This is a genomic window from Paenibacillus sp. USHLN196, assembly GCF_037144955.1.
GTDB lineage: Bacteria > Bacillota > Bacilli > Paenibacillales > Paenibacillaceae > Paenibacillus > Paenibacillus xylanexedens_C.
Genome location: NZ_JBBCYH010000001.1, coordinates 57,672 through 115,342, shown reverse-complemented (window position 1 = coordinate 115,342; position 57,671 = coordinate 57,672). Strand labels below are relative to the sequence as shown.

Here is a 57,671-nt window from a genome sequence, read left to right as displayed (position 1 = left end):
TTGGTGGACCGTTAAACTCATTTGGCAGCAAGACATCCCTGTTTTCATACGAAATCCGATATCCGTCCTGCGTCGTTTGATCCTTCGAGGCGCTCTGAATGAGGACACCCGTGTCGGCTTTAACTCCATTCGCCAGATCGTAGTAGGATTGGCCGGGACCATCAACACTCGGTGTATTTTTGGTAAATGCCATTTTCCCAACGCCTTGCACGGCCTCTAATGGCGTATTAAATTTCGTTGGATCAAAAGTGACTTCATCGTTAACGATATCGTAATCGTATCCTTGAGCGTAGCCGTATTTGAACTCTCCCGTGCTGAACGCTGCGTCGTACATTTTATCGTAGTACAGGAAGAAAGCTTCCATGTTCTGAAAGTCCTTGTTAAACATGAACACACCGTCGTTCAACTGGGCGGATTGGTAAGTCTTATCACCGTTCACACCTTGAATGGTCGGATAAGCACTAATTTTTGCACCATCCACATTTTTCTCCACGTCTTTCACACTGTCGTAAAGCCAAGGACGACCAATGATGATGCCTGCTTTCCCCTCCGTAAAATCGGACAGTGCGTCCCAGGCCCCTTGAGTGGCCAATTCTTTGTTCAAATACCCTTTTGCATACCAATCGCGCAACTTGGCCAGTGCCTCTTTGTTGCCATCAGCCACAGATCCATAGGTGAGTTTGCCGTTGTCGTTATGCCATTGTCTTGGAAGGTGCTTGCCCGTGTATGCGCTGAAAATCATGACCGGATCGCTAACCCAGCCCGTATTGTAGGAATCTTTACCCGAAAATGTAAAACCATATGTGTCTTGCTTGCCGTTCCCGTCCGGGTCCTCATTGGTGAACGCCGCGATGACTTGCTCAAACTCTTCAATTGTTGTTGGCGCTTTCATATTTAATTTGTCCAACCAGTCCTGGCGGATCAGCATGACTTCGCCCTCCGTCAGATTGGGCGCGATTGCCATCCCGTAAACCTTGCCTTCCCTAACCACTGGATTGAAGGTCGTTGGGTATTGTTTGTATATGTCTTTAATCCGATCAGGCATGTAGGTTGAGATGTCTTCCGTAATTTCTTTGACCTGTCCCGAATCGATCAGATCGTTGACCAGCATGGTGTCATACACGGGCAGAACATCTGGTAGTTTCTCTGATCCCGTCAGTGCCAGCCGCAGCTTGGTATTATATTGTGAAGCATCACCTCCCAGCAGGGTGGTTTGTATTTTGATACCCAGGTTTTGTTCGCCCCAACGGGTCAATACATTGTCATTCAACGTCTCACCATTGATGTATTTTCCAGCATTCTCATCCTGTTGTTTGGCGATCGTGATCGTAAACGGCGGATCATATTTCCCATCCTTGAGCACCGATGCTGGTGCGGTCTCGGAAGCACTCTCCCCCTTGCTGCAGCCAACCACAAGAACAGCCGATACCATAACCATACTTACCATTTTCCATAAATCAGTTCTTTTCTTCATGGAAACATGCCCCCTTCACTCATACTCAATTTGTTTTCTATATAAGTTCAACTAATTGCATATTTACACTGGCACTTCGATGACAGAACAACCTTCCGATCGCTGTTATCGTGTAAATTTTAGTTGAACTTATAGTAATCCAATTTTTCGTCATCCTAATTATTCTTTGACGGCTCCTAGTACAATTCCCTTCACGAAATATCGTTGTAAAAAAGGATAGACCAAAATGATTGGCAGCGTACTGACAAAAATTTGAGCTGCCTTGATACTTTGCTCCGACATTGCGGCAACCTCGGACTGGCTCATCGCCATATTTTGCATATTGCTCTGTACAACAACAGTCTGTAGGAACGAAGCCAGCGGATACTTACTCGCATCCGACATGTATAAAATCCCGTCAAACCAGGAATTCCAGTGCCCCACCATAATGAACAAGGATACAGTCGCTATGCCAGGCAGAGATAACGGCAAATATATTTTGCTGAGGATTACGAAAAAGGACGCCCCATCAATGAATGCTGCTTCTTCCAAGGCTTTTGGAATGGTTTTGAAGAAATTAACGAGAAGAATCAGATTATACGCACCGAAAGCTCCCGGAAGCACAAGTGCCCAGATGGTGTCCTTTAATCCAAGGGCCGTTATCAAAATGTAAGAAGGGATCAATCCTCCTGAGAAGAGCATGGTAAATATAAAAAACCACATGAGCATGTTGCGGCCCCGGAATTCCTTGGACAGGGCATAACCTGCACAGATCAGGATGAACATGCTGATGCAAGTACCCAGAACCGTTCGAATGATGGATGTCAGCATGGCACCGTTGAAGTTGGAATTGTTGAACGTTTTGATATAGGCATCCACATTGAACCCGACCGGCCAAAATGACACCATATTACCGCTTATGGCGGCTTTACTGCTTAGCGATTGTGCCAATAGATGAAGTAGTGGAAGAAAACACGCCAGACCAGCCAGTATCATGAACGCGTAATTAAAATATGAGAATACTCTATAGCCTGTCGTCTTATGGTACATGATTCATCTCCCTCCTTGTTAGAATATTTTGTAATTGGCGTATTTGTAGGCCAGCCTGTAAGAGACGACGATCAAGATCAGACTGATCCCCGATTTAAATAGTCCTACAGCGGTCCCGAACCCGTATTGTCCGTTTAACAAGGATGAACGGTAGACATAGGTGTCAATGATATCACCCGTACTGTAGACTAGAGGATTGTACAGATTGAAGACTTGATCAAAACCCGCATCCAGAATATTCCCCAGACTCAGTGTAGAAATGACGATGATCATGGGCAACATGCTAGGCAAGGTGACGTATCGAATTTGCTGCCGGCGTGTGGCACCATCGATCTCAGCCGCTTCGTAATAGGAAGGATTAATTCCCGCAATGGTCGCCAGATAGACAATCATGCCGAAGCCGAAGCTCTTCCACACATCACTGACCACAACCGTGAACCGAAACAGATCAGGATCACCCAAGAAGTAAATGGGATCGTTGCCGAAAACCCTTGTTAAGATGTGGTTGATTCCCCCGTCTAATCCAAGAATGTCGATCATTAACCCCGCGACCGTGACCCAGGACAAGAAATGCGGCAGATACACCAGAGTCTGTACACTTTTCTTAATGCCCATATTTCGGACTTCACTCAGCAGAATAGCCATGACGATCGGAACGATAATACCCACGATTATTTTGGAAACGGCAATGATCAGTGTATTGATAATCGCTTGCGTTGCTTCTTTGTACTGGAAAATTCGTTCGAAATTATCTAGCCCGATCCACCTTGAACCTGTGATGCCCAGCCATGGTTTGTAGTCCTGAAATGCCATGAGCAAACCTACCATCGGGCCATAAGAAAAGATGCAGACAAATACAAAAGCGGGAATACACAGTACATACAAAGGCCAGCTTTTCTTGATTTCCTTTTTGAATGAAGTTCGCCGGGGAATCTTTGGTTGTGTTTTTTTTGCAGATCCGACGGGCACAGTCTCGTTAATGTTGCATACCTCCTCTATGTTGGCTCTTCGAATGTAATCCTCGTAATTAAGCTTAACAAAAGCGCTTTCACTCCAAAATGCCAAAATTTCAAGATCATCACCTCATCCTGAATCAATTTTAAACCGCTTTCATTTATGGCAGATGCTGCCCTTCCGCTTTTCGAAGGTTTGGCTTATATTAAAGTTAATCCGATAGGAATTTATACTTCTACGCCTTGCGATATGAAAGGAAACGCATATGATCCGAAAAATGTATATGAAGCGATTCTTCTATTTTTTTGTTTTTTTTCTGCTGCTGACGTTGAGTTTGTTTTTCGTGATGAACCGATTGAGCTCCAAGACACTTGAGGAGAATCTGATCGGTGCCTCCAAAAATCAGCTTGATTATGTGAAAGGTATTCTGGACGGGATTATCTACGAGGCAAATATGTACGGGGTTCAGTATGCGGCTGACAGTGATGTCCGGTTTTATCAGAGACACGTTATTGAACTGAGCAATTACGATTCCCAAATGAAGAAAAATGATATCGTTGATCGTTTGCGGCAAACACTCCTTTCCAGTCGATCCATTGAATCCATCGGCATTTACTGGAAGGCTGAAGAAACATTTCTATCCACGAACAATACACCGGAAGCGAGACTTCCGTTCAAGGATGTTCATCAACGGGGATGGCAAATCGTCGGTAACAGTTTGTATTACTTCGCCCTCTATCCTTACATTCAAAAACCTGGGGAACATGAACCAACTCAGTACGTCGTTGGTGTAAAGCTGAATACGGATTATTTGAAAAGCCTGTTGAAAAAGGCCGTGAACAACGATAGCTCAAATGCTTTTTTTCTGTTTAATCCACAGCAGTTATGGAGTGAGAAAGAAGTCGAAAATGATCTGTTGAAAGCGGTTACTGAAATGGTTTCACCCCGGCCAGAAGTAACTTCCAAATATGATTATCATACCAATTCGGACGATTACTATGTTCTTTCCCGATATATTGAATCGATTGACGCCTACCTGATTACATATACAAGGACAAATGATTTTCTGCAACCGCTTGATCGCAATCGTAAAGTTTTCTTTGCCAGCATCTTAGCCGTCTTCACGCTTGGTCTGGTTGTGATCTTTACGTTTTACCGGAACTATTATCGTAATATCCGTTTGCTCGAGAGAAAGTTCTCACAGGTTGAGCAAGGCAATCACAATACGCGCATTACCGAAAATACCGGGAAAGAATTTTACAGTCTGTTCAGAAGTTTTAACCATATGGTTACCGAAATCCAGGATCTGTTCATGTCATTGAAGACTGAAACGGAACTAAGACGAAGTGCCGAACTTCAACAACTTCAGGCTCAGATCAATCCTCATTTTTTGTACAACAGTTTGTTTTTCATCATGTCGGTGGCTCAATTTTCACCTGATTCTGTCATGCGCATGAGCAAACATCTAGCTGAATATTATCGTTATTTAACCAAGTTGGACCGGCATGAAGTCACGTTGGAAAGCGAGCTTCAGTTTGCGGAACATTTCCTGATTATTATGGCTCTTAGCAAAAAAATGGAGTACAGCATTAATCTGCCGCCAGAACTGTCCTCCCTTCCTCTCATGCCGCTGATCATCCAGCCAGTGGTTGAAAATGCGATTCAACATGGAATTGAAGGACAACAAGGTGCCCATCGGGTGTCAATTGTTGTACAACAGGCAGATTCTGCGATAACGATCAAGGTATCCGATGATGGAAAAGGTCTTTCTCTGGGCGATATCCGTAGCCTGGAGGCTCGGCTCGAGAGTGATACCCCGCCTGAAGGAACAAGCGGCGTAGGGCTCTGGAATGTGAATCAACGTCTGAAAAATACGTATGGTGAACGTAGTGGTTTACATTTTTCTACCAATGATTGGGGTGGCTTGTCTGTCTTGCTGCTCATCTACTTTCCCGAAGAGAGAGGAGAAAACGAATGCGATTATTAATCGTGGATGACGGACATTACGTTGTTGAGTACATGAAACACTTGCTTGATTGGAAAACCTACGGAATCGATCAGATTGAGACAACAACCAACTCGCTTGAAGCCAGAGACATGTTGGATCAACGCCACATCGATATTCTGATTACGGACATTCGAATGCCTGAGGTCTCGGGCATTGATCTGCTTCAACATATCCACCAACATAGCTTGCCAACCAAAGTCATCATCCTTTCCGGTTACTCCGAATTCGAATATGCGCAGCAGGGAATCCGTCTAGGTGCACTCGACTATCTGCTTAAACCTGTAGACAAAGATGACGTGGAGAAAGCCATGTCTAAAGCCATCAAAAATATTATTAAGACACGCCCTGTTCAACCCGTCGAATGGGAGAACTTTGATGGTTTGGCGTACCTGCTTTCGCTTCTTGGAGCAAATGAAACCTTAAAGAAGGAGTATGAAGCCTATACTAAATTTTTAGAAGATTATCGTTTGTGCGGTTTCAAAATGGACGGATTCACACAAGAGCATGAGGATGATATAAAACGTGCTGTCGGAGACAAATTGGATCGTCTCGTATGGACAGCGGGAACCCGATTAATTGCTTTTGTTCCAGAAGAGATTGCTGGGAAACTAAAAACCACATTGGAACACTCGGTCGTATCCTCTCCTTTTTCGTTGACCGATCGAAACATGACCCGACACATATTCTATGGGTTCTTTCTCCGTGAGGACGTACACGCTGACGACTTCATGAGTACGATTCCCCCCTTTTCTTCATGCAATGATTGGGAGTCAGCCAGAAACATTATTAAAACCTATGATCGAATCCATCTCCGAAAGCAAAAGATTATCTTTCTTGTGGAGACCATCTCTTATGTATATCTAGCGGATAAGAATCGGAATGCAACTGAAACCGCAGATTGGATATTTAATCGTTTACAAGATCCTGATGAACTATGGTCAACCCTCTTCGATCGGGTCAACCTGATTAGAAACAATAAACAGATGTCTATTCAAACCATTGTCGACAAAGTGCAAACGTATATTGAAAATCATCTTTCACACGCCCTCAGTCTGGATGAACTGGGGAAAGTTGCACATCTCCATCCTGTCTACCTGTCCAAACTGTTTAAACAGGAGACAGGAGAAAATGTGTCAAACTACATTTCAAGGAAAAGGTTGGAGAAAGCATCTCAACTGTTACAAGATTCTGAACTCCGTGTAAACGATATAGCGCAAATGGTTGGTTACAGAAAAAATCAATATTTTATCCAGTTGTTCAAAGTGGAATACGGGGTTACGCCTTACCAGTACCGCAGAAATATGATCCATCAATGAATTCGTATGAATTAGGATAAACTACCAAGCGGACTTAGATAAATAAATTATGATTCGCTTGGGATGCTTGTCCCAGATAGTAACCGACCCCACCAATGGTGACTTCGTCTATTAACTCTTCCCGCTGAATGCCCATTAAATCCATGGACATCTGGCAGGCTACCAACTCAGCTCCTTGTGCGATAACGGACTGTAGCAATTCTTCCAATGAAGGAACATTATTATTTTTCATCAGACCACGAATAATCTTTGGACCAACACCAAGCATGTTCATTTTGGACATGCCAAGTTTTTGGCTACCGCGCGGTAACATGATATCAAACATCCGGCCGATCATATTTTTGGATACAGCTTGTGTCTGATGCTTCCGAATCACATTCAATCCCCAAAAGGTGAAAAACATGGTCACTTTACGTCCGCTGGCTGCAGCCCCATTCGCAATAATTAGAGACGCGATGGCTTTATCCAGATCTCCGCTGAAGACTACCATCGTGCTTGCAAGATCGTTGTTATGAGAATCCACAACAGAATGTTCAACATTCTTGGTCATAACAGCCTCAATCGTACCACTTTTGGACCGTTCCAGCTGTAAGAGCGTCGAACCAGACATGGTTGCCCATGCTTTCACATCTTCATAGAATCCCGGATCGGAAGCTTTTACCCTCAAGTTCTCTCCATCGGACAGTTGATCCATCTTTTGCTTCACTTGTATTAATGGGCCCGGACAACTTAAACCGCATACGTTCAACTCATGATCGATGCGTTGCGGCTGTTCAGAAGTCGATTGGACCGGAACATCATTGACAGAAGAAATCGGCGCAGGCTTAAACTGGGCTTGACGATATGTTTTGTAACCCCCACTCAAGTTTTTTACGCTGAAGCCATGCTGTCGCAAAATTTGTGAAGCCGTGTATCCACGCAGACCAACCTGGCAGTATACCCAAATGTCTTTGGAGATGTCTAATTCATTTAACCGGTGGCGCAGTTCATCCACTGAGATATGGATAGAACCTGGAATATTCCCATTCTGATGCTCCAACTCACTACGCACATCCAACAGGATGGACTGTTCCGGCTCACGTTCGGACAGCTGATCATAGGTAAATGTCTCTACACGACCAGCCAGGATGTTCTCTGCTGCATAACCGGCCATATTAACCGGATCTTTTGCAGATGAATAAGGTGGTGCGTAACTCAGTTCAAGCTCTGCCAAATCTCCAATGTGGCCTCCAAAATGAATGGCTACTGCAATGTCATCAATCCGTTTATCCACTCCGTCATATCCAACGGCCTGTGCACCTAATATTTTACCTTCCGGAGTAAACAGCAATTTCAGAGTAATCGCAGTGGAACCGGGATAATACGATGCGTGTGAGGCAGGATGCACAATTACAGTGCGATATTCCACGCCGAGACGCTGCAGTGTTTTTTCATTACTGCCTGTCGTAGCACCTGTCATTCCAAATACTTTAATAATGGATGTCCCTTGTGTTCCTTTATAGGTGGAACTTAACCCGGCAATTCGGTCAGCAACAATTCTTCCTTGTTTGTTGGCTGGTCCAGCAAGCGGAATAGCTGTCTTCGTACCGTGAATGGTTTCAGTTACTTCGATGGCATCACCAACAGCATAGATGTGTGGAACACTGCTTTCCAGAGCTTCATTAACAATGATATGTCCACGTGCACCCAGGGCAATACCGCTGTCATGCAGGAAAGATGTATCCGGCGTTACCCCGATCGCAAGAATAACCAGGTCGGCTGTCAGAACATGATCATCAGCAAGCTTTACTCCAATGCCCTTCTCTAGAGAATGAAATGCCTGAACACGCTTGGAGAATAGCAACTTTACACCATTTTGCTCCATTTCCTGTGCCAAAGATGCTGCCAATTCAGGATCAAATGGGGTGAGTAGTTGTCCATTACCCTCGATTAACGTTACATCCAATCCGGCTTCCTTTAAGTTTTCTGCCATTTCCACACCAATAAATCCACCGCCTATAACAATTGCTGTTTGGTTGTTAGATGAATTTACTTGTGCTTTAATCCGGTCAATATCAGGAATGTTGCGAACGGTGTATATAAGTGAATGATCTATACCCGGCAAATCAGGAATGATCGGTTTGGCACCGGGAGACAAAATTAACTCGTCGTAGCTTTCGTCATATTCACCCCGTTCTTGGCTGTTTATCCGAACGGAACGTTTCTGCGGATCAATTGCAACGACCTCGCTTCTTGTGCGCACATCTATATGAAAGCGATCCGCCATCCCTTTTGGAGTCTGTACCAGCAGACGCTCTCGATCTTCAATTGAGCCACCAATATAGTAGGGTAAGCCGCAATTGGCAAATGATATATAGGGGCCTTTCTCAAAAATTATAATTTCGGCATGTTCATCCAGACGGCGCAGACGTGCAGCGGCAGATGCACCACCAGCTACACCTCCAACAATCAGTACTTTTTTACTCATGATTCACATTCTTCCTTTCCAAACAAGATAATAATAATCTGTTCAATCCGTTGATCGGCAAGCACATAATTCACTTCTAGACCATTCCGCTCAGTAGCGACAATACCTGCACTGCGAAGCTTCTGCAAGTGCTGAGATACGGTTGATTGGGGCAGGTCCAGACATTCTTGCATGTATGAGACATTACATTTCTTTTTTAACATCAGTCCACGCACAATGCATAAACGAATTGGATGAGCTAAAGCTTTCAGCAGATTGGCTGGTTCATCGAACTGTTTGAGAGTGTTGATATCAAAAGCGGGAGTGTTCAAAAGTATCCCTCCTAAATCGTTATATCGTAATAATACGATGTAGTGATATGAATGTCAAATCCTCAATTTCAAGAAATAATCTGAAGCCAAACGAACAGCCAGAATACTTGCGCTATTTAGAGAAATATCAAAGATAACCACATGGTTGTTTTTTACGTATTCCAGTGAGTTCCATAACTTTGAAGACTCCTTATCTTTAACCGCCGCCAACGGATACCCAATGGGCCGATCCGACAATCTCCGGACGATCCAAAATCTCTCTCAAGGCCCATAAAAAAAGACATAGCAGTTTGTAACTGCTACGTCTCTAGTTTTCTAGTAAACACTCAGTAAATGGCAGGAATATCTCCCGTAATGACAAATGTTGTACCATCAGCCATCCGTTTCAATGTGGTGTTCCAGGTATTAGCCAAACACCGTCCAAACCATGCAACCTAAATGTTCTTATTTCCTTGGTTTTTCTGGCTTGGAATGTTTGCCTGCCTCCAGTTTCGCAGCTGCTTCCAACAGAAAGACACCACTAAGCTGTGCAGTCAGGTGGAGTGGATTCTGAGCTGGTTGACCCCACGCCTGACCGAATAATCCGTTTTTCCGACTGCCTTTCAGTAACGCATCTGCATTGCGATCAATCGCTTTCTTCAGACTCTTGTTATGCCCAATGTCATATAATTCCGCCAGGTAACGGATTAATATGCCTTTAAACAAAGCACCATCTCCATCCCCGTCCTCTTTGAAAATCCCCGTCTTTTCATTCGTCAAGGTCTTCAGAGATCCTGCAGCTGTCTTCTCTGCATCTTGCAAATACACCTGATCTCCTGTAATCCGGTAGAGTTCCACACCGGCTCCAATGAATGTGCCTTGGTTGTATGTGAAGATCCAAGCTTCATTAACATCAAGCGTGCCATCCTCGCGCAGCACCAAACCATCCGCTACAAGTCCCGTTTCTGGATTAACAAGATATTGTTTCTCCCATTCGTATATCTTTTGTGCCCATTCCAGATCCTGTGTATCACCAAAGCGTTCATATAACCTTGCTGCCAGGATGGAAGCTGGTCCGCTGGAGCATGCATTCCGGTTATACCGCTGATCCTTCTTCCATGCCATACCGCCCAGATCATCCTCCCACCAGGCCGTTTTAATGTCTTTCCAGAGATCCAGCACGTATCCTTTCATGTCTTCACTGCCTGTCGCATCATATAACCGAAGAGCAGCAAGGGCAAGCCATTCCATATCATCGTAGAACTCATTATGAAGGGAGCCATTGTGTTCAATAATACTGCGTACCAGTTCTTCCGCACGATCCGTGTACGCTTCGTCTCCTGTCCGTTCAAATCCGTCTAACAGTGCATCAACCGCATGAGCTTTCCACCAATAATTCAGGGCTTGTTCACCTTCCGGTGTCGATGGATAAGCGTTATTCATCATTTTTGTTTCATCGTTCCAATAGTATTCATGCAGCTTCTCTTGTGCCCACTGTGCTTGCCGGGTATATTGATTTTTGCCTCCAGCGCTGGCACCCATTGTGGTTACCAAAATAATACTGAGTACAACCGTCAGACTTACGATTTTCTTTTTTCTCATCCTAATCCATCCCTTCTTCGTCATGAGATTATTCTTTCACTGCACCGAGAACAATTCCGTGGATTAAATAACGCTGTAGAAAAGGGTAAATCAGTAGAATCGGGATCATGGAGACCAGTATTTTGGCAGAATTCAATGTGGTGTTAGAAATTTTATTATACTGCTGCAGCTGTTCAACGGAGAGATTCTGCATCTGATCTCGCGTGAGACTAAGCTGCTGCAGATAGGTCTGAAGCGGTATTTTGGAACTGTCGTTGATTAGAATGATTCCGTCAAAGAAGTTATTCCAGTGCCCGACAATGACAAATAGCATAATGGTCGCCAGACTTGGCATCGAGATCGGGATGAAGATTTTGAGCAAAATTTTCATTGGCCCTGCTCCGTCAATAAATGCGGCTTCTTCGAGCTCCTTCGGAATTCCTTTGAAGAAATTCATCAGAAGAATCACATTGAAGACAGGAACGGCACCTGGCAGTACGAGCGCCCATATGCTGTTGATCAGTCCGAGCTTGCTAATCACCATGTACCAGGGAACGATCCCCCCGCTGAACAGCATCGTAAATACAATAATCCACATGTAGGCGTTCCGGGATCTGAACTGTGTGACACTGCGTGACAGCGGATAGGCCATAAGAATGGTCAGAAGCATATTAATGGCGCCCCCCAGCAGCACCCGTTCTACGGATATCAAAAAAGCATTCCAAAACTTCGTATCTTTCAAAATCTGTGCGTAGGATGAGAAGTTCAACTCCACTGGGAAAAAGTAGACCCTGCCGGCATTCACAGCCGTACTGCTGCTGACGGAAACCATGATCGTATTCACAATCGGGGCCAGGGACATGAATGTAATCAGGATCAAAGTAAACATTATCAACAGGCGGGATAGCCTGGAACCCAGCGTTTTTGATTGGATCATGCTAACCCTCCTAGAAAATTCTGTACCCCGCATATTTTGATGCCAGTCTATACGAAACGACAATCAAAACAAAGCTGATAACCGATTTCATCAAACCAATGGCCGTCGCGAAGGAATACTACATATTGATCAAACCCATGCGGTATACAAAGGTATCAATAATATCACCTGTTTCATATACGAGCGGATTGTACAGGTTGAATACTTGATCAAATCCCGCATTCAACACATTGCCAAGACTCAGCGTACCCAGAAGGATGATGGTCGGGAACATGCCGGGCAGCGTAATGTTTAACGTCTGTTTCCAGCGATTCGCCCCATCCATTGCAGCAGATTCATATAAGGCAGGGTTAATTGCCGTTAATGCAGCCAGATAAACGATGGTTCCATAGCCAAATTCCTTCCATGTATCCGTCACAATAAGCAGCGGCCTGAACCAGTCATTGCTCGCCAGAAACATGATCCGCTCCAGACCGAGGATTTCAAGGAAATTGTTAATCATCCCATCAAAGGAGAAAATCATCGTGAGCATCGTACCCAGAACAACCCAGGACATAAAGTGCGGCAAATACACAATGGTTTGAATCCAACTCTTGAATACCTTCAGCCGCACCTCATTAAGTAAAAGGGCGAATACGATCGGCACAATCAACCCAAGCACTATTTTCCCAACCGCAATGACCAAGGTATTGATAAAAATCTGCTTCGCGTCCGGCAGTTGAAACATATAGGTGAAATTGCTTAGTCCTGCCCATTTGGAGCCGAATATGCCTTTGGCAGGAATGAACTTCTGAAAGGCCATGATTACACCAAACATAGGCACAATGGAGAAAATGAACAGCATGACCATGCCGGGCAGCAGCATAAAATGGTATGTCATCTCGTCAAATCTCTTACGTTTCTTTTTGCCTGGGTAGCGCACTTCCCTTTGCGGATGTATCGTCGTTTCCACTTGCGCCATTGTCTGTTCCACCTCCATCCTGCACGTCTATAGGCAGGTCTTATCCGTAAAAGCACTTGCGGAAGTCTGGTACCAGGCTTCAGCACCGTTGCACTCCTACTTCACTCCGGTTATTTTTACCTTTTGCTCATCTCGTTGACTTCTTCCGTAATCTCATCTCCACCTGTGCGTTTCCATGTGTCGACAAACGTATCAAATTCGTCTACCGGAGCTTGGCCCATAATGATCTTGAGGATCGTTTCTTCCTCGAGTTTCTGCAGGTTCGCCCACTTCAGCTTCATGGTCTCTGTTGTTCCATAGAAGCCTGCAGGAGTCACTTCCAGATTGGGGTTATTTGCTTCACGTTGTCCTTCAATCCGTGAGAGGTATTCGCCGTAAGTGTTTACGTCTATGGCATTTCCTTTCTCCTTGAATTCCTGATAAGCCTTGAAAGAAACGACCCGGTCTTCCTGAACTTTGGAAGCATCTCCGGTCTCGTCAGCTTTCATTAAATCTTCGTAATAGCGCTTCAACACATCGTCATAATCGACTTGCATCGGGATTTGTGTTGGATCGTTGTTCCAACGGCTCGCATCGGTCAACATCTCATCGGGATGTTCCTTCTTGTAATTGATCGCATCCTCAGTTAAGGCGTAGAGGAAATCCGTTGTGAGGTTAACTGATTTCATGATCGCTTCAGGGTGGGCAAAGTTCTTGCTCACCACGACGATCCCTCCCCCTACAGGATCCTGCCGAATCGTTTTGAACTTGCCATTCTCATCCAGTGGTGCCGATACTGCAACCCAGACTGCATCCGGATCTTGTTTGATGGAATCTTTGTAGTTGGTATAGCCGATCCACCATGGATTAAAAACCATTCCCGCCTGGCCGTTAATAACGAGTGCCTCTTTCTCTTCACTCGACCGGACAGCAAATTGTTTATCAATCAAACCTTCCTTATACATGGCACTGACTTCCGCCAGCGCTTGCTTCATTTCCGGCTGAACTGATCCGTATACCACTTGACCATCTTTCTCGATCCAGTTCATCGGAAAGGCACCATGCGCAGCAAATATCGGAGTGAAGTTCATTGCATTGGAATCCATCACCATGCCCACCGTCTTGCCTGTACCCGATACGTCCTGTTCCACAAATGTTCTGGCGAGATTCCACACATCCTCCACAGATTCCGGCACCTTGGCGCCCACCTTATCTACCCAATCTTTCCGAACCCACAGCAATTGGTGCTGATTCCCAATGTTTGTCATGGGAAGACCCATGATTTTGCCGTCCACCTTAACCTGATTCAGCAGCAAATCCCCATAGGATCCGTAGATATTCTTCACACCTTCGGACGCTGTCTTCTCGTAAACCTCTGTCATGTCGGCGATCAGATCATTATCAACCAGCTGGTTAAAAATTTCGCGGCTGACCAGCATCACATCGGGCAGGTCTCCCGTCGTCATGGATAAGGACAGCTTCTGATCCATGTCGTCCGTTTCCCAAGCCACCTTGGCCTTGACATTCACCCGATCTTCGACATAACGTGTAGCCAAATTGTCCTCAATGGTGTCGCCGGGAGGCAAGTTATTGACATGATTCGTATTTCGACCAATTGTGAATTCTACAGGTGTCTCATATTTACCATAAGGTTCGTAGTCCTGCTCCGATATCTGAGGCTGTGCGTTATCACTGGTCCCCCCGCTGCAGCCGCTGAATACAACCAGCACCATACAGGCCATCAGTAGTGAAACGATGTTACCACGTTTGTTCATCCTGTCATCCCCTTCATTGCATTTACTTGAATAACCAAATTGTATGCGTTTTCAATTTTGGCGTATATGCAATTTTTTTCGGATATGTATCACTTTTTTCATGACCTCCACTTTCCTGCCGCCAGCGTTCATTACTTGTACGGAGAACAAAATAAGCGGCTGCCGCAGCAACCGCCTTCATTTCTAGCGTTTTGTTTTGATCCTGTCTGTTGTTTAGTTGTTATGCTGAAGAAGTCGGGATCACCATAGACACTTCTGTTCCGTGCCCCGGCTCACTTCGAATGGCGAGTCCATGATCCTGTCCATAATACAGTTTGATTCGATCATTCACGTTCCTCACGCCGCATCCCCCATTTTCACTGGTTAGCAACCGCACGATCTGTTCAGGCATCATGCCTGCCCCGTTATCCGTTACAGCTAATTTTATACCTTCGTTCACCCGATTGATCGTAATCTGAATGCAGTAATCCGTCGCATCCGGCTTAACAAAACCGTGTTTAATAGCATTTTCTACAATAGGCTGTAAAACAAAATGAATCACTTCAGCTTGCAGCAACTCTTCATCAATATCGTAATTCACGTCAAACAGACCATCATTCATAATGAGCTGCAAATCCAGATATGCCTTAATATGCTGGGTTTCAGCTTCAATCGTGGTCATATGTCTCCCCTGGTTCAATGTCGTTCTGTAGAAACGGGCTAATGCCGATACCATATAAACTGTTTCAATATCTGCCTTCTTCTCGGCTCTCCACCGGATAAATGAAAGTGTATTATACAGAAAGTGAGGATTAATCTGGCTGATCAGCCTGTTATATTCACTTTCCTTCTTGGCGATCTCGGCGTGATATACCTGTGAGATCAGGCTGTTGATTCTTCTGAGCATTTTACCGATGCCGTTCGTCAGTTCACCAAATTCGTCCCGGGATGAACTCTGAATGATCACTTCCAGATTGTTCCGTTCAACCTTGTCAACCTTGTACTTCAGACGAAGAATCCGGCGCGTAAAATTGTTGGAGATAATATAGATGAACAGAAAAGTAACGATCAAACTGAGGAAAATGACAAACAGCGTAATTTGAAAAATGCCCATCGCATTCGCGTACGCATTGGTATTCAGCAGGCTATAATGGATCGTCCAGCCATTGCTGGAGAGTGATCGGTTTAGGCTCAGGTCGCTGGGCTCTCTTTTCTCCAATTCGGTCGCAGCATTCTGCTTTCTGTTCTCCTGAAAAATGACATGCTGATCCGAGTCTTCGATATGAACAGACACATGCTCAGATAGATTATCCAGATCTCCAAAGATGCTGTCATGCTGAATGGAAATCACCATAAAGTTGCTGTCTTTCGGGTTGCTGATCAGTTCCTGAACCAGATATAGCTTCTCTCCATCCACAACCCAGCGCCTGCCTCGGAAACCGTCATACCACGCTTGGCTCCTGAACTCCCCGATTGGTAATATATTATTGCGAATTCCGAGCAGCTCTCCGGAAGTATAGAAGCTAATCCCTTCAATATTATCGTCCATCATTTTGATATTTGAGATCAATGGCTCCATAATGTCACGAAAATCCAGGTACATATTATAATAATTATCATCGTAATCTTTGGTAAAGATTTGCGAGAATTCACGATTAAGTACCATAAACTCACTCAGCGTATTGTACCGATTGATTTTGTAATCCATAATGTTGGTCACCTGCTCCAGGCTTGCATCAGCTTCGCTTCGCAGCTCTTTCATCTGAATACGGTAGGACTGGATGAAGGAGAGCAATCCAAGCAGTAGAATCGGAATAAGTGCAATGACCAGATGAGAAAGCAACAACTTGTTACGGAATCGGATATCATTGAATCTGCTCTTGATCCACCCGATCATGAAGCACCCCGCACTCTCTGAACTGTATCGGACTTACACCGAACTTGTTTTTGAATACCTTGGCAAAGTAGGAATGGTTGTCAATGCCGACAGCCACCGCAATGTCATTGATTTTCATATTCGAGTGAACCAGCAAATGACTTGCACGGCTCAGCCGGTAATCCGTCAAATATTTCGAGAAGTTCTCCCCGGTTTCTTTTTTAAACAAAATGCTTAAGTATCCTGGTGACAGGTACACATCGTGTGCTGCTTCAGACAATGAAATATCTTTCTGATGATTATCCTTCACGTAGTCCTTAACCTGCCGAATAACCTTCATTTCCATGGATTCAGGTTCAGATTGCCCACCGTACGGGCTCAGTTTTGTGATATCCACCATGACCTGCAGAAACTCTTCCTTCACCAGTGGTTTAAGCAAATAATTCACAACGCCCAGTCGAATGGCACTGCGGGCATATTCAAACTCATCGTATCCGCTGCAAATGACAATATCCAGGTTCTGCTGTGTTTTGCGTGCTTGCTTGCTAAGTTCCAATCCGTCCATGAGTGGCATTTTGACGTCAGTGATCAGGATATCAATTGCATTTTGAACCAGAATGCGTTCTGCGGTTTTTCCGTTCTCCGCTTCCATGATGTGAAAAGGAAAGCCATAGTGAGCAATCAAGTTCTTAATTCCTTCTCTTTGAACAGACTCATCATCAACAACCAGAACATTAAACATCATGACATCTCCTTTGCGAGTGAAAGTGAGAAGATATAGAGAATGGGAAAAACATGTTATTAATATGCCAGTTACAACGTAGTATATCATAGAATTAAGAAAGGGCTTTCATTTATAATCAGCATTTCAAAACCATTGTTTTCAAACCAAAAAAGCCGCCAGTTAAGCGACTTATTCAGCGTGACGATGCATGTGTTTCGACATCTGACATTATGTTTGTATGCGCAATTTGTCTCTTTTGTTTAAGAAACGATGATTTCTTTTTCCATAACAAAATCGTCCATCACAAATCCATTGCCAATATCAGCAACTTGTTCTCGAACCGTCTGAAATCCTTTTTTCTCATACACAGCAATACTTGATTCGTTATGACGATTTACAGTCAACCAGATCAGGTTCATGCTTTGTTCTATACATAATTGCTCCAGAAAAGCGAGCGCTTGGCTGGCGTAGCCCTGTCCCCTGTGTTCCTTTCCAATATAAAATTTACTCAGGAACAGCTTACCCTCCTCTTGTTTAACAGACATATATCCGACAGGAGAGTCATCACGTTGGATGAAATAATATTCATATCCCTGTTGATGAATCTGTTCAGTAATGGCTGATTCGGATTGGTATTTTTGGACCATGTAATCAATTTGCTCAAGAGTAATGATGGACACATAATATTCTTGCCAAATTACTGAGGCCAATCGGGACAGTTCTGCGATCTCTTCTGATGTGCTAACTAGCGGAAATAAAAGATTCATGGGCTATTGCCTACCTCCTAGATTTCTCTCTCGTATTGATTCAGGCTCCCTACATATTATCAAATATTCCGATCGAATGTTAGTTAACAACATAAGGATGCTTGTTTTCTCCTACTCACCCTGCCTATGGAAAAGAGCAGCCAGCACAGCATTAGCTGTATCAACTGCTCCCATTTCACCTTTACTTAGCCTCAAGCCAGATTGATTTTACGGATGACTTCCAACGGCACTTTCGGCTGACGGTCTTCAGTCAACAGGCCGTTAATCTCTTGCTGCACATCTGTGACCTGTGTATAACAATAGCCTGAAATATAAGGAATGGCTTTAATCGCTCCAGTGATGGAACGGAAACGTTCAATAAATGCTTCAACAGAGTCCACCTGATTGCCATAGCCCCAACCTTTATCCGATTGAAAAGCAATTCCGCCAAATTCACTAATGATAATGGGTTGCCCCTTATATCGGTAACCTTCAGCAAAAGCAAACTTCCATCGATTGGAGGCAATGTTGTTGTTAACGATCATGTCCTTATCCTGATAACGTTCCGAAAAAGCTTCTCCTGACTCCACATAATCATGGATTGTCAAAATATCCGATACCGTATGCTCCCATCCGTCGTTGGTAATAACCGGACGATAGGGATCGAAGGCCTTGGTCAGATGATAGATGGATTGTGTAAACTGCTGCTGCCTCACCTCGTGGCCAATTGTCGGTATTCCCCATGATTCATTAAACGGAACCCAGGTGATTATACTTGGATGATTGTATTGCTGTGGTACAATCTCCAGCCATTCTTTGGTGAAACGGGTAACAGCCTCATCATTGAACTCGAAGGTCGAAGCCATTTCCGACCAGACCAGCATGCCTTTTACATCACACCAATATAAAAAGCGAGGGTCTTCAAGTTTCATATGTTTACGGATTCCGTTATATCCCATCTCGGCAATTTTATCGATATCCTCAATCAGTGCTTCCACTGAAGGCGGGGTCAAATGGCTCTCCGTCCAATAGCCTTGATCCAGAATCAGTCTTTGGTACAATGGAGCATTGTTCAGCAGAATCTGCCCATTTTCAATCGATATTTTCCGCATGCCAAAATAGGAATGTACCCGGTCAATTTCCTTCTCATTTTCGTACATCACAAACTCAATATCGTACAGGTTCGGTGAGTCCGGGGACCACAATAGCTGTTTCCATGGTCCGCCCGCTTCATGTTTAACACTGGCCTCCACGGTCATCCAGGATCTGTCTGGAGACAGGCTGATGGTTTGCACATGCTGACCCTTAAGCTCGATTCTTGTCTCCAAACGCAAGTTGTTCCTGCCTTCAATTCCATTCAATTGAAAGTCCAAACGAATCATATGACGATCGATATCCGGTGTCATCTTGACCATTTCAATCCTGGCTTCACTCACATGCTCCAGCCAGACACTTTTCCATATCCCGGTGCTTTGCACGTAAAAGCATTCAAAATTTTCATCCACCCAGCGCTGCTTTCCCCGAGGTTGCATTGCACTCTGACTGTCTTCTACTTCAAGAACGATATTGTTCTCCGAGCCGTAAGTGATGTAAGGTGTAATGTCGAAAGAAAATGCCGCATATCCCCCCTCATGCTCACCTACAACCGTTCCGTTCACCCAGCATTTGGCGCGATAATCCACTCCTTGAAAATGCAGAATCGTTCTCTTGCCTTTAGCCTCCTGAGGAATGACCACTTGTTTGCGGTACCAAACCAGCGGATGAAACGTCTCGATCCCGATTCCGCTCGCCTTAGTTTCATAGGTAAAGGGGACCTTGATTTTGAGTCCTTCCGGAAATTGAGCTTGATCATACCATTGCCCGCTCTCACCCACCTGATTGTCATCAAAACTAAAGTCCCATTCTCCATTTAAATCCAGCCAGTCCTTACGTACAAATTGTGGTCTTGGATAATCTTTATTGTAAAATTTAGTCGTCATATCGTTTCTCCATCTCCTTAAGCTACATTAGGCTCACTGGCCTGACATAGCTGCATTGTTTTTTATGAAATTCAGACTTGCTCCCTTTATCCCTTGATTCCGGACATGCTGATTCCCTTGACAATCTGCTTTTCGAAAATGATAAACAGAATAATAATAGGCACTGAAGCCACTGCATTGATAACCATGGGTTTTACATAATCCTCAGAATATTGACCCATCAGCGTAGGAATACCCATTGGCAGTGTAAATAAATTATCATCGGTTATGGACAGGAACGGCCACAGGAAATTGTTCCAGGATCCGATAAACGTCAGAATGGCCATGGAAGCCATTGCCGGACGGGTGAGCGGTAACATAATGCTGGTGAATATCCTCCAGAAGCCGCCACCGTCAATCTGTACACTCTCCAACAGATCATTGGGAACACCGTCAAAAAAGCTTTTGAGTACGATGACAGCTACAGGCGAAGCAAGAGCCGGAATGATGAGTCCGCTGTATGAGTTGAGTAAATGCAAATCCTTGGCTACCTGATAAAGTGGAATAATGGTGGCTTCCCCCGGAATCAACAGCCCTCCAAGGATGAAAAAGAAAACAATGGTACGATAGCGAAACGGTACCTTGGATAGTGCAAACCCCGCCATTGCTGCAAAAATGACAGTGAGCACCGTTACAATCACTGCCACGAACAAGCTGTTGGCAATCCATTGAGACAATTTGGTCGTCGTTAGAATCTCTTCGTACACAGCCAAGGAGTATGGAGGTTTAAACCAGTCCAGGACTGTGATGATCTTCATGCCTTCTTCCTTGATCGAGACAACAAGCATCCACACCAGCGGAGCCGCAAACATTACAGCCATCAATGCAGAACCTGTACGAAACAGCCACTTCATCAGTTATCCGCTCCCTTCCGGTTGTTAACCCAGTATTGCAGCACCGATAACACCAGTAGAATGATGAATAAAATATAGGACATCGTTGCGGCATAACCGAGATTGTTATTCTTGAAACCGGTCTGATAGATCAGCTGGATAATCGGACGTGTCTGATCCAGGGGGCCTCCGCCCGTAATCACATAGATCTGCATGAAGACCTTGTATGAAGCGATAATTTGCAGCATCGTAATCGTTTTGGTGAGTGGGGACAGATATGGAAGGGTAATTTTCCAAAATATTTGCGAATCACTCGCTCCATCCAACCGTGCCGCCTCATAGATCTCATCCGGTATATCCTGTAGCGCCGACAGATACAGAATAAAGTTAAAACCGACCGTCCACCACAGGGTAACAACCGTAATGACGATCCAGGCCAGGCTTGTTTCGGTCAGCCAGAAAATTTCGGCGTTTTGGGGCAACAGGCCAATGAGGTGCAGTACGGAATTGACGAACCCCGTATAAGGCTGAAATACGAACAACCCCAGATAAGCTGCGACAGCAACCGAGAGTACACTTGGGATAAAAAAGATAATCCGGTAAAACTTTTGCAAAACCGATTTTCGATTCGCAATCAGAGCCAGCACAATGGCGAGTATAATCATGGTCGGAGTACTTAGAAAAACAAAGAAGGTCGAGTGCCATATCGCTTCCCAGACTTCCCTGTCCTGAAGTACCTTGCGGAAGTTATCCAGGCCGACAAAATCCATTTTTCTAATTAGAGTCCATTTGTAAAAGGTCATTTCAATGCCTTTGATCATCGGCCAGATCGTAAACAACACATAGACAATCAGGAATGGAAGCAGAAATACAAGTGCCTGCATCTCCGCCCTCATTTTTTTGAACTTCATACCCGTCTCCCCTTTGATTGACACGCAAGCCCGCGATAATACTTCCTCATGCGCAAGCTTGCGTGACCCGTCTTCTATTCACTCAGTATTTTCTGAATGCCTGTCTCCATGTTGTTCATGGCATCAGCCGGTGTCATTTTGTTGACCCATACTTCATTCAAAAATTTAAAGGCGACTTCTTCACGGATTTGGGCAGTTTTGGTTGATTGTTTGCTGAATTTAACGACACTTGCCACTTCGGAATAATCGCTGCGGTAAGGCATATCCTTAAATTCCTGTTTTTCCAAAACGGATGGTTTGGAAGGAATATGGCCAGCTTTTGCCCATACCTGGCCATTATCTGCAACCCAATCGGCAAAAATCATGGCCGCTTTACTTTTTGCTTCGTCTTCATCCTGAGTCAAAGGCAGAATAATCGTGTGGGAGTCTCCCCATGTTGCTTCCTGATCGTAAAATTTGGGTATTGGCATGGCACCAAACTCAAAATCTTTGGTGGATTCCCATGTTCCTGTTGTCCAGACACCCGTCATGGTAATTGCGGCAGTTCCACTTTGGAAATTTTTATAGAAATCCGGATCATTTTTCTTGATGTATCCTTCGGTATACAACTTCTGGATGTAATCGGCTGCTTGAATCCCTTTTTCTTTATCAATGGCCGCGGATTTCAGATCGTCCGATATTACATCATTGCCACCCAATTGCGTATACAATGACCACCAAAGACGGAAAGGATCATCATTGTTATTGGACAGTGCAAACGGAGTAACCTTGGCTGGCAGCTTCTCTTTTAACGTTTGAAGGAAACTTACAAATCCGTCAGCAGATTGTTCCAGTTTGGGTTTTCCATCTTCACCGAGCAGACCTGCTTCTTTAAGTAACTTTTTGTTGTAGAACATGATAAAAGCATGTGTATCAATAGGCACTGCATAATGCTGACCTTCCACTGTAACCGCATCCAGAAGATTCTGGTTGTAAGAATCCCAGTTCACATCTGCATCTGTAGCAGGTGTGTCGAGCTCAGTTACAACGCCCTGATCGATCAGATCCGGCAGCCTGGAGGAATGGGATATGCCAATATCCGGTCCGTTGCCGTTTCCAACTGCGGTGACAAGTTTGGTATAATACTCGCCCCAGGCAAGCTTGGTATTTTTCACTTCAATGTTCGGATGGGTTTTGTTGAATTCGTCAACCAATGTCTGCATGTTCGCACCGTCGCCACCATCGAATAGCGTCCAGAAAGACAATGTCACTTTTCCATCACCGGAGTCCCCTTCTCCAGTACCGTTTCCGCTTCCACTACATGCGCTTAGAACCATCGATAGTGAGAAAAGTAATGTGAGTGCCAATAGACCCATTCTTCTTTTCATGCGAATATCCCCTTTGTTCTTGTTTTATAGATACAAACGATATTATTGATTTATTACATAATATTTGTATCTATACAGGGATTATATCGGCGTTCTTTTTCTATGTCAACGCTTTCAAATGATATTTATGTAATTGTCAATCGAAAAAGAAGCTTTAGTTACGGATATCCTGTAACTAAAGCTTCTTTTCACAATTTTTCCTGATCTATTCATAGTTCACTGTCATTCTAATATTCTGATCATAATCTCCAAATTGTCGCCCAAAGAGGTTGACCCCCCCTTGGTAAACCGCATCCGGTTTAATGCCCACACGCACCCTCAACTTGTGGGTGTTCTCCAGATTAAGTTGATTCAACGTTACAGGAGAGATCTTTTCCATATCCAGAGTGGTCTTTTCCCCGTCCACTCGCCATGTCTTCAACAATCCATACTGAGTAGACCATTCGTGCCACCAAGCTGGGTTCAACTTCCCTCTTCGATCTCCAAAATCTCCTGGACACGTCCAGGTACCAATATCGAGGCCATTAATCCAAACGGAGATATCCGAAGGCCAGTTGTGGTCGTAATTGGGCGCTTCGGAGCAGATTTCCATGGACAGTTCAAGCGATTCAATCCGAGCCCCAGTCGGGATCTCAAGTGGCATCAAATACTCTACATAACCCTTGCGGAACCACATAATTTGGGCTCCAATATGTTTGGGGTGAAAAAAGCTGGCAGGCTCGTCTTCTTTTATAATCATCCCATCGGCACTTGCCATGCCGCAAGTAGGAGATACTTCGCAATCACTATAATGACCAATAGGCATATCTACCTCATAAACCTGTATCCCCCCTTTGGGTAGGGCTTTCTCCGTATTTAACGCAATGTGAATGTCATCATAATTGCGGCTGCATACCTTCATAGCTCCGCGAGAGGCGGGCAGCAGTTCTGTATTAATTAACCGTGCTGCCTCCAGTACCTTGATGTTGCTTGCTACGGTAGACACGGGAAGTTTGAGGGCTTCAGCGATTTCTACAATATTCAGATTCTTCGAAGTCAGAAGGCGGAGAATATCAACTCGGGAGCGTGTGGATAAGGCATGAGTCACTGTCACAAGCTTGTCCGGATCATCAAAACTAAGCTCAAGCATTACAATTGCCACCTCATTTTATGAGTATATTACAATAATTTTACTGGTATGCCCCAAAAGAGTCAATATTACTGTATTAAACTATTTATTTTGTATTAAATAGAGTTGTTGTGCCAGCCCGCAAATGATATAAATCTCGCAATATCCAGTTGAATCTTTCAAGAGATTTACATGTTTCACGGATGGCTTGTACTTCAGTGCGCGCAGTCGGAACACACAGATGAGCGACTTCGTTCACGTTCCGCTTTTACAACTACGCGGAGGAGCAATTTCATAATGACAAAACCCCGCCAAGGTCCGCGAGGGCCTGGCAGGGTTCTGATCGTATTATATAAACATCTAATTCACAGGTTTAATATCAAAAAAGTCCAGTTCTCCATAACCTTCTTCGTTGGTTTGCTGTAACAGTCGCTTTGCTTCCATTAGACGAAGATTGATAATGTACTGCTTCGGTGAGACGCCCACGGTTTCCGTAAATTTCTTTCGCAGATTGCTTGCGGACAGAAAGTGTCGAGACGCTAACTCACTGACCGTAATCGGAGTATAGTATGCCGAATGAATCTCTTTCAGCACTTCCTGAATTATGCCTTGACCGGTTGGATCGTTAACAGCATGAGGAACTTCGAGCGAGCAATTCCGCTGGAATAGTAGTAGTGTAGTCTCCATCGCTAGATGTATCAAATGATTGGAGTCAACGCTCTGCTTGTTGCCGGACCGCCACTCCTTCTCCAATTCGGATATACTGATCTCTGCCCAGCGAAAACTGTCATTATTGAGATGAGCAAGCCGAATACGCTTCCTTTGTTGATGCTGCCCGTGAAGAGATATCGACTATGCACCGGTAGATGGTCATGATAATAATGCACGGAAATGCCCTGCCATGGCTCGGTACACACAAAACCATGATAAAGGCCTGGTGGGATCATAATAAGGTCTCCCGCAACGACTTTGACATTCTGCTCTGGTGAACTGTAATACCCTTCTCCATCCAGTATAAGTGTCAGTTCATCATAAGCATGTGAATGAGATTTGAATAAACCTTCGCCCTGCTCCAGATGAAACCAGTTCGGTTTAAACCGCTCGATACTCACGATAAATGGGGTACCGTTATTTTCCATGTCTCGCATCCCTATCACCCGCATTCATCGTATACCTTACCTGCATAATAATGTTCTGTTCATGATCCCCGAACTCCTTGCCAAACAGGTTGATGCCCCCTTGATGCTTGGCATCCGGATGAATTCCAATGCGCAATCTTAACTTGGGTTTATCCCCGAGGTCAAGGTCTGACAAGGACACATCCGAAATTTTCTCCTTGTCCAGCATGGTCTTGTTGTCGTCCACACGCCATTTTTTGAGAATGCCATATTGTGTAGAACCATCAGACCACCATGCCGGATTCAGTTTACCACGGCGGTCGCCCAAATCTCCGGGACTTGTCCACATCCCGATCTCAATGCCATTAACCCAAACGGAAATATCCGAGGGCCAGTCATTGTTATAGGTTGCTACTTCAGAACAGATTTCCATCGACAATTCCAAATCTTCAATCGTTGCGCCTTGTGGAATATCCATCGGAAGCAAATATTCCAGGTATCCCTTTGCAAGCCAGATAATCTGAGCATCAATATGCTTGGGGTGATAAAAGCTGGCCGGATCGTCTTCCTTCAGAATCATATCCTCCTTGCTTGCCATACCACATGTTGGTCCAACCTCACAGTCACTGTAATGCCCTATCGGCATCTGAACTTCGTAGATACTTTTATCACGTTTGGGAAACGATGTAATCCGATCCAACGCGATGTGAATGTCATCATAATTGCGACTACATACTTTCATGGCCCCGCGGGAAGCCGGTAACATTTCTGTACTTATTAAATGTGCAGCTTCAAGCACTTTGATATGATTCGCCACTGTGGATATGGGAAGGTTCAGTGCTTCCGCAATTTCAATAATGTTTAATTTGTTGGCATGTAATAGCTGGAGAATGTCAATTCGGGAACGAATCGACAGGGCATGAGTGACACTTACCAGTTTTTCCGGGTCATTAAAGCTAAGTTCGAGCACGGTTCGGTTCTCCTTTGGACGATAGAAATTAAAGACAATTCTACTGAATAATCGGCACAAACACAATTAAACCGTCTATCAGCCCACCTCCCTCCTAACGCATAAAAATCTTTAAATTATATCTAATTGGTTATAAGAATCCGTGCGCCCCTTTGTTATACTCCAGTATAGAAAGCGTTCACATTTTGAATTCAGGAGGTGTGTTTCTCTCTATTTTGAAATGTATTTTTTAAAAGCCATTAAAAAATAAAGGAGTTGCAATATGAAAAAATGGAGAATTTTGTTTTTAAGTGCAGCCTTATGCTTTCTGATGCCGGCCAATATTTATGCCTACAATAATCCATTTAATTTATCAAACTCTTGGCAGTGGTCGAATAGCGATTTTTATGGTGAGGGTGACCCGTATATCTTGAAGTTCAACGGGACCTACTACCTGTATGTCAGCACAGTAGATGACTCGATAGGTGTGAAAGTATGGTCATCCCCTAATCTGGTTGACTGGACATATCGCGGTTTATGTTCGACGGAGGCAGTGACCAAGGCGGCGTATGCCCCCGAGGTTGTATATTGGAACGGCCAATTCTATATGTATACCTCCCCGGGAGGCGGTGGTCACTACGTACTTTCCAGTCCCAGCCCCACTGGCCCATTCACGCTTCAAACAGGCAACTTGGGTATGGGCATTGACGGCAATGTCTTCATCGACGATGACGGGAAATGGTACTTTTACTCCACAGGGGCAAATACAATTGCTGCGCGTCCGATGACAAGTCCAACCTCATTCGGTCCCCCTCTCGCAACCGGATTATCCATGGCTGGATGGACTGAAGGATCAACCACATTCAAACGAGACGGGAAATACTACATGACTTACACTGGAAACCACGTTTGGAGCACTGCTTACCGTGTCGATTATGCAACGGGTAGCAGTCCAACGGTTGGATTCAAACCGGCGGGGAACTTGAATCCAATCCTTATTAATACCGAAGGCTCTAATGTCGGACTTGGTCACAATTCAATCATCAAAGGGCCTGACCTTGATTCAGATTATATCGTTTATCATAGTCATGCTTCTGATGGGAATATAACCTACCCTGGACGTAAGATGAATATGGATCGGATCGTTTGGAATGGAGACAAACTTCTCGTGCAGGGCCCCACAACCGCATCTCAACCAAATCCGGAATTGCCGGATTTTGAGGATCGCTTTAACAGAACATCGATCGGCAGTCGTTGGATAAATGTTGGTGGCGGCACATGGGGGATTTATAACCAAGAGCTCATGTGGCAAGATACCATAGGTTCAGCATCAACTTACCGTCAGATCACAGCAGACAATAGCGCCAGTGATTATACGGCCGAGTTTAACCTAAAACAGATGAAACAAGGTTCCACTGAAAACCCGTTATATGGTGCTGTCTTCTCCTATACCAATGAGAACTCTTATGGCATGGCGGTACTGAATCGCAATAAAAATCGTTTGGAGACGAATTACGTTGTAGACGGCGCGAGCCAAGGCTGGCAATATGCATCACTTCCAGCAGGTTACGACTACTCCAAGTGGCATCAGATCCGTGTAGAGAAGGCTGATTCATCCTTCACTGTTTATGTGGACGGAATGAAGAAGCAGACTCGAACAATTAATGGACTCAATGGCGGTAAGATCGGTTACACAACTACGGATGCACACGCTGATTTTGGCTATACGGCATTCAGTAATAAAGCGAACGGTAGCAGTGCCTGGAACACGTATAAACCTTTGCCCGGCAAGATTGAGGCCGTTCATTATATGGATGGAAGTGAAGGAATTGCTTATCATGATCTTACACCAGCTAATATTGGAGGTGCCTATCGAAAGGACGCAGTTGATATTCGCATCTCCGCAGCTGAAGGCAAGAATGTTGTTGGCTGGAATCAGACTGGCGAATGGCTTAAATACCGCGTCAATGTAGCCGAGACCGGGTACTATGATTTGAATGTTCGACTAGCCACGACATTTAACGATGCAAGCTTCCGGGTATGGGACGGGGCAACCGATCTGACAGGCATCGTAAGTTCACCTAATTCAGGTGATTGGGAGAAATGGACAACGGCCAGTATGCAGGGATTGTATTTGACTGCTGGAAATCATGAATTACGGTTTGAGTTTGTGAAAGGAGAATTTGATTTCAGCGATATGACATTTACGCGCGGTGAGGCAGTGGCAGGCATAGCGGATGATTTTAATGATGGCGATGATCATGGCTGGACCCGATTCGAGGGAAACTGGTCAGTTATTGGCGGTGAGCTCGATTCTGCAGGCAACGGCGTTTTCGGAAAAACCACTATAGGCAAAGAGTCTTGGGCTGACTATACGGTTGAGTCGAACATTAAACTTATTGATACTAGTGGGGATGCTGGAATAATGGTTCGGGTCAACAACCCTTCCAATGGTAAAGTACTTGCGAACAATCCGGATTATGTACAAGCATACTATGCATTCATCAAGCCAGATGGTGTCTACCTGGGCAAACTGAACTACGGCTACGAAACACTCGCTTCAGTCCCCCTTTCAATTGCCTCAGGTATCTGGCAGCATATGAAGGTAGTTACATCTGGCACGACAATTACAGTGTACGTTGGTGATATGAGCACACCAAAGATTACGTACAAGGACAATAGCATGAATCCGTTCACACATGGCAAAGTCGGCCTGCGAACCATGAACAATCACACGCGGTTCGACAATTTCCGTATAACACCATAATTAGGGGTAAAAAGAAGTGATCCGGCAGTAGTTATATCGGATCACTTCTTTTTATTTTCTTGTTGTTATGATGATGGAACCCATTCCATTGGGACAAAGAGCTTTTTTGGGGTTCGTATGTCGTGATGTATCTGATCCAATAGCAAGGTAACAGCCTGTATACCAATCATCTTTTCGTCCTGCTGAACATAGGCAATACCATCGATCTCGGGATCATCGAACGTGACGATTGCTATGCATTTTGCTCTCTCCTTGCCAATAGTACGGATTAACGAATAATAAGCTAAACGGGCTAGTTCAACGTCAACAGCCACCAATGCTGTAAATTGACCATAATATTGACTTATCCAATTGTCCAACATCTGCTCTCTACGCTGAGTCGATTCATTAAAAATTTCATAAGGCACCGTGAGACGAATGATATCCTTCTGTGATATACGAGCTTTCTCCACCGCTTTTTCAAAACCTGCAATTCGTTCGATCACGACGCTGTGCTCCTTGGGTGGGGTAACTAAAGCAAACTGTCGAAACTCTTGCTTAACCAAATTAGTTACCGCTTTATGCGCCCCCTCTATATTATCCGAGCAGACGCTTACGTTTGGTTTGTCCGTAAAATAACGGTCAATTAATACATAAGGACACCCTAGTTCTGAAGCTCTGTCAACCGTTTGTCGTTCATGTTCACCCCCAATAGAAAACAGCACCAATCCTACAACTCTCAACTCATAAAGCTCTTCAATAGCCAGGAGTTCTTTCACTGAACTGCCTCTCGAAACACGAATAACCAGCGTATATCCGTTTTCGTTGACAGCGTTCTCAATTGCATCGAGCAGACGCTGCTCCACTTTGGTGCGCATTGACGGGATGATTATTCCTATCATTTCTTTTGCTTTTGGAGGTAACGGGATGTGATGAACCTCAAGGCTCTCGTCTGTTTTTTGGTAAGTCTCAACTGGTATGCGTAGTTTGAACGAGGCTTGGCCAGCAACGAACGTTCCTTTTCCTTTTATGCGAACGACCACACCCTCTTCCGCTAGCCCCGCCATAGCATTTTTGGTCGTTATTAAGCTGACGTGGAATTGTTCGGCCAGCTCTTTTTCCGAAGGAATTCGGTCTCCTGAACGCAGATTTCCGAGTGTAATTTGATGTTTTATTGCATGTTGAATTTGCTTGTATAATGGTATGTTTTTCATGACAATCACCACTTTTACTATACTATGTGTTCTACTTCTGGGACAACTAGTTTCGCCAAGTGAAAGCTGCTGATTATACCTACCTGTGGATTCTGTTGATAATGATTTCTATGCATTCCGCCTGATTAGAAAAACCTACGATTCAAGCTCTTTGATTACTTTGGCAGGTACACCTCCAATAACACAATTATCAGGGACATCTTTGGATGCGAGGAAAATAATGTCGGGTTTTTGAGCAAGAAGAATTACTCCATTCGTTGAACGTGATCAAGGTGGGAGAAGAGTTTTAATGAAGAGGACTTAAGTTGGTTAGATCTGATTACTTGTTTGCGGATTACGAATATTTCTATTGCAGATTTGCGCAAGATCGTTGAGGTTACTCAAGAAGGAGATTGGATAGAGCTTTTAAGAAAATCAGCCAAAGAAAAAGAAGGGGCATTTCGCTCCTTCTACTCTCCAGATCAGACACATTACTCCAGCAGGAAATCCTTCTTAGTTGAAGTTATTCTTGAGATTTGCTTTGATAAACTGATATCAATAGATGCTGAAATAGACATGCAATATCCCTTATCTTTACACACACTTCAACCTGATCTCCTGCACATTAATCTATAGAATATATTTCCCTGAGTGCAGATCTTCTATTTCTTGAGAAAGTCTTTTAGTATGTGGCTTCATATATGTTTGAGCTTTTTGCAGAATATCTGTATGCCCACCCAGATCATATAATACTGTAGTAGATAAAACTTGTACAATATAAAGGCTCGTTTGAGTTGCCATCCATTCGAAAAAAATGAAAAACTTCTCAATTTGTTCTGTGTCATCATTTTCCCGAAGCAATCCTTCAACATAAATAGCCACTTCATCACCAAAAAACACATGTCCTAGAAACTCTTGATTTAAATCTAAATGTTCTATATAACAATCTTGGAATTCAGGGAAAAGTCTTAAGAATTGCTTGATTAAAATGTCACTGTCCATTCTCCAACCTCCATACTTACCCATAATTACTGTTCTTTTCTTTTAAAAAACATCTTGCCAACAATAAGTCCCATACCAGATGAACATATCAGATATCCAAAGAACAAGAAAAGTAAATAAACACCATGAAGATCTTCAGGAATCTGCTTTAATCCTTCAAACCAAGCAGAACGAAAAGGATACAGGAGTACTACCCAAATGATCAGCAAGAAAAGAAGAAAGTTAATTATTTTTAGCACAATAACGATCCTTTCAAGTCCGAGTAGCAACGGTCGGGAGATATACACTGCATCTTTCAATTCGTATACCTTAACGCTGCACGTACAATTATTAAAAGTTGATATGTTGAATCTATAAATAATTTCAAATTATAATAGGAAACATTAGGGTCATTTCTTATTCTCCAGTGAGTATAACAAATAAAGGGAATATAAGCACACAAAATTAATCATGAAAAACGCCATCCTAAAGGAAAAAACTCGCTGCTAACTAACGTTAAAGTTAAGTGAAAAATTCGTGTCTTGCTTTAAGTTCGTGACGATGATTTCTACAGCAAAATAAGCCCTTTCTTTTTATCAGAACGGGCTTCTTGTGACGTTTCTCAATAGCACTTTATGCTTACTTACTAGACACCTTAAGCGTTCTCAGGCAAAGTTGGGCTCTGCTTTTTCTTCTTTCTTGGCTGTCCTTTCCAGGATAGGTACGTCCAAATCCGTAGGACATACTCGACCGGCCCATTTTTAAATTTCTTGAGATATAGTGGGCTGAGCCACAATTGAATTCCGTAAACAGCAACTGCAATAATTGCTCCGATGAATACGCCAGCACGACCAAACAGTCCCAGGCCATATCCATAAAAGATTGTCGTACAGATGACGCTCTGCATCAGGTAATTGGTCAGCGAAAGACGGCCGACCGCCTCGAACCTGCTCATCAGGCTAGAATGGCGGCTTCCAGCGTACAACAGCGCAAATGCATATATGTATCCGAGTGCAAGCAGCGTTCCCCCAAGCGTCCCGCCAATTCCGATTCCGGGCCATCCTCCCGCACCTAATTTGGGTGCCAATTCACTATATGCTTTGAGAAGCAAACCAATTGGAATCAAAAACGAGGCACGACGAAGATACGTATGTCTCATGGCCTGGGGATCGTTAAACGTACCCATTCTGGCGGCATGCATGCCTAGCAGGAACATCGATATCGTCATAAGTGGGGCCAAGATTAGGGCTATTAGGGCGTATGATACCTCCAATTCCCCACCAAATGGATCGCCGTTATTGCTGAAATCCCTGATCTCCGCATAGGTGCCACTACCGTATACATCCTGACTTTGAATGATATAGTTATTCATATGAGTGGACTCAATAGATAGCGGGTCCATCGGATTGGATGCCGGGAGACCAAGTAGCCCTGCTCCGACAAGTAGCAGTACCGCCCATATGAGCAGCGTCTTGGGTTTCCGATTCAGGAACATCAGCAGGAAGAAACCGAGTACGCCGTAAAACGACAGGATGTCCCCTTCCCAAAGATAGATTATATGCAGCATTCCGATACCAAACAATAATAGAAAACGTCGAGCCAGATGACACTTTGGTCGCAAATCTCTTGATTTAAGACTTTCTGACAGTTTAATCATTCCGAAGCCAAACATAAATCCAAAGATCGGCATAAAACTACCCACCACAGTGATTAGCAGGAACGAGAGGAAAGCTTGGTCTGCACCGCCGATCCCGAACAGTTGGGGTTTACTCTGGCCGAACATTCCATATTGAAAAGCCAGCATATTCGCCATCACGATGCCGGCCAGACTGAATCCGCGCAGTCCATCAATTAATTGGACGCGCTTTGTTGATGTGCTCAATCCATCACCTCTGTCTATAACATAAAGATCAGTTCTACATAGTAAAAAAGTCGCTAATTTAGCGACTCTTAATCGGAACCCTTAAAGGGTGACAATGATAGGACCATTTTTAGTAAGGATAATCGTATGTTCGATTTGAGCTACATAGCTATTTTTAGTAGCAAAGGTCCAGCCGTCTCCTTTTTGGTACACTTCTTCTTCTGAAGTTGAGATAAACGGCTCGAATGCGATAACCATACCTTCTTTTAACAATTCATCATCCGATGGATCGTTATAATTATAGATGTGATCAGGCGCTTCGTGTATCGCACGTCCAACACCGTGTCCTGTAAGGTTTTTAATAACCGTTAATTCATGCTGTCTTGCTGTTTGGAATACGGCTTTTCCGATTCCGCTTTTTTTGGAACCCGGTTTTGCTTTTTTGAGACCTGCTTCAAATGCTTGTTTCACAACGTCACATATTTTCGTTAACACTTCTTCGCCTTCGCCTACGACAAACGAGATTCCGGTATCTGCAAAATAACTGTTTTTGGAGCCAGACACATCAATATTCACGATATCGCCTTCTTGAATAACCCGCTCGCCCGGAATACCATGTGCCACTTCATCATTAACACTAATACAAGTATAGCCTGGAAAATCATACTCACTTTTTGGAGCAGAAATGGCACCTGCTTTCTCAAAAAGCGCTCCGGCTAGATCATCAAGTTCTTTAGTTGTGATACCTGGAACTGTTTTTTGTACCAATTCATCTCGAATAGAGCCGACGATTTTACCAATTTCCTTCAAACCATTAAAGTCTTCTTCTGTTCTTGCGATCATTTTTTCTACCTCACTATCTTTTATCATCCATTGATTACATAAGTGTTATCTTTTCGCATAACTCAAGCAATGTAAAATAGTATACGTTGATTGAACATTAGATAATCATATCCAAAGCAGCAAAGCTTCGCAACTTTTTTATCAACTTCGTGACTGTAGTTGCTCTCTTATTCCTTCATATTATTGAAGTTCAATTCTCCATCCCTTCATATATTCTGCGCCGTAAGTAAGGGTATAGTTTTGAAGTAGTTTCTGTATTGTGCTTATCTGTTCTGAAATAGCTCTACTACTTGTTCTAACGACAAATACAGGATAAATATCGTTTTCCCTGTATTGGTTCATTATCAATGTCAAAGCTTGAATATCGTCACAGTTTAATGAATCCAAAGTTTCTTCCAGTGTTGATTTTTCTTCGTCAGGTCCAAATATGTCGATGTAAATCCATCTATTTCGTTCGTTGCTGATCGTCTCAGGAATTTTAAATAATCTACGATGTCTTGCAAGAACTAATGCTGGATCAATGACTTCTCTGACGCGTTCTTTCATCTCCCGTTTCTTTATATGTTGTTCACGAAATACTTTTGGTCCTTCTGGGAAGATCTTATTGAATCGTTGATAAAAATACCTGGGTGAAGAAAAACCACTCTCGATTGATATTTCTACCAGACTCTGTTCGGTCGTTAATAATTGTTTAATGGCATGCTCAATGCGTAAGTAATGGAGCAAGTTTTGCAGCGTATCGCCTATCAATAGCTTGAATTGTGATGATAAATAATCCAAATTTAAAAATTCCTCTGTATGTTTGGCGATGTCATTCAAAGATGCTTTGTTAATAAACCCACTTTGATTAAACAAATAATCATATATTCGTCCTATTCGTTGCAGCCTGGTTGCGTTCCCTTCGAACATTCTCTTCGCATCAAAATTCATAATGAGCAGGTCCAGCAAATGTTCGACTGTTAACAATGGCACTTCGCTCGAAGTTAAACTTGGAGTAATTAACGTGCATATTTCTTCAATGATTCCTTCTACTCTTTCTAAACCTAGATATGCTCCTGGGCTAAATTCATGCGCAAACCAGACATATGATAAATCCGGGTAATACCCTTTTGCAAATTCAGCATCGATATTTATTTGCAGTACCACATTGTTTTCATCGGTCTGCCATAAACGGTGAACTTGATTGATATTGAAAATTTCTATTGTACCCGCACCTAATGTTCTTTGCTCATCTGCAATGGCAACATGAATACTACCTTCCAACACAATCACCACTTCGATGGAATTATGCCATCGGAACGGCTCATCTTTAACTTTTAGAAACTGTACGTTCGCGGGAGAACGGTGGGCCAAATAACCCTTAGCACTCATCCTGTATCTTCCCCTTTCACTGCAAGTTAACTAATCATAAGTAATACACGAGCAACATAAGAAGAAATCTAAGAAATGTACCAACAACTCAAAGAAATGTGAATTGTTCACGCTGCTTCATTTTAGGAAAATGAATGATAGAACATCCATTAACTCTTATATGAAGGATTGGGGAGATATCCATGAACCAAATTGAAATCACACAGCAGCTTCATGTACAACAACATGAACAAGTTGCTCATTTATTTTACGAAGCTTTTCCATTGAAAGTTAAACATCTGTGGTTTTATGCAAAAACAAAAGAACAAGCTGTCAAGCTATTATCTCAGTCTATTCAATTTGAACAAGGTATATATGCATTAAGAAATGAAGAAGTGGTGGGATTTCTGGGATACAATATTGGGAAAAGAGCATTCACACCAGCCAATTATAGAGCTTTCCGTAACGTGTACTCCCCATTTGAAGCGACTTGGCGATTTTTATGTTATGCATTTTATTTAAAATTCCATTTGTATCAAGAAGATGTCTTGCATATTGACCCTATTGTTGTATCAGAAGAAGCTCGCGGCCATGGAATAGGCAAATTGTTACTACGTAAGGTGGAACAGCTCGCAATGAATCAACACATGACTAAGATCAATTTGGAGGTTGTTGATACGAATCCATCTGCACAAAAATTATATAAGCATTTCGGTTATAGGATCCAAAAAGAACTGAAATCCGCCCCAGTTACTGTAAAGGCTGGCTTCAAGAAAGTGATATTTATGCAAAAATGCTTAGAGGACAACAAAACAGTCTAATCAATCGCGATAACCTCTCTTGCTGCTTCGATGAAAGATAGTAGGATTGGCGAAAGCCACTTGTCTTTGTGCCATAACATCTGTGTGTACACGTGCAAGTCTGGAATTTGCCATGGGAGGACAACCAGATCTCCCCGTTTAACTTCTTCTCCCGTGGTTATCTCAGGAAGAAAAGCAATACCAATACCTGCAATGGCACATTGTTTGATGGCTTCGGCATTTTGAAATTCCAAGTATGTAATAGTATCCATGCCTTTTTGCTCAAATGAACGATCAAACATGGTTCGATAAGTACAGCCCTTTTCATTCGTCAGAAACACTTCACCGTGGAAATCCTCCAGCTGTAGTACAGTTTGATTCGCAAGTGGATGGTCTGGGGCCGCGAAAAAGCGGAATGTTTCTTCGATCAGCGGTTCCACGGCAAGTCCAGTTGAGCGAATGGATTCATCCAACATAAAGACAACATCCGCGGTTCCCTCAAAGAGCGTTTGCTTGAGTTGTTGATTGGGAACGGAACGGAAGATGAGACGAACGCCCGGATGACGCAAACGAAACAGACGAAAGACAACTGGAAGGCGATAGGAGCAGAGTACCTCGTTGGCACTTATCGTTATGGTGCCGCTCAGTTGCTCATTGTCATGAACCTCACTGCGAGCTTCCTCGAGTTGATCCAGAACGCTGTTCACATGTGTTAGAAAACGTTTACCCGCAGTAGTCAGTACCAGTTGTTTACCTAGTCGGTCAAAGAGACGAGCGCCAAGCTCATTCTCCAATGCTTTAATTTGCATCGTGACGTTTGAAGGAACATAATTCAACGCTTCCGCAGCTCGAGTGAAATTCAACGTGTATGCCACTGTGCGGAATGTCGTTAGTTGGCGCAATTCCATCATTCAATTCCCCTTTACTTTCAATAATATTGAATACTCCATTGATTTCTATTCACTTTTATTGAGAGTACCACAGGCCTATACTGACAACAAGAAATTACATTTTACTTATGTAGTTTCATCTTGAAGGGAGAGACAAAATGATGGAATATGAAATTTTTAATTTGGGTGATGTGACCTTGCAATCCGGAGTGACATTACCGAACGCTTTTCTTGCGTATAAGACATATGGAAAATTAAATGAGAAGAAAGATAATGTCATCATTTATCCAACGGCTTTTGGTGACCAGCATGTGCAGAACGAATGGTTAATTGGAAACGGCATGGCACTCGATCCGGAGAAATACTTCATTATCGTGCCGAATCTATTAGGCAACGGGTTATCTTCGTCCCCTAGTAACACGCCTCCCCCATTTGATCAGGCTAATTTTCCTCAGGTAACCATCTATGACAACGTAACATTGCAACATCGACTGGTGACCGAGAAATTCGATATTCAAAAGATTGCTCTCGTCGTATCGTGAGTTGGGATTTGATTCAGTCGCAGCATTTGTGGCCGACTTCTGGGAGGCTGTGTTTATGACGATGGATCCACACAATGTCTTGACGATGTTATGACAGGCGAACATGCAGACATTAGTGCCAACCCCTCCTATAACGGGGATTTTGATCAGGCACTCAAAAGCATTCAAGCCCTTGCCTACGTTATGCCAGGAAGCACGGATCTCTTTTGTACGGCGTAAGATAACGAATACGAGGTTAAGCTCATGCCTAATGCGGTGCTAAAAACTATCGAATCGATCTGGGGGCACTTTGCGGGTCGTGGAATCAACAGTGCGGATAATACATTTATTGATGACAACCTTAAACAATTGCTCACGCTTAGTGTAAATGGATAAACAAGTGAGGAAACCACTCTTTCATCTATAAAATGATTTCCTTTCACATGGATAAATGTGGTTTTCAAGTTGTATATGCCTCGGGAGATCTCTCATTCCATATGGATTAATATGCTTATAAAAAAACGAAGGTAACTGCCTTCGTTTTTTACTACTACCTATAACGTCAAATTAGTTTGTTATTCATGGTGTGTTTCTTAATAGCAGGTACAATGGTTGTGGCCAGAAGTTCAATATTCTTCTTAATCTGCTCCATACTGACGCCACCTGCATCGGTCTCAGCTCAATTCATGATTGGGTATGACTAGAGCCTAATCCGATTTTCTTGAGAAGATTAGTTAACTGTATTTTTTCTTCATTGGTAATATAGGAAAGATTCTTAGAGATTACCTCAACGTGTTGAGGAAAGATTTCTTTAAATAAGGCTTGACCTTGATCCGTAATGACTACATTTGATGATCGACGGTCTGTTGGACTTGGTTCCCGTTTTACTAATTCTTTCTTTTCAAGCTTATCTACTACATATGTGATACTCCCACTAGGGATAGAAAATTTTTCACTTATATTTTGAACCGTGTGTGGTCCCTTATTATAGAGGAGTTCCAAAACCATAAAGTTCTCGTTACTAATGCCGTAACTTTCTATATCTTTTGTAACATCATCAAAAACCGTTTTACTTGCTTTTATCCACACACGGAAAAGTCTTAAATCAATCTGACTTTGTTCATCTCCTTGAAACATGTAGCGAACCTCCTAATTAGATGACTGCAAGAAAAGTCACCATTGGTTATCTTGGTTTATTATATAAAGGATACGCAACTTCTGTAGGAACTTCAATGAGTACAATTCTAAGGTCTTGATCTACAGCTTTTATGATGAGTCCCTCTTCTTCCTTTGATTGAGTAATCATAAAGTCCTTATGTGAGAAATGAGTGGGTTCCCCTGTATCTAAAGCAAGAGTTCCATCCCCTCTAATCGCTAAACTTGCCAACGTACGGTTCACGGAAAGGTTATGTGTGTATACCTTCCCTTGTGGAATAAATACATCCCACATTTGGGCATCTGTCACGATTTGCATGGGAGAATCGTTTCCTAAAACTTTTTTGATCTTCACATCGTCTATATCTACTACCGAAAACTGATTAGAATTGAATTGTACATAAACAGGGGGACGTTTAACCGCTTGACTTAAATGAGGTTCAAACCAGATTTGAAATATCTCTGTTGGTTCCTTCAAAGCCTCGCCATGGTACACCCCAGAGCCTGTTTGCATCAGTTGGGTTCCCCCTTCTTCTACAACACTTTCCGTACCCAGTGTATCCTGATGATATGCCTTACCTTTAATGACATAGGTGATGATTTCGAAACCTTTATGTGGATGCAAACCGATTTCTGCAGGTTCCTGAGAGTGAGCCCAAGCCCAGTAAAATAAGGGACCTAGACGAGTAATGATGGATCCTTCTCCAGAAAAACCAATAGGTTTTTGTTCTTGTATTTTACCGCCATCGAACTGACCACTCGCTTGATCTCTAGGTTTAATAATTTGGATTCCCATTATAATCTCTCCTTAGATTAACTCACTACTCACACAAACAAAGACCCGTAATTGATTAACAATACAACTAATCCCAGCACTAATAGAATGATCGGCATGAGCATTTGTTTCAATTGATCCTTAACTTTAATGTGAGTAAGAATGGCACCGATCATCGTTACAACGATGACTAAACCACCCCAAGCAGCTAAATTCTCACTCCAAATACCTCCAATAACTAAACCTGCTGCAATGACTTCGATCAGTCCAGTAAACACTCGAAACGCTCCGGGATATCCATAATGCTTGAATCCCTCCACCATCTGCTTGGACCCAAACTTCATAAACCCAAACATTAGGAACCCTAACCCCAATATGACCTGCAGAACAATGGATAGAATACTCATAAATTCAATCTCCTCTTTACCCTAGAATTATTTATCCTACCTTTAGGATAAATAATTCTATCATTAGGCTATATGGCTGTCAATTAAAAAGTTGGAGTTATTGCAAGTTCTAATTTGCAGGCATTAAAATTACTGTGCCATCGAGGTAGTAAAAGCTGTAGCTGAGGAAATTGGAGCAAGTCGCACTGCAATTCGACTCTCTCCCGGGGTTCCTTTAGGCGATATATTTGAAGGTACAGACGGGCAACTTTTTCTACGCCCTACTACAGCGAAGCTGTTTTAGGGCATTTCCATTTATAACTCCCTCACTTTACAAGTGTTGAATTATTCACTACGCTTATAGAAGTACAAGCGGAAAGGTGAAAAGTGATGAACAACTTTGAAGAAGAACACAAACCAGACTCCAATACATCTGATGTAGAAAAAGAAATGCATGTCATCCAACAATTCCCCATTAACTTTGCGATTTTTTCCATGGCGAGATCACATCGTGGTTTAGCTGCGCACTTGTTGCGTGAAGTTGGACTATTTACTGGACAAGAAATTATGTTAATGCAATTAGGAGAACAAGACGGACAATCGCAGCAGAGTCTCGGACGGACGATGCGCTTGGACCATTCAACGGTTGCCAAATCCGTTCGGCGATTAGAAGAATCTGGCCTGGTCACTCGCTCTAAATCACCCAAAGATGGGCGCGTTACGCTAGTTACACTAACTGAAAATGGTCGACAACTCGTTGACGAGGCTGTTTCCGTTTGGACAAAAATAGAGGAAGCTGCATCACAAGATCTCTCGGAACAAGAACGTGAGCTGTTAATCTCGGTATCTCGAAAAATTTCATCCAACCTAGAGGGTTTCCTCTAGGACTTAACCCCCCCTCCAAAGGTGCATTTAACTTCTTCTACCTTCAAGGGGGTTATTCTAAACTCCATATACAAAACTTACATAAAACAACTTCATTGGGCGATACTACCTAGAAATATGTTCTTCGGTTTGGAGTTGAAGGCCAATGAAGCAATCCACATCTAATATCAATATCAATACCTAGCACCAAGATCCTTGAAATCGATAATCTCAGGCCCCTTCTAAGGCGATGGATTTATGCCTGTGATAAAGGGACTCAAGCCCTCATGTCTCTCCTATTCTGGATATGAAGTTTTGCTCATCTTCACAGCTTACATGGCAGACGTGAAGGCGAGCAATAAAGCCGCAATATATAGCATCCTTATATGCACGATTATCTATTTGATCACGATTGCTACAGTGGTAGGGAATTTATCTTTGCCGGGAATTGAGACGCGGATGTGGCCAACGTTTGACATGGTACGAAGTTTTGAAATTGAGGGTTTTCTATTTGAGCGTTATGAATCGCTGTTCATCGTATTGATGTTGCCTATATTGTACTTGTTTGCTTACTTGCCCAAAAACCTAGAGGAAACGTTAGCTTAGGGTGATCTTCTCGGAAATATGTCCATTTTTTTATTTGGCCTGTTGCCATTGTTGCTGCTCATCATTAGTTTTATTCGTAAAAAAGGCGGGAAACAAGCTTCTAATGAAGCCCTAAAGGTAGGCTAAGTGGTTAGTCCTTCTTGTAGGTGCTCAGGAGAACCTTGTCGTTCTCCTGGCTTCATGATTATACAATTAGTCTCGGCTTCAACTTGTTTCATTAGCGAAATGAAAGGATGATCCTTGAACATCAAATTTTCGTAATTTGACTTGCCGTGGCTTCATCCGTAATGAGCATATTAATATACCCTCCCCGCAAAGCAGCCAGGATGCAGTCGATTTTGTGCAGACCAAAGGCCATGCCTACCACCGTTTTAGTCTTCTTTAACTGCTCCAGTCCAAGGCCAATGACTCTATGATTAATGGGATGCTCAGTGATTGTACCTTCTCGAGTAATAAACACAGAATTAATATCTGCTACCGTGTGGAGTGCTTCTAATTCAGTTAACACTTGCTCATTCAGATAACCCGATCGTTCCATCGTTGACATGGAATACGGATTTCCGATCCCCACCAGAGCGAGATTGATATTCTCCCCCTCTTTAAGAACAGCCGAAATATTAGGCATGCCAACAATCTGCTCCCTTAACTCTTCTGTTTCCACAACGGCCGGAGCATATAACGTATCACAGGTTACGCCCATTTTGTTGGATAACTCATAGGCGATCTGATTGGAGTGCATTTCATTGCGCGAATTCCCTGTTCCACCCACCAGTGGAATGATTTTGACATTCTCTTTTTTCTCCAAAGGGAACTCTCGCACCATATGATAGAGCGTATTGCCCCATGAGACACCCACACGGTCACCGTTTTTAATCAATTTTTGGACAAATTGAGCGGCAGCCTTGCCTACAGCACTCGACAACAACTCTTTATTCAGATCCTTAGTTGGAACGACCAACACCTGTTTTAGGTTAAATAAGTCTTCCAGTTTTTTCTCCAATTTGGACGTTTCGTAATCATCATCATGAATGACAATCTCAATAATGCCCTCTTCCTTCGCACGTTGCAGCATCTTGGAGATGACTGGCCTGGATACACCTAACTTCTCCGCAATCTTCTCCTGTGTCCAGGATTCATAATAATACATCTTACAGACTCTTATCATATTTTTGCGTTCGTCTATATTCACATATAAGTCCGCCTTTGACGTTTAAATTTCCCTTCTTACACATTTCCCACTATAAAATGGGATTCGCGGCGGAGTCAAGCCAGGATAACTTTGCCAAAAGCAGTTTTACAAAAGATTGACTTTCGGTTGACACGAGAGAAACAAACCCTTTTTACAATTGTAACTGTACGGAACATTTGTAAATAATGCAGATTAAGACAGACAGAGGTGCAAAGATGAATGTGAAGATATTAGGTTACTGGGGTGGTTATCCCGCCGCTGGCGGAGCAACTGCGGGATACCTTGTAACCACAGATGAAGGGCAGATTTTGTTGGACTGTGGCAGCGGCGTTATGAGTAAACTCCCCAGCGAGACATGCGTGGAAGATCTATCCGGTGTTATTTTGTCTCACTTGCACCATGATCATATCGCCGATCTGGGAGTCCTTCAATATGCTGCAGCGGGTGCGATCCGCAATGGTCGCATGTTGAATAAACTGAAGCTGTATGCACCGGATAATCCAGTGGATATTCTGAATGGTCTATATGGTGAACATACCGAGGTCATCTCGATTGATCCTTCATCCAAAATTCAGCTTGCTGGCGCAGAAATCGAATTTGTACAGGTGCAGCATACCATTACATGCTATGCCGTTAAGATCACATATCAAGGGAAGGTGCTGGTGTATTCCGGTGATACCTCGTACTGTGATTCTCTTATCGAACTTGCTCGTGATGCAGACATCTTTCTATGTGAGGCTACCATCTGTGAAGGCAGCGTACACACAACTGGCCAAGGACATATGAATGCACTTCAGGCAGGCATGATTGCTGGTCAGGCTAACGTCAAGCAGCTCGTCCTTGTCCATCTTCCCGGAGATGGCGATCTGGAGTTCATGCGGGATGAAGCAAGTCGCTCTTTCCAAGGGCCTGTGGATATACCCGAACCACTTTGTATGTATGTTGTGTAAGTTAATCGATTCGGGAGGAATATGTTCATGTACAGATTGTTAGCCCTTGATCTGGACGGTACAATGCTCAATCCAGATAAAATAATAACACCTATGACACGAAGTTCCATTCAACAATTAATCTCAGCGGAAGTGAATGTCACGATTGCATCTGGGCGATTTCCCGCTTCCGTATGGTCACACGCTAGGGAAGTCTCCATGAATTTTCCACTGGTTGCACTAAACGGTGCCGTGACGGTAGATCCCTTGACAGGACAACTGCTTGATGGCGTTGCGTTGAAAATAGAAGATATGCTGTTCATGTTGGATGTCATCCAGCAAGAAGGAGCCTACATCCATTTCTATGGATACAATGTCCTCTATGTTCAAGAGATTAATGATATCAATAGGAACTGGGCCATCAACAATAGGGTCAACAGACCGGAATTGGATTCTTTCGAAGAACGTGATGAACTTGATGCTATAAAGGCTGATCTTATTCGCTTCGTTGAAGTCGGAAAGGATTTCAGAACCTTTGTAAACCAGATGCCAGGCATGCTGTTCAAAGCAGCCGTGATCTGTACAGACCACGACTCACGCGAAAACCTATTTCGTACCCTTGAAGAATCAGGGTTATTCCAATGTACACGAACAGGAATTTTGCGGTTTGATGTTAATTCAGCCGGAGTCAGTAAACGAGGCGCACTGGAACGTTTATGTCATGCACATCAGATCGAACGCGAACAGGTAGCTGCAGCCGGGGATTATGATAACGATCTGGACATGCTGCAATGGGCAGGATTAGGAATCGCCATGGGAAATGCAGAGCTTCATGTGAAGGAAATCGCTAATGTTGTCACTGGCAGCAACGCTGAAGATGGCGTTGCGCAGGCAATCCATACGTTCTTACTTTAATCTATCAGCTAGACACCAAAGGAGAGATTATCTGTGATTCCATTCAAAAAGTCGTTACTACTGCCCCTTTTGGCAGGCATGATTGTATTCAGCGGTTGTTCTGCACAGGGACAAGCTACGACAGATCAAGATAGTTCAGGCGCAGCTTCGAGCACAGTCTCAGGTAAGCTTTCATTCTATACATCCCAGCCAGAAGAAGATGCAGGCAAACTGGTAAAGGCGTTTAACGATAAATATCCTGATGTTCAAGTCAGCATCTTCCGTTCCGGGACCGAAGAAGTCACTGCCAAGCTTCAGGCAGAACGCCAAGCGGGTAAAACTCAGGCGGATGTACTCCTGCTGGCCGATGCAGTTACCTTTGAAAATCTGAAAAAAGATGACCTTCTACAATCGTACAAGTCCCCAGAGCTAAGTGAAATCCCGACAGATCTGGTTGATCCGGACGGTATGTACGCCGGTACGAAAGTTATGGCAACGGTACTCACTACCAACACCCAAAAAGTCACTACTCAACCAACATCTTGGCAAGTGCTGACCCTGCCGGACAGTAAGGACGCAAGTATTATGCCGAGTCCCTTATACTCGGGTGCAGCAGCATATAACATCGGTGTGTTTAGTCGAACAGATGGGTTTGGATGGGATTTTCTACAGGAAACCAAGATGAATGGCATGGCCGTAATTAAAGGAAATGGTGCCGTTATGAAAGCTGTAGCCAGCGGTGAAAAATCATATGGCGTCGTCGTGGATTACCTCGTAGCACGCGAAAAAGCGAAAGGTTCTCCAGTTGAACTGATCTATCCAGAAGAAGGCGTTCCCATCATTACAGAACCGATCGGGATTATGAAAGAAGCTACCAACGTACCGGCTTCTCAAGCCTTTGTAGATTTCATTCTCTCTGAAGAGGGCCAGAAGTTGTCTGCCGAGATCGGTTACTCCCCTATTCGTGAAGGTATTGCCCCACCTGAAGGATTGAAAGGTGTATCAGAAATGAAGATTTTGCCTGGCGATGCGGCCAAACTTGCAGCGGATCGTGAAACAGATAAACAGCAATTCATTAATGTGTTTGGCGAGTAAGGATTGGAGCTGTCTGAATGGAGAAATTGAAGAGAAACATGATCATTCTTAGGGGACAAGATAACGAGCGCAAGTCCGGTTTCTCCCTCCCCAGCCTGTTTCGTTGGAATCGATTGATCGCCCTGTTGGGTGCTATAGCTGTTCTATTATTCTTTGTGTACCCCATCCTGAAGCTGGTTCTTCTCAGCTTTCAGGGTGAGCAAGGGTTAACGTTATCACATTATAACGAATTGCTTCAGCAGGAGCGCTTCTGGTCCACATTACGCAATACTGTATATATCGTCATCGGTTCAACTGTGTTCTCACTCGTGATTGGAACTGCATTGGCCTGGGTCGTCGCCTATACGGATATACGACACAAATCAGCCCTTCATATGGGAATCATGCTTTGTTTTATTCTTCCCTCTTATGTTCTCACGTTGTCCTGGTCTTCATTTACCGGGTCACAGAGCTGGCTCGCACATCTGCTGCAATGGATTCATCCCGATCTGGCTCCTTGGAGCATGTACAGTATGGGCGGCATCGTGTTTGTGATGGGTATTCATCATTTTCCATTGGTGTATATGTTCACTTTGGATGTACTCCGCAAAATCCCGCGTGATCTGGAGTGGGCGGCCAGAGCTGGTGGTGCCAGCAGGATCGAGGTCTTCCGTCGTATTACACTGCCTCTTGCTCTTCCGGGTCTCACGGCGGGCGGATTGCTGGTTTTTCTGGCTTCGCTGGACAATTTCGGAATACCTGCCTTCCTGGGCACACCTGTGAATATTTCCGTTCTCAGTACACTTATATATGAAGAGATTATTGGATTCGGCCCTTCGGCATTTGCCCGTGGTGCATCGTTATCTGTACTACTCGGTGCTGCTGCGGTAATCGGCAGTCTGTTGCAGTGGATTCTTTTACGTAAAAGTCATGCTTCGGATACGATGCAACCCGATCTTACCCCAAGGTATAATTTGGGTCGCATGCGCAAGCCGCTGACCTTCTCCATATGGGCAGGTCTCGCACTGATTACAATTATTCCGTTGTCTTCAATGATCTCGATGTCTTTAAAAAGAGCGTTTGGTCTCGGGCTGACTCGTGCCAATATGACCCTGGACAATTATAGATATATTCTCTTCGAGAATGAGCGTGTATGGCAGGCGATCCAGAACAGCCTTGTCCTCTCTCTAGTCACGATGCTGGCTTGTCTGATTATTGGTTCAGGATTTGCTTATATACGAGTTCGGAAGCCTAATCAATTCAATAAAATGGCCGAACTGGCCACTGCTGTTCCCTATACACTACCCGGCATTGTGTTCGCACTGTCCATGATTCTGGTATGGATGGAGCCGGTTCCCGGCTGGAACCCTGGCATCTATGGCACCATGACCATTTTGTTTATTGCCTACATCTGCCGATTCCTTATTCTTCAGATCCGTTCAAGTGTCACTTCATTCATGCAGTTGGATGCATCCATGGAAGAAGCCGCACGGATATCCGGAGCCGGTTTCTGGCGTAAATGGACTGCTGTTCTGCTGCCCTTACTGCTGCCGGGTATTCTGACCGGAGGTATGTTGGTCTTCCTGACTGCCCTGACCGAGCTTACTGTATCGGCATTGTTATATTCATCAGGTTCACAGACCATTGGTGTTACCATATTTAGTTTTGAACAGGCAGGAGATACCCTCTATTCAACTGCATTGTCCAGTCTGATTGTCGCACTTATTGCGGCAGGCGGCGTAATTTTGCTCATCGCTCAACGCTGGGCAACTCGTAAGGGAGTGAAGTCATGAGTATCCAGATTCAACAGGTTAGCAAATCTTTCGGAAGTTACCAGGCTCTTCATTCCATTGATTTAACGATTAAGGATGGCGAATTCGTCGCGATCCTTGGACCGTCAGGCTGTGGAAAAACCACATTGCTGCGTATTCTTGCCGGATTTGAGCAGCCAAGCAGCGGTAATGTTCTGATGGATGGCAAGGTAGTTGCAGGTTCAGGGACATTGCTACCTCCGGAGAAACGCAGAATCGGCATGGTGTTCCAGTCCTTCGCACTGTGGCCGCATATGAATGTTTCCGAACATGTCCGTTTTCCCATCCGAACACATAAATCAACACCTCCTCATATTAAAAATAACGAGCAGAACCGCATTCAGGAAGTCCTGAATATGTCGGGACTGTCCCATCTGGCCGAACGTATGCCGCATGAGTTATCCGGAGGACAAAAACAACGCGTCGCTATTGCACGCGCCATCGCTCCCCAGCCCTCATTGCTGCTGATGGATGAACCCCTCAGCAGTTTGGATGCCATGCTTCGCATGGACATGCGGCGTGAGATTCAACAAGTACATCGGAATACGAAATCAGCCGTAGTTTATGTTACTCATGATCAGGGCGAAGCCCTTGCCATGGCTGACCGAATTATCGTGATGAAGGATGGTCGGATTGAACAGGCTGGAACGCCGCAGGAGATTTATTTGCGGCCAGAGACCGAATTCGTGGCGAGGTTTGTATCGAAGTCGAATTTGGTCAAGGGACACTGGGATGCAGATATGTTCATCCCTGAAGGCGGTACAAATATTGCTTGGCCTGGCAAGCATGTTGCGAACTATTTTAAATCCAACGGGTTGTACCCCGTTAGACCCGATGAGTTCCATTTACAACCTTCCAGTGAAGTCGGCATATTGGGCGAGATCGCCAATGTTCAGTTTCAAGGGAAAGAATTTCACTATGATATTCGTAGTGATACGAAACGTTGGGAAGTCATCTCCCCTCTTCCTTTCGCCCTGAATGAACAAGTCAGTCTGAGTCTTTCTTCCATCGGCAGTGAAGGAGTGTGACGTTATGACTCAAAGCCCAAAACTGATTTTCTTTGACATTGATGGTACGCTGCTCGACCGCCATAATCGAATTCCCGCTTCCGCGAAACAAGCCGTTCTTGCGTTAAAGCAAGCCGGACATGTGGTCGCTTTAGCTTCAGGGCGATCTCCTTTTATGTTGGAACAGGTTCGGCTTGAACTGGAGCTGGAGTCTTATGTTAGTTTCAATGGACAATATGTGATGCATCAAGGAGAACTCATTCACAGTAATCCCATCCGTTCGGAAGCTTTGAAGCAATTGTCTGCATTCGCTGAGTTGTCGGAACATCCACTCGTTTATCTGGATCATTCACAGATGAGCTGCAGTCAAGAATATCATCCGCATGTAGACCTTTGTCTAACTTCGCTTGGTGTCACGTATCCTGGGTTTAGCAAAAGCTTTTGTACAAATAAACTCATCTATCAGACGATGTTATTCTGCTCCTCAGATGAGGAAACGGTATACCGTGAAAGGTTTCGTGATCTCCACTTTGTACGCTGGCATCCGTTGTCCATGGACGTTCTACCCGCCGGAGGCTCCAAAGCCGAAGGGGTTTCCCGACTCGCAGACCGCTTGGGATTCTCCCCTGAACAGGTGTATGCTTTTGGCGATAACTTCAATGATCTGGAGATGTTCCGTTATGCAGGCTGCAGCATTGCCATGGGCAACGCCCCTCATTCACTTCAACTACTGGCATCTCATGTTACAGCAAGTGCAGAGCAGGATGGGATCTGGCATGGTCTGAAATGGGCTGGATTGTTGTAAAAAAACAAGCAGCAGTACTCTACTCTCTGTGGCAAAAATATGAGTACACAAAGACCTCCTCTATAAACATAGGGAGGTTTTTTTATTTGTATGTTGACACCTTTCATGTTCCTTATAAAATACATCGTATAGGCCAGGCGGTATAAAAGGTGAAAAAGCAAAAAAAGCCGCTTAAATAGCGACTTTTAATGGGATTAGTTCTTCTTCATTATTTATTGAAAGTAACCTTCTCTGAACCACCCTCAAAGATGATGGACGTGTCCCGCGGCTTGGATTCCGCAATTTTACGACCGCCTCTGTAGGAATAAAGTACGCCGGCTTGTTTGCGAACAGCCTCATATTCATTCTCTGCTTCAAGTACGATGAAGTTAGCAGGTTTACCTTCTTTAATGCCGTATACATCCTCAATGTGTAACGTTCTTGCGCTGTTTTTCGTAATGAGGTCAATTGAATTCACGATCTGGTCGTAACCAAGCAACTGCGAAGCATGAATCCCCATGTGCAGTACTTGCAGCATGTTGCCTGTACCGAGCGGATACCAAGGATCGAAGATGTCATCGTGACCAAAGCACACATTCAGACCTGCTTCCTGCAACTCTTTGACACGCGTCAGCCCTCTTCTTTTCGGATATGTGTCGAATCGTCCTTGCAGGTGAATGTTGACCAATGGATTAGAGACAAAGTTCAAATCAGCCATCTTCAGCAAACGGAATAACTTGTACGTATAAGCGTCATTATAGGACCCCATCGCGGTTGTATGACTTGCCGTTGTGCGTGAACCCAGTCCACGTTCGTAAGCTTCCTTGGCAACAACTTCAACAAAACGGGATTGCTCGTCATCGATTTCATCACAATGGATATCGATCAGACGGTCGTATTTTTCAGCCAGATCAAACGCAACTTTCATTGAATCAACGCCGTATTCCCGTGTGAATTCGAAGTGTGGAATGCCGCCGACCACGTCAACGCCCATTTTCAGTGACTCTTCCAGTAATTCTGCCCCGTTTGGATAAGAGTGAATGCCTTCCTGTGGAAAAGCAACAAGCTGGATGTCCATATATGGAGCCATCTCTTCTTTCACTTCAAGCATTGCTTTAACAGCAATCAAGCTTGGATCGGTAACGTCCACATGTGTTCGTACATGCTGGATGCCCTGTGCCAATTGCCACTTGAGTGCCGTTTTGGAGCGTGTTTTCACATCCTCATGTGTCAAGAAAGCCTTGCGCTCTGACCAGCGCTGGATGCCTTCAAACAGCGTTCCGCTTAGATTCCATTCTGGCTCGCCTGCGGTTAGCGTTGTATCGAGATGAATATGTGGCTCAATGAAAGGTGGCAGCACAAGTGATCCGTTGACATCCAGGATTTCCTCGTTTTCGGTCACTTCCAACGATTGTGTGATTCGTTCGAACTTGCCTTCTTTTACAACGATATTCCATAGTCCTTCTTTACCCCGCAATTTTGCGTTCTGTATAATCATTTATTTTCCCCATTTCTTTAGTTTCTTTGGCAGGAACAATCAGCATCAAGACGATATAGGCCACTGCTGTACCAAGCAGTGCGTTCAATGGTGTTACGCCAGGAGCCAGTTGGGCGAATGCCACGCCGATGGCCCAAGCCACCATCGCTACCCAGTTTACATTTTTGAATGACATGTCGGCAAATGGCTTATAGTTTCTACGTTTCACAATGAAGTAATCTGCGATAATAATAGCCCCGATGGACGGTACCGCCGCGCCCAGTACGTTCAGGAAACTGACGAAGTTGTTGTACATCCACATGGCGAATACGGTACCCACGATGCCGTTAACGATGACGAAGAATTTCTTTGAAATTTTGGTGATGTTCGCAAAACCAAGACCCGAAGCGTACAGTGCATTATCATTCGTTGTCCAGATATTCAGGCCCAGAACAATAATTGCCGGGATCATTAACCCTTGCAGGAACATGACCTCTGAGATATCGGCCAGGTTATAGGCCATCGCACCAACTGCACCGAACAGAAACATGAGTGAGTTACCCAGGAAGAATGCAATCACTGTTGCGGTAACTGCCTGTTTCGATGTCCGGGAAAACCGCGCAAAATCAGGTGTCAGTGTTCCGCCGCTTATAAATGATCCGATACAGATCGTTAATGCTGCCGCCGTGGTAAGCGACTGAGTCGGCGTGTATTCAAGCAACCCTTGCAGACCACCCAGCGAACCTGCCCCTTCGAACATGGAGTAACCACCGAGAATGGCAATCGCAGGAACCGCGATATATCCGAGAATGACAAGTGACTTCATGCCGAAGATGGCTGATGCTGTCATGGCAAGTCCGAACACGATGATGAGCAGGTACACGTTCCAGTCCATGGCTTTGGCAACCGGGATTGCGAACATGGCCACACCAACACCGAACCATCCAACCTGAGTGAAGCCTAACAGGAACGAGGGCAGATACGACCCTTTCGCACCGAACGCATATTTAGCGAGCAAATGCGTGGACAGGCCCGTTTTGGCAGCGATATGTGCCAGTGCCCCTGTATAGATACCGAGCACCAAATTGCCTGCAAGTACGATGCCAATGAACTCCATGAACGTCAAGCTGACGCCCAATGTGCCTCCTGCCAGCATGCTTGCAGAGAAAAATGTGAAACCGAGCATGACGGATAACGTCTTCCAAAATTGGTTTCTTTGCGCTTTCGGCACGGCTTGCCATGAAAATTCTTGATCTTGTTTGCTCATCAGAATACCCCCAACATAAAGTGTATCTGATACCAAAAAAAGCAGAAAAAAAAGGCTACTCGTCAAGTTATACACTGACAAGTAGCCTCTTTTTGCATCATAACCCGCGCGAAGACACAGAGCATCCTATTACGGGATATGCCCTGATTCTCGCGTGATTATGAAATCCGCTGCCCTTGCCAGCCTCTCTGGACTGAATTAAAGGTACCAGTATTCAATTACATCCTATTATTTTGGAAAAACCTGCAGTTGTCAATGTCATTATTATCCAAAGGTTATTAATCCCTTATACAGCAAGCTATTTTTTTGATCATTCCTCCTTAACCAGTGGCTGAAACAAGTTAATAATAATGTCGAGTTTACGATATGTGTTCAACAACTTCTGGTAATACTCTTTCGTATTCCTTATACAAGACATAACGATTAACACCTCTGGAAGAGTTAAGTGCTTCATGAGCGTGCTGAATAGCGATATCGCGGTTTTCTGCTTTGAGTTCAATACCCGCGAGCAATGTTGATCGCATCCACTGTTTTTTTATAGATTGAAGTCTTTCGCGTGCCTCATCACTATTCCCGTCTTCCAAGAGTAAAGTGGTTTCGTAATATGTACGGTAGTCCGATAAGCCGATATGAGGTACAGCTTGTCGAATGGCAAACATATCCTTACGATATAATCCGTAAGCTGCCTTGAACTGTGCTTGTGTTGTTCTTCGCTTATATTTCTGCATAATTTGCTCCATAACTAGTTCTACCTCATCATCAAGTCTGTTTGCAAGAACATAAATAATGTATGTCCCAGGTGTATTTTGCTGCTTGGATAAAAAGGACTCTAAACGATCTATACGCTTATCAAATACTAAAGGATAAAAAACATGCTTAATAAATGCGATAAGAATGGTAACGACTACAACCCCCACAATCAGAAATAGAGGATATTCGTTTATTTGCATAAACAAGACAAACATCAATACAACCAAATAAAACCCGAATTCCCACCAAGAGTACCTCATATGAATCTCCTTCTAATAGAAAAATAACCAGCAAGTCTATATTATATCAAATTTAATTCGCCTTTTTGTATAATGTTAGGAAACAAAAACCACGAAGAATATTCTATCTGTCGCAAAATCAAGCCTGACTAGATTTACTGATACAACAAAAAAGCCGCTATATTAGCGACTTTCAGTTGAAATAATTGAATTTATTGTTGTGCACTTAATAGTTCTTCAAAAGATTTAATATTCGTGTCAAAATCAGGAACGATTTGAGTTTCTTCAGCAGATTTGACCAGTTGTACAACTAAATCATTATAAGGTGTCGCAATTCCAGTACCTTTTGCTCTGCTTGAAACAACCCCGTTAATATAATCAATCTCCGTTTTGCGGTTCTTCTCCAGATCTTGAAGCATACTTGCTTTGAGCAGTCTGGAGGGCTCCATTACGTAACGTAAGGTTTTTACCCGTTCAGGGATATCTTCTTCGCTGTTCAGTTCGAGTGAAGCGATATCGAATCCATTCATTTTAACCAATGTGATCCCATTGGCGTGAGCCACTTTAATTGTCTCGTCCGCAATATGAGCTGCGCTCACAATGCCGGCTTCATGATCCATAATGTCTCCATATTCCCCATTCAATGCAGCGGATAGACCACTGAATGCGTTATTGATCAGCAATTTGGACCATTTGGTTCCAACCAGGTTATCGGAAATATGTGTTCCACCCACTAGATCCAACACCGACTTCACGCGCTGAATTCGTTCGGTGATTTCACCATTTAATTCACCAATCTGAAAAGCATATTGCTTAAATTGAGTGTACTCGGTGGTCAGGCTCGACACACCCGGTTCAATGAACGTAGCGCCAAACTCAACGGAGCCAGCAATAACACGTTTTTCACCCACGATGGATGCCACTTTTTCTTCCGGAATTCCGTTTTGCAAAGAACACACTATACTGTCCTCTTTCAAGAAAGGAAGTAATTCCTGAAGGATAGAATCGTTGTAGAGTTGTTTCGTTAAAAGTAAAACGAGGTCATATTGTCCTGATTTTTGATCAGGAGTAATTGCTTTTACTTTGGCCTGAAACTCTGTGGTACCCGTCACTTTAGCACCCGTCTGATTTAAAGCATCTACATGTTCTTGATATGCGTCGATTAACTCTACGTCGAGTCCCCCATCCGCAAGGTATGCACCTACGATGGTTCCCAAAGATCCTGCTCCTACAATTGCAATTCTCATTTTATTTTCCCTCCTTATTTCTCTTCCAGGTAGTTATATACAGGTTGTGCTGCGTTTAAGGTTAGGTTGGTAAGGATATGAGAAGCGGACACAACTTCCAACACAGGCAGATCTGCAAGAGGTGCCAACGCATGTTCGAACAGTTGAAGGCGGGCAGGTCCTGTCCAGGCCTCTTTCACTTCGATATCCGTAATTTGAGTGCGGATTAGATCACATACTCTTAAATTCCCTGTATAGTCGGTAGCCATCTTAATCATAAAATTAGGTCGGCATATTTCACGTTTGGCGAACTCCTTATCCATCTCCACGTGTTTATAGCCCATCGTAGCCGTGGCTACACGCAGCGTTCCATAATCAAGTGTGCCGACAAGTGTATCTGAATCGGTATACAACTTGGGCGCACCCAGTTTTTTCGGATAGGCGGTGAGCTCTCGACCACTCGCTATCGCGGGGAAATTGTCTACGTACATCGAATGCACATAATCGCCTTCCTCCCCATTGAATTGCACAGGGATAACTTGTCCAGCTTCTGTATAAGCACCCAGCCCAGAAACATCTGGCATCCACATCACTTCGAATTTAACCAAAGGTTCCGTAATTTCCAGTGGTTCTGGTACGGCTGCCCGTAACGCTTTTTCATCGGTTCGATAAATAATATTCAAGTATTCACGATTAACGAATTTGTACGGTGGCATAGGATATGCCGGGGCCGTTAGGGGTGTATTCAGATTTTTAGCTATGTTATTCACATCGATTTTCATCAAAGACACCTACCTTATGTTTTGGTTCTATATAAGTTGAACTAAAGATTATTTACACTGACACTACGATGACAGAACAACCTTCCAATCGCTGTTATCCCCAGATTTTTCGATTCCCTTTCTAAAGGGGAAAATCCGGTGATAAACGCGAACGCTTCGCTTTTTCAGGTTTTTTCTGTCCTCTCCGTTATTGTGTAAATGAGTAGTTCAACTTATATAGTCAGGTTTTTGGTATTTAAAATTTGATTTGTATCTCACAAAAAAATTCTACATCAATATTTAAATTTAATATAATACATAATAAGTACTATATATATTTATCATAATAAATAAGGAGTGCGAATGAATGGAATTGCTTCAGCTCAAGTACTTTCAGACCGTTGCCTATACTGAACATATCTCCAAGGCAGCTGCACAATTGAATATCGCTCAACCTTCCCTAAGCTTGACGATTAAAAGACTTGAGGATGAACTGGGTACCCCCCTATTTCATAGGAGAGGACGAAACATTCAATTGAATTCCTCAGGTGAAATTTTATTGAAACATGTGAACAGGATTTTTATTGAAATTGAAAATGCAGAGATGGAAATTAAAGCGGAGGAACAGCAAATATCCAATACAATCCGGATCTCAATTACGAATACTCGGTTCCTCACAGGTCTCATTAGTGACTATATTAACGCTTCCCCCGAAACCAAGCTTCATCAGGGTATTGGGACCCGCAGTGAAATTATTACAGGTTTGAAGAAAGGTGACATGCATCTGGGGATTACGGGGCATCCGATTCAGGATGAGGAGATTGAGAGTGTTGTGCTGGTTGAGGAGGATATTGTTCTGGTTGTGCCCACGGATCATGCATACGGTGGAGAGACAAGCATTTCATTAAGTGTGGTTGCAAATGAGCCCTTCATTTCCCTTGCGGATAATAAGGAGTACAGCCGGTTTACCACCATGCTCTGTGAAAAAGCAGGCTTCCTGCCCAATCTTGCATTCGAGGTCGATTCGCATACGCTGCTTGAAATTATCAGGCTTAATCAGGGTGTTGCATTACTTCCAATCTCCGTATGTAGAAAACTGGGGTTACGTTATGTAAAAATTGCTGATGATTCAGCTATATATCCCATTAGCCTCTCCTGGGTCAAACAAAAATGGTTATCTCCTGCTGTTGGAGAATTTCGTGATTTTATCACTTCGTACTATGAAGACAATGCTGTCTTGTTTAAAGTCAAGTAGAAGTCTGGATAAATGATAAAAAAACAAAGACCACGTTAGCCCTTTGAGGAAGCCGACGTGGTCTTTATCATTATCTATTCTTAGCTATACTGCAGTCTGTCCTTGTACCAAACGTCCGGAATCATCTTACGCTCCAGTTCCAACAATTCATGGATGATCTTGTCCGCGTCACTGATGGAACTCACGAGCGGGTCAGTGAGCATCGCCCTTCTCAGCTTCTCGTAGCTCTGTTCCAGAACAGCTTCAACCGTAAGCTCATGCGTATCCAGTACCAGTTCTTGCATACCTCTAATTCCGCGCGGCATCTCGCCTACATGGATTGGCTTCACCCCATCCATATCTACATCGCATAATAGTTCCAGGAACGAATCCGTATTCATATTGGTTACCGCGCCTTGATTGAGCGTATTGATGAAGAATTTTTTACCCAAGTTCCCTACCATATTCTCAATGATATCGGTTGCATGATCCGGTCCGAAGGTGCTCATGTAATCGGCAATCGGGATGTTTCCTGTAAGGAAGTCATCGACCTGCTGCCACATCTCATCGTGGCGCTGATACCTGTCCTCTGTCTCCCAGATTGATAACGATGGAATAGTGTCCGAAGTTTTGCCAAGACCCTGCCAATACCGAACGTATTCCTTCGTATGCGCGGTGCAAGTGGGAATGATTCCGAAAATGTCATACAGTTCGTAGGTAATCGCATCGTTATACAGAGCTTTTGCGCCGCGATCGCCGCCGTTATTCTCATCACCCGCCAGCTTACGCATGGCTTCTGCAATTGTGGGCATTACATTTTTTCCTTCATATTCTGCTTTGAGCAGCCAAGTGAAATGATTGACACCAGCGATGCGAAAATCGAATTTCTGGTCTATTTCTGCGGCGAACTGGCTCGTATTTTCGATGATTCCGGCTCGTACGGCATAATAGGCTTTCTTATGCGGCATATGGTGACTATCGCACAGCGCAAACGATTTAAGCTTCGGGGCATATCGATGTAATGCGATGCCATGAACGGTAGACGGGTTAATATAATTGATCACCCAAGCATCCGGACACAACTCCTCAATGTCTTTGGCGCATTCCATAATAACCGGCAGTTCCCGCATCGCGCGAAAGATTCCGCCTGGGCCAATCGTATCGCCAGAACACATGCGAATTCCATACTTTAGAGAAACCTGGCAGTCGATGCCCCGATATTTAACCGATTGTTCCGCAAAGCTGAGCACAACGAAGTCGGCTCCCGGAAGCACCTGTCTTCTGTCCACTGAACCCTCAATCTTTAGGGAAACGTTGTTCTCCTTGGCGACCATTTCCGCTAGTGTTACCATTTTCGAGAGCCTTTCCTCGTCCGTATCTACCAAAGCCAACGTTCCCTGATTCAAATATGGGGAGTGAACCATCTGCCAGATGGACTGACGACCAAAAAACAGGCTGCCCGCCCCAATAACGACTACCTTTGGATGCTGTGTACTTGTAGCATTCATCAATAACCCCTCCTCGTAACGATATAAGTTCATTATAGGTGAGTGGGCTGGAATCTGAATGTGTGATAGTTTTCAATACATGTCATATAGTACGATTGTTAACAAGTAGAAAAACCTTTGTTATGATAGTAAAATATAAAGGATGTCATA

48 protein-coding genes and 3 pseudogenes (1 of these 51 only partly in view) are annotated in these 57,671 nt (G+C 43.9%); 14 read left to right on the top strand and 37 right to left on the bottom strand.

The annotated features are described in order from the left end of the window. The 3 genes from WFI24_RS00495 to WFI24_RS00485 all read right to left on the bottom strand — a co-directional run. A protein-coding gene (locus WFI24_RS00495; RefSeq protein WP_336757940.1) for a hypothetical protein crosses the window boundary here: on the bottom strand, nt 1-1,474 show its 5' portion. Its footprint begins 212 nt before the window's first position; only the first 1,474 of its 1,686 coding nucleotides appear in the window; its start codon is at nt 1,472-1,474; its stop codon lies beyond the left edge, outside the window. Between the two features lie 159 nt (nt 1,475-1,633). Beyond that, entirely contained in the window at nt 1,634-2,503 is an 870-nt protein-coding gene (locus tag WFI24_RS00490) for a carbohydrate ABC transporter permease (RefSeq protein ID WP_062325227.1), read from the bottom strand. Nucleotides 2,504-2,521: 18 nt separating this feature from the next. After that, a complete protein-coding gene (locus WFI24_RS00485; RefSeq protein ID WP_336758742.1) occupies nt 2,522-3,406 on the bottom strand; it encodes an ABC transporter permease in 885 nt (294 codons plus the stop codon). 316 nt (nt 3,407-3,722) lie between these two features. Here WFI24_RS00485 and WFI24_RS00480 point away from each other — a divergent pair, with 316 nt between their 5' ends. Beyond that, nucleotides 3,723-5,444: a sensor histidine kinase gene (locus WFI24_RS00480; RefSeq protein WP_336757936.1), complete on the top strand. Its 1,722-nt coding sequence runs from the start codon at nt 3,723-3,725 to the stop codon at nt 5,442-5,444. Beyond that, a complete protein-coding gene (locus WFI24_RS00475) occupies nt 5,432-6,781 on the top strand; it encodes a response regulator (RefSeq protein ID WP_336757935.1) in 1,350 nt (449 codons plus the stop codon). The genes WFI24_RS00480 and WFI24_RS00475 overlap by 13 nt, the downstream gene beginning before the upstream one ends. 34 nt (nt 6,782-6,815) lie before the next feature. Here the strand turns inward: WFI24_RS00475 and WFI24_RS00470 are convergent, their stop codons facing one another. The 18 genes and pseudogenes from WFI24_RS00470 to WFI24_RS00385 all read right to left on the bottom strand — a co-directional run bounded on the left by WFI24_RS00470 (nt 6,816) and on the right by WFI24_RS00385 (nt 26,421). Further along, nucleotides 6,816-9,248, bottom strand: coding sequence for an FAD-dependent oxidoreductase (locus tag WFI24_RS00470; RefSeq protein ID WP_336757933.1), 2,433 nt, complete (start codon nt 9,246-9,248; stop codon nt 6,816-6,818). Further along, nucleotides 9,245-9,559: an ArsR/SmtB family transcription factor gene (locus WFI24_RS00465; RefSeq protein WP_336757931.1), complete on the bottom strand. Its 315-nt coding sequence runs from the start codon at nt 9,557-9,559 to the stop codon at nt 9,245-9,247. The genes WFI24_RS00470 and WFI24_RS00465 overlap by 4 nt, the downstream gene beginning before the upstream one ends. Before the next feature lie 329 nt (nt 9,560-9,888). Continuing rightward, nucleotides 9,889-9,984, bottom strand: a pseudogene (locus WFI24_RS00460) (glycoside hydrolase family 125 protein); the annotation flags it as partial. A 19-nt stretch (nt 9,985-10,003) separates the two neighbouring features. Then, the gene (locus WFI24_RS00455) at nt 10,004-11,140 is read right to left on the bottom strand and encodes a glycoside hydrolase family 76 protein (protein WP_336757929.1); all 1,137 of its coding nucleotides are present in this window, start codon (nt 11,138-11,140) and stop codon (nt 10,004-10,006) included. A 28-nt stretch (nt 11,141-11,168) separates the two neighbouring features. Then, nucleotides 11,169-12,056 (bottom strand): carbohydrate ABC transporter permease, encoded by an 888-nt coding sequence (locus WFI24_RS00450; RefSeq protein ID WP_336757928.1) that lies wholly within the window; start codon nt 12,054-12,056, stop codon nt 11,169-11,171. A 10-nt stretch (nt 12,057-12,066) separates the two neighbouring features. After that, nucleotides 12,067-12,936: pseudogene (locus WFI24_RS00445) on the bottom strand (ABC transporter permease). A 197-nt stretch (nt 12,937-13,133) separates the two neighbouring features. Further along, the gene (locus WFI24_RS00440; protein ID WP_336757926.1) at nt 13,134-14,771 is read right to left on the bottom strand and encodes an extracellular solute-binding protein; all 1,638 of its coding nucleotides are present in this window, start codon (nt 14,769-14,771) and stop codon (nt 13,134-13,136) included. Between the two features lie 220 nt (nt 14,772-14,991). After that, the gene (locus WFI24_RS00435) at nt 14,992-16,647 is read right to left on the bottom strand and encodes a sensor histidine kinase (RefSeq protein ID WP_336757925.1); all 1,656 of its coding nucleotides are present in this window, start codon (nt 16,645-16,647) and stop codon (nt 14,992-14,994) included. Then, complete coding sequence (locus WFI24_RS00430) at nt 16,616-17,371, bottom strand: response regulator transcription factor (protein ID WP_336757923.1); 756 nt, start codon at nt 17,369-17,371, stop codon at nt 16,616-16,618. The genes WFI24_RS00435 and WFI24_RS00430 overlap by 32 nt, the downstream gene beginning before the upstream one ends. A 239-nt stretch (nt 17,372-17,610) precedes the next feature. Beyond that, the gene (locus WFI24_RS00425) at nt 17,611-18,117 is read right to left on the bottom strand and encodes a GNAT family N-acetyltransferase (protein ID WP_336757922.1); all 507 of its coding nucleotides are present in this window, start codon (nt 18,115-18,117) and stop codon (nt 17,611-17,613) included. Between the two features lie 191 nt (nt 18,118-18,308). Beyond that, entirely contained in the window at nt 18,309-20,075 is a 1,767-nt protein-coding gene (locus tag WFI24_RS00420) for a glycoside hydrolase family 2 protein (RefSeq protein ID WP_336757921.1), read from the bottom strand. A gap of 86 nt (nt 20,076-20,161) precedes the next feature. After that, on the bottom strand, nt 20,162-20,968 hold the full coding sequence (locus WFI24_RS00415) for a carbohydrate ABC transporter permease (RefSeq protein ID WP_336757919.1): 807 nt from the start codon (nt 20,966-20,968) through the stop codon (nt 20,162-20,164). Further along, nucleotides 20,968-21,858 carry a carbohydrate ABC transporter permease gene (locus tag WFI24_RS00410; protein ID WP_336757918.1) on the bottom strand — a complete coding sequence of 297 codons (891 nt, stop codon included), beginning with the start codon at nt 21,856-21,858 and terminating at the stop codon, nt 20,968-20,970. The genes WFI24_RS00415 and WFI24_RS00410 overlap by 1 nt, the downstream gene beginning before the upstream one ends. Nucleotides 21,859-21,932: 74 nt before the next feature. Then, entirely contained in the window at nt 21,933-23,225 is a 1,293-nt protein-coding gene (locus WFI24_RS00405) for an ABC transporter substrate-binding protein (protein WP_336757917.1), read from the bottom strand. 205 nt (nt 23,226-23,430) lie between these two features. Next, the gene (locus WFI24_RS00400) at nt 23,431-24,354 is read right to left on the bottom strand and encodes an ArsR/SmtB family transcription factor (protein WP_336757916.1); all 924 of its coding nucleotides are present in this window, start codon (nt 24,352-24,354) and stop codon (nt 23,431-23,433) included. A gap of 339 nt (nt 24,355-24,693) precedes the next feature. Beyond that, on the bottom strand, nt 24,694-25,020 hold the full coding sequence (locus WFI24_RS00395) for an AraC family transcriptional regulator (RefSeq protein WP_336757914.1): 327 nt from the start codon (nt 25,018-25,020) through the stop codon (nt 24,694-24,696). An 11-nt stretch (nt 25,021-25,031) separates the two neighbouring features. Continuing rightward, a complete protein-coding gene (locus tag WFI24_RS00390) occupies nt 25,032-25,472 on the bottom strand; it encodes a cupin domain-containing protein (protein WP_336757912.1) in 441 nt (146 codons plus the stop codon). Beyond that, nucleotides 25,462-26,421: an ArsR/SmtB family transcription factor gene (locus WFI24_RS00385; protein ID WP_336757910.1), complete on the bottom strand. Its 960-nt coding sequence runs from the start codon at nt 26,419-26,421 to the stop codon at nt 25,462-25,464. Before WFI24_RS00385 ends, WFI24_RS00390 begins: the two co-directional genes overlap by 11 nt. A 262-nt stretch (nt 26,422-26,683) precedes the next feature. On the opposite strand from WFI24_RS00385, the gene WFI24_RS00380 reads away from it, so the two are divergent. Further along, complete coding sequence (locus WFI24_RS00380; protein WP_336757908.1) at nt 26,684-29,167, top strand: family 43 glycosylhydrolase; 2,484 nt, start codon at nt 26,684-26,686, stop codon at nt 29,165-29,167. A 65-nt stretch (nt 29,168-29,232) separates the two neighbouring features. Here WFI24_RS00380 and WFI24_RS00375 read toward each other — a convergent pair whose 3' ends face one another. From WFI24_RS00375 to WFI24_RS00355, 5 genes are all read right to left on the bottom strand, one after another. Further along, nucleotides 29,233-30,360 (bottom strand): GntR family transcriptional regulator, encoded by a 1,128-nt coding sequence (locus WFI24_RS00375; RefSeq protein WP_336757907.1) that lies wholly within the window; start codon nt 30,358-30,360, stop codon nt 29,233-29,235. Nucleotides 30,361-30,969: 609 nt separating this feature from the next. Then, complete coding sequence (locus WFI24_RS00370; RefSeq protein WP_336757905.1) at nt 30,970-31,341, bottom strand: DUF7674 family protein; 372 nt, start codon at nt 31,339-31,341, stop codon at nt 30,970-30,972. Between the two features lie 634 nt (nt 31,342-31,975). Then, complete coding sequence (locus tag WFI24_RS00365) at nt 31,976-33,202, bottom strand: DUF418 domain-containing protein (protein ID WP_336757904.1); 1,227 nt, start codon at nt 33,200-33,202, stop codon at nt 31,976-31,978. Nucleotides 33,203-33,283: 81 nt separating this feature from the next. After that, nucleotides 33,284-34,024, bottom strand: coding sequence for a type I methionyl aminopeptidase (gene map, locus WFI24_RS00360; protein WP_336757902.1), 741 nt, complete (start codon nt 34,022-34,024; stop codon nt 33,284-33,286). 180 nt (nt 34,025-34,204) lie between these two features. Continuing rightward, on the bottom strand, nt 34,205-35,395 hold the full coding sequence (locus WFI24_RS00355) for a helix-turn-helix transcriptional regulator (protein ID WP_336757901.1): 1,191 nt from the start codon (nt 35,393-35,395) through the stop codon (nt 34,205-34,207). A 182-nt stretch (nt 35,396-35,577) separates the two neighbouring features. Between WFI24_RS00355 and WFI24_RS00350 the strand changes: the two genes are divergently transcribed. Next, on the top strand, nt 35,578-36,195 hold the full coding sequence (locus tag WFI24_RS00350) for a GNAT family N-acetyltransferase (RefSeq protein WP_336757900.1): 618 nt from the start codon (nt 35,578-35,580) through the stop codon (nt 36,193-36,195). On the opposite strand, the gene WFI24_RS00345 is transcribed toward WFI24_RS00350, so the two are convergent. After that, nucleotides 36,192-37,082: a LysR family transcriptional regulator gene (locus WFI24_RS00345; protein WP_336758741.1), complete on the bottom strand. Its 891-nt coding sequence runs from the start codon at nt 37,080-37,082 to the stop codon at nt 36,192-36,194. The two genes, WFI24_RS00350 and WFI24_RS00345, sit on opposite strands and share 4 nt — an antisense overlap. Nucleotides 37,083-37,225: 143 nt before the next feature. On the opposite strand from WFI24_RS00345, the pseudogene WFI24_RS00340 reads away from it, so the two are divergent. Continuing rightward, nucleotides 37,226-37,981 (top strand): annotated as a pseudogene (locus WFI24_RS00340) (hypothetical protein). 288 nt (nt 37,982-38,269) lie between these two features. Here WFI24_RS00340 and WFI24_RS00335 read toward each other — a convergent pair. Genes WFI24_RS00335 through WFI24_RS00325 form a run of 3 tightly spaced genes read right to left on the bottom strand, consistent with a single transcriptional unit; the run spans nt 38,270 to nt 39,922 of the window. Beyond that, the gene (locus WFI24_RS00335) at nt 38,270-38,722 is read right to left on the bottom strand and encodes a MarR family winged helix-turn-helix transcriptional regulator (RefSeq protein ID WP_336757898.1); all 453 of its coding nucleotides are present in this window, start codon (nt 38,720-38,722) and stop codon (nt 38,270-38,272) included. Nucleotides 38,723-38,768: 46 nt separating this feature from the next. Further along, entirely contained in the window at nt 38,769-39,536 is a 768-nt protein-coding gene (locus WFI24_RS00330; RefSeq protein WP_336757896.1) for a pirin family protein, read from the bottom strand. A gap of 29 nt (nt 39,537-39,565) precedes the next feature. After that, nucleotides 39,566-39,922 carry a DoxX family protein gene (locus WFI24_RS00325; protein ID WP_145326089.1) on the bottom strand — a complete coding sequence of 119 codons (357 nt, stop codon included), beginning with the start codon at nt 39,920-39,922 and terminating at the stop codon, nt 39,566-39,568. A gap of 369 nt (nt 39,923-40,291) precedes the next feature. On the opposite strand from WFI24_RS00325, the gene WFI24_RS00320 reads away from it, so the two are divergent. After that, on the top strand, nt 40,292-40,786 hold the full coding sequence (locus WFI24_RS00320; RefSeq protein ID WP_336757895.1) for a MarR family winged helix-turn-helix transcriptional regulator: 495 nt from the start codon (nt 40,292-40,294) through the stop codon (nt 40,784-40,786). Between the two features lie 237 nt (nt 40,787-41,023). Then, nucleotides 41,024-41,371, top strand: coding sequence for a GerAB/ArcD/ProY family transporter (locus WFI24_RS00315; protein WP_336757893.1), 348 nt, complete (start codon nt 41,024-41,026; stop codon nt 41,369-41,371). 247 nt (nt 41,372-41,618) lie between these two features. Here the strand turns inward: WFI24_RS00315 and WFI24_RS00310 are convergent, their stop codons facing one another. Next, nucleotides 41,619-42,518 carry a sugar-binding transcriptional regulator gene (locus WFI24_RS00310; protein WP_336757891.1) on the bottom strand — a complete coding sequence of 300 codons (900 nt, stop codon included), beginning with the start codon at nt 42,516-42,518 and terminating at the stop codon, nt 41,619-41,621. 257 nt (nt 42,519-42,775) lie between these two features. On the opposite strand from WFI24_RS00310, the gene WFI24_RS00305 reads away from it, so the two are divergent. From WFI24_RS00305 to WFI24_RS00280, 6 genes are all read left to right on the top strand, one after another. After that, on the top strand, nt 42,776-43,510 hold the full coding sequence (locus WFI24_RS00305) for an MBL fold metallo-hydrolase (RefSeq protein ID WP_336757890.1): 735 nt from the start codon (nt 42,776-42,778) through the stop codon (nt 43,508-43,510). Nucleotides 43,511-43,537: 27 nt separating this feature from the next. Next, nucleotides 43,538-44,404: a Cof-type HAD-IIB family hydrolase gene (locus WFI24_RS00300; RefSeq protein ID WP_336757889.1), complete on the top strand. Its 867-nt coding sequence runs from the start codon at nt 43,538-43,540 to the stop codon at nt 44,402-44,404. A gap of 78 nt (nt 44,405-44,482) precedes the next feature. Then, a complete protein-coding gene (locus WFI24_RS00295) occupies nt 44,483-45,478 on the top strand; it encodes an ABC transporter substrate-binding protein (RefSeq protein WP_442956185.1) in 996 nt (331 codons plus the stop codon). 17 nt (nt 45,479-45,495) lie between these two features. Further along, complete coding sequence (locus tag WFI24_RS00290; protein ID WP_336757886.1) at nt 45,496-47,250, top strand: ABC transporter permease; 1,755 nt, start codon at nt 45,496-45,498, stop codon at nt 47,248-47,250. Then, nucleotides 47,247-48,296 (top strand): ABC transporter ATP-binding protein, encoded by a 1,050-nt coding sequence (locus WFI24_RS00285; protein WP_336757884.1) that lies wholly within the window; start codon nt 47,247-47,249, stop codon nt 48,294-48,296. The genes WFI24_RS00290 and WFI24_RS00285 overlap by 4 nt, the downstream gene beginning before the upstream one ends. 4 nt (nt 48,297-48,300) lie before the next feature. Beyond that, nucleotides 48,301-49,080, top strand: coding sequence for a Cof-type HAD-IIB family hydrolase (locus WFI24_RS00280; protein WP_336757882.1), 780 nt, complete (start codon nt 48,301-48,303; stop codon nt 49,078-49,080). A gap of 208 nt (nt 49,081-49,288) precedes the next feature. On the opposite strand, the gene WFI24_RS00275 is transcribed toward WFI24_RS00280, so the two are convergent. From WFI24_RS00275 to WFI24_RS00255, 5 genes are all read right to left on the bottom strand, one after another. Beyond that, nucleotides 49,289-50,557 (bottom strand): cytosine deaminase, encoded by a 1,269-nt coding sequence (locus WFI24_RS00275; protein WP_336757881.1) that lies wholly within the window; start codon nt 50,555-50,557, stop codon nt 49,289-49,291. Continuing rightward, nucleotides 50,526-51,803 carry a cytosine permease gene (codB, locus tag WFI24_RS00270; protein WP_336757880.1) on the bottom strand — a complete coding sequence of 426 codons (1,278 nt, stop codon included), beginning with the start codon at nt 51,801-51,803 and terminating at the stop codon, nt 50,526-50,528. The genes WFI24_RS00275 and codB overlap by 32 nt, the downstream gene beginning before the upstream one ends. 359 nt (nt 51,804-52,162) lie before the next feature. After that, nucleotides 52,163-52,813 (bottom strand): hypothetical protein, encoded by a 651-nt coding sequence (locus WFI24_RS00265; RefSeq protein WP_336757879.1) that lies wholly within the window; start codon nt 52,811-52,813, stop codon nt 52,163-52,165. A gap of 191 nt (nt 52,814-53,004) precedes the next feature. Then, on the bottom strand, nt 53,005-54,039 hold the full coding sequence (locus WFI24_RS00260) for a ketopantoate reductase family protein (RefSeq protein ID WP_336757877.1): 1,035 nt from the start codon (nt 54,037-54,039) through the stop codon (nt 53,005-53,007). A gap of 14 nt (nt 54,040-54,053) precedes the next feature. Next, entirely contained in the window at nt 54,054-54,800 is a 747-nt protein-coding gene (locus WFI24_RS00255) for an acetoacetate decarboxylase (RefSeq protein WP_336757876.1), read from the bottom strand. A gap of 346 nt (nt 54,801-55,146) precedes the next feature. On the opposite strand from WFI24_RS00255, the gene WFI24_RS00250 reads away from it, so the two are divergent. Further along, nucleotides 55,147-56,034: a LysR family transcriptional regulator gene (locus tag WFI24_RS00250; protein WP_336757874.1), complete on the top strand. Its 888-nt coding sequence runs from the start codon at nt 55,147-55,149 to the stop codon at nt 56,032-56,034. A gap of 80 nt (nt 56,035-56,114) precedes the next feature. Here the strand turns inward: WFI24_RS00250 and WFI24_RS00245 are convergent, their stop codons facing one another. After that, on the bottom strand, nt 56,115-57,521 hold the full coding sequence (locus WFI24_RS00245) for a family 4 glycosyl hydrolase (RefSeq protein WP_336757872.1): 1,407 nt from the start codon (nt 57,519-57,521) through the stop codon (nt 56,115-56,117). Nucleotides 57,522-57,671 lie beyond the last annotated feature (150 nt).

Bases quoted from the DNA above. Each gene is read 5' to 3' on its own strand.
- WFI24_RS00415 (WP_336757919.1), bottom strand. From the start codon at position 20,968: ATGAAGTGGCTGTTTCGTACAGGTTCTGCATTGATGGCTGTAATGTTT.
- WFI24_RS00380 (WP_336757908.1), top strand. From the start codon at position 26,684: ATGAAAAAATGGAGAATTTTGTTTTTAAGTGCAGCCTTATGCTTTCTG.
- map (WP_336757902.1), bottom strand. From the start codon at position 34,024: ATGATCGCAAGAACAGAAGAAGACTTTAATGGTTTGAAGGAAATTGGT.
- WFI24_RS00290 (WP_336757886.1), top strand. From the start codon at position 45,496: ATGGAGAAATTGAAGAGAAACATGATCATTCTTAGGGGACAAGATAAC.
- codB (WP_336757880.1), bottom strand. From the start codon at position 51,803: ATGAGCAAACAAGATCAAGAATTTTCATGGCAAGCCGTGCCGAAAGCG.
- WFI24_RS00450 (WP_336757928.1), bottom strand. From the start codon at position 12,056: ATGATCCAATCAAAAACGCTGGGTTCCAGGCTATCCCGCCTGTTGATA.
- WFI24_RS00305 (WP_336757890.1), top strand. From the start codon at position 42,776: ATGAATGTGAAGATATTAGGTTACTGGGGTGGTTATCCCGCCGCTGGC.
- WFI24_RS00420 (WP_336757921.1), bottom strand. From the start codon at position 20,075: ATGACGACTAAATTTTACAATAAAGATTATCCAAGACCACAATTTGTA.
- WFI24_RS00400 (WP_336757916.1), bottom strand. From the start codon at position 24,354: ATGCTTGAGCTTAGTTTTGATGATCCGGACAAGCTTGTGACAGTGACT.
- WFI24_RS00430 (WP_336757923.1), bottom strand. From the start codon at position 17,371: ATGATGTTTAATGTTCTGGTTGTTGATGATGAGTCTGTTCAAAGAGAA.
- WFI24_RS00470 (WP_336757933.1), bottom strand. From the start codon at position 9,248: ATGAGTAAAAAAGTACTGATTGTTGGAGGTGTAGCTGGTGGTGCATCT.
- WFI24_RS00295 (WP_442956185.1), top strand. From the start codon at position 44,483: ATGATTGTATTCAGCGGTTGTTCTGCACAGGGACAAGCTACGACAGAT.
- WFI24_RS00275 (WP_336757881.1), bottom strand. From the start codon at position 50,557: ATGATTATACAGAACGCAAAATTGCGGGGTAAAGAAGGACTATGGAAT.
- WFI24_RS00260 (WP_336757877.1), bottom strand. From the start codon at position 54,039: ATGAGAATTGCAATTGTAGGAGCAGGATCTTTGGGAACCATCGTAGGT.
- WFI24_RS00265 (WP_336757879.1), bottom strand. From the start codon at position 52,813: ATGAGGTACTCTTGGTGGGAATTCGGGTTTTATTTGGTTGTATTGATG.
- WFI24_RS00455 (WP_336757929.1), bottom strand. From the start codon at position 11,140: ATGAGAAAAAAGAAAATCGTAAGTCTGACGGTTGTACTCAGTATTATT.
- WFI24_RS00320 (WP_336757895.1), top strand. From the start codon at position 40,292: ATGAACAACTTTGAAGAAGAACACAAACCAGACTCCAATACATCTGAT.
- WFI24_RS00410 (WP_336757918.1), bottom strand. From the start codon at position 21,858: ATGAAGTTCAAAAAAATGAGGGCGGAGATGCAGGCACTTGTATTTCTG.
- WFI24_RS00490 (WP_062325227.1), bottom strand. From the start codon at position 2,503: ATGTACCATAAGACGACAGGCTATAGAGTATTCTCATATTTTAATTAC.
- WFI24_RS00255 (WP_336757876.1), bottom strand. From the start codon at position 54,800: ATGAAAATCGATGTGAATAACATAGCTAAAAATCTGAATACACCCCTA.
- WFI24_RS00375 (WP_336757907.1), bottom strand. From the start codon at position 30,360: ATGAAAAACATACCATTATACAAGCAAATTCAACATGCAATAAAACAT.
- WFI24_RS00335 (WP_336757898.1), bottom strand. From the start codon at position 38,722: ATGTTTCAAGGAGATGAACAAAGTCAGATTGATTTAAGACTTTTCCGT.
- WFI24_RS00440 (WP_336757926.1), bottom strand. From the start codon at position 14,771: ATGAACAAACGTGGTAACATCGTTTCACTACTGATGGCCTGTATGGTG.
- WFI24_RS00325 (WP_145326089.1), bottom strand. From the start codon at position 39,922: ATGAGTATTCTATCCATTGTTCTGCAGGTCATATTGGGGTTAGGGTTC.
- WFI24_RS00435 (WP_336757925.1), bottom strand. From the start codon at position 16,647: ATGATCGGGTGGATCAAGAGCAGATTCAATGATATCCGATTCCGTAAC.
- WFI24_RS00330 (WP_336757896.1), bottom strand. From the start codon at position 39,536: ATGGGAATCCAAATTATTAAACCTAGAGATCAAGCGAGTGGTCAGTTC.
- WFI24_RS00425 (WP_336757922.1), bottom strand. From the start codon at position 18,117: ATGAATCTTTTATTTCCGCTAGTTAGCACATCAGAAGAGATCGCAGAA.
- WFI24_RS00310 (WP_336757891.1), bottom strand. From the start codon at position 42,518: ATGTATTATTATGAATCCTGGACACAGGAGAAGATTGCGGAGAAGTTA.
- WFI24_RS00250 (WP_336757874.1), top strand. From the start codon at position 55,147: ATGGAATTGCTTCAGCTCAAGTACTTTCAGACCGTTGCCTATACTGAA.
- WFI24_RS00300 (WP_336757889.1), top strand. From the start codon at position 43,538: ATGTACAGATTGTTAGCCCTTGATCTGGACGGTACAATGCTCAATCCA.
- WFI24_RS00245 (WP_336757872.1), bottom strand. From the start codon at position 57,521: ATGAATGCTACAAGTACACAGCATCCAAAGGTAGTCGTTATTGGGGCG.
- WFI24_RS00285 (WP_336757884.1), top strand. From the start codon at position 47,247: ATGAGTATCCAGATTCAACAGGTTAGCAAATCTTTCGGAAGTTACCAG.
- WFI24_RS00395 (WP_336757914.1), bottom strand. From the start codon at position 25,020: ATGGAGACTACACTACTACTATTCCAGCGGAATTGCTCGCTCGAAGTT.
- WFI24_RS00350 (WP_336757900.1), top strand. From the start codon at position 35,578: ATGAACCAAATTGAAATCACACAGCAGCTTCATGTACAACAACATGAA.
- WFI24_RS00355 (WP_336757901.1), bottom strand. From the start codon at position 35,395: ATGAGTGCTAAGGGTTATTTGGCCCACCGTTCTCCCGCGAACGTACAG.
- WFI24_RS00345 (WP_336758741.1), bottom strand. From the start codon at position 37,082: ATGGAATTGCGCCAACTAACGACATTCCGCACAGTGGCATACACGTTG.
- WFI24_RS00475 (WP_336757935.1), top strand. From the start codon at position 5,432: ATGCGATTATTAATCGTGGATGACGGACATTACGTTGTTGAGTACATG.
- WFI24_RS00370 (WP_336757905.1), bottom strand. From the start codon at position 31,341: ATGGACAGTGACATTTTAATCAAGCAATTCTTAAGACTTTTCCCTGAA.
- WFI24_RS00390 (WP_336757912.1), bottom strand. From the start codon at position 25,472: ATGGAAAATAACGGTACCCCATTTATCGTGAGTATCGAGCGGTTTAAA.
- WFI24_RS00315 (WP_336757893.1), top strand. From the start codon at position 41,024: ATGCCTGTGATAAAGGGACTCAAGCCCTCATGTCTCTCCTATTCTGGA.
- WFI24_RS00405 (WP_336757917.1), bottom strand. From the start codon at position 23,225: ATGAAAAGAAGAATGGGTCTATTGGCACTCACATTACTTTTCTCACTA.
- WFI24_RS00480 (WP_336757936.1), top strand. From the start codon at position 3,723: ATGATCCGAAAAATGTATATGAAGCGATTCTTCTATTTTTTTGTTTTT.
- WFI24_RS00280 (WP_336757882.1), top strand. From the start codon at position 48,301: ATGACTCAAAGCCCAAAACTGATTTTCTTTGACATTGATGGTACGCTG.